This is a genomic window from Streptomyces sp. NRRL F-2580, assembly GCF_000720115.1.
GTDB lineage: Bacteria > Actinomycetota > Actinomycetes > Streptomycetales > Streptomycetaceae > Streptomyces.
On record NZ_JOIR01000022.1, the window covers coordinates 111358 to 166154 of the forward strand.

A 54797-nucleotide genomic window follows, 5' to 3' on the forward strand; every position below is an offset into this window, starting at 1 on the left:
GGGAGGCGGTCCGCATGCTGTGGATGCGTCGCTCATTCCCACTCTGCCTCGGACCGCGTCCTCCGAGTCCGCTGGCGCTGTCAGCTGCGGGTGGGACTCCCGCCGTCACAGTCGCCGACCGATTCACAAGGCTTCCCGCGAGCGGGGTGCTGTCGCTGGCATGCTGGTTTAGGTGATCTTCTTTGCCCGCAACTTGTTGTAGCGGGACTCCCTCATACGCAGCGCGGACGGAGCGATCTCGGGGACCCCGGCGTCAATACGAGCCAAGGGAATGAAGTGCAGGTCGGCGAGCGGACCCAGCAGCCCGAGAGCTGCCAACGTTGTGGTCATGGCCGACTGGCCACAGTTTGACGCTGACGGTGGAGGCTCTCAAGCTGGTAAAGAAGCCGGTGGAGGGAGCCGTCATCGTGAGCGGTGGGCAGAGTGAGCTTCCCCGGCTTCTGACCGCAGCGGAGACGGCGGCGCCGGTGGAGGCCGTAGACGTGATCGCGGAGGACCTGCGGCGGCGTTTCGGGGCCAGGAAGGTCTCCTTCCTCATCGTGGACCTGACGGGGAAAGCAGTGGCGCGGCTGTACACGGCCGGTGCCGCGGAGGGCCGCCGGGAGGCGGAGCGGATACCCACGCTCGGCAGCGCTTACGAGGAAGTGATCCGCACCCAGCGGCTGTATCAGGAAGCGACCGATCAGGGACAGCGTGTGATCGCGCCTGTCACCAATCGAGGGGACGCGATCGGGCTGCTGGAACTCCTCCTGCCGACCGCTCCCAGCGAGGACATCCTTGGCGCGGTCGGGGAAGCCGCCCACATCCTGGCCTACATCGTGATCGCCAACGGACGCTTCACCGACCTCTACACGTGGGGCAAACGCTCCATCCCCCCTACCCTGGCGGCAGAGATCCAGTACCAGCTGCTGCCCCCGTCACTGTCGTGCGAGGCGGCACAGTTCACACTGTGCGGGAACCTGGAGCCTTCCGAAAACCTCAGCGGCGACACCTTCGACTACAGCCTGGACCGCGACGCCCTGCACCTGTCGGTGACCGATCCTATGGGCCACGACATCGACGCCGCCCTGACCGCCACGGTCCTGGTGAGCGCCCTGCGCGGCGCCCGCCGCGCAGGAGCCGGCCTGGCCGATCAGGCCCACCGAGCCGATCAGGCACTCGCCGCCCACGGTCACGGTCACGCCACCGGCCAGCTGCTGCGCATCAACCTCCACAGCGGACAGGCCCAACTCGTCAACGCCGGACACCCCTGGCCACTACGCATGCGCGAGGGGGCTGCGGAGACGATCCCCTGCAAGGTGGACCATCCCTTCGGGCTGTCCCTGTCCCTCACGTCCCACCCCTACCGCGTTCAGGACATCGATCTGCGCCCCGGTGACCGCCTGCTCATGCTCACCGACGGCATGCTCGAACGTCATGGAGAAAAAGTCGACCTGCCGGACCTGTTGGAGCACACTCGGGACCTGCACCCGCGGGAGGCCGCGCTGACGCTGACGTCCGCAGTCCGGGATGCCGCCGACGGCCGGCTCGAGGACGACGCCACCGTGATGTGCCTGGACTGGCACGGCCCCCAGGAGACCCAGCGGCACGTCAGCTCCGGTGCGGACACTCAGCAGGCATCGCCCGGCGGAGTGAAGCAGAAGCCGTGGCCCAGGGGCTCTCCGGCGGTGCCAGACGGCCTGTGAGTGGCCCTGGCGCCTTGCTTTGCCCCGGATACGATACGTGGGTACTGGCGCTTCCCATGCCGTGACGGGCCGTCCGAGGGCTGCCCGGATGAGACATCACGACGTGTCTGGTGAACTGTCGAACTTCTGCTCAAACGCAAGATCACGCAGCAGACCGGGGCCCGGAACCGACTCCGCAGCCTGCGCCAGCATCGGCTCACCCGGCGGCCGCAACACCACCCCGGGTCCTTCCTTCGCCTCGCACCGGCCCCAGGGATACCGGCCCGATGGAGACCGCCGTAAGGCGCACGCTCCCGGGTGTCCTATGACACCGCGACCTTGATCGATTGCCACCGAAGCGGGACCGGCGCTGATCAAGGCTCGGGGGGCCTCGACCAGCGCGAGGCCATGCTCACCGACCGCGACATCGTCGTGAAGGTCCTGGGAGCGGGCAAGGACCCCGCCCGGGTCAAGGCTGGCGCCCTCGCCCAGGGTGAGGCCGTCACCACCGGCGCCGACGACGACGCAGCCGAGATCCTGCGCACGATGGGCGAGCACCAGGTACGGCGCCTGCCCGTCATCAACGGGCACCGCCTGGTCGGCATCGTCGCCTCGGCGGACGCCGCCCACGCTCTGCCCGACCAGCAGGTCGGCGATCTCCTCCAGGCCCTATCCGTCGACCGACCGGCCGCATAGGCCAGCGCAGGCGGGAGTGACCTTTTCGGGGAGGACGGCGTTATGGGTTGGCCGGAGCGGCGCACCCGTCCCGGGCCGTTCGCTCCGGCGCCGCCCCTGCGGACGCCGGTGGCCGGGCGCCGGTGGGCCCGCTGGCGCTTCGCACCCGCGCGAGGAGCCTCCCGTGGCTGCACGCTGTCGCGGTCTAAGGGGCCAGCCGCCCGAAGGCCGGGGCGCGGCCCCCGTAGCGGCTCTGCCGGCCAAGGCCGCACCCTTCCGAGTGCGTTCTCGGGACTGCGGTAGGGGCAGCGCCCGACGCCCTCGGCGAGCATCCGGCGGGCTTCCTCACGGCCGAGGGGCTTGCCACCGCTCGTCGCCCAGTCCCCGGCGCGGACGCGAAGCGCCTTCGGCCCGGACCCGGTCCGCATGGATTCGAGCTTCCAGTCCGGCGGTGGGGGCGGGAGCCGGCGGGCCGCCTCGGCGGCCAGGTTTGCTTCCAGCTCGCTGATCGCCCGATCGGCCAGCTTCTGCTGCCAGCCCAGCCACGCCCGTACAGCCCGCCAGCCGGGCCTCCAGCTCGCTAGGGAGCCGTCTTCCTCGGGCCTCTCTTGAAGGTGGTCTCGTGTGGGGCGGGAGTCATCCCGTGAGGGCAAGGTTGTGCAGTCCGGCGATGCCGAGCATCGCGGCATGAACGCCGTCGCCCTTCAGACGGCAGTCGCGAAGGATCTTCCAGGTCTTCATCCGCGCGAAGACGTGCTCGACGCGGGCCGGACCTTGCGGTGGGATGTGTTGTACTCCTCCTTCCATGCAGGCAGTTCGGTCTGACCGCGTTCGCGACGGTGCGGGATGACCAGGCCGGTGCCCCGGACCCATGACCACGCGTCAGCCGTCGTCGTCCGCGGTCCGGACCTTGCATCGGCCAGACGGCGCAGCAACCCCAGCGCGCGCACCGAGACGTCTGGCTCCTTCCTGGCTCTTCACCAAGTCCACGGAGACGACGCACGGCTGCTCCGCGACCGCACGCTGTGGAACTGCCGGGGTCGACAACCCGCGCTCTTCATCTCGCAGTCGTCCAGCCTGAACCACTCGACAGGCCGCGTAGGTGCTTCCCCGCGCACGTGCGGCAGATGCCCTGCCCCTTCCGCCACGGCGTTCGGGCAGGGAGCACAGTCATTCCCGGCCGGACAGATGGCACGGTGCGCCTTCCCGCATCCCAGCCAGGCGGTCTCCCCCAGCGTGGCACCCAACTCACCCGATCCGGAACGAAACGCGGCGTACGCCTCTTCGGAACGGGGGTGCAGCACCGAACCCTCTCGATCGTGAGCGTGCGGGCATTCCGGTGGCAGGGGCGGGGTACGACAACCCGGGGCGGCCTGCGGGTCGCGGCCCGACTGCTGGGCGGGGCGCGCGCACTGACGACTCCTCACGGGTCGTGACGGAGGGAATTCGACAGGTAGTAATTAGGTGAATTCCTGACTGAATTCCCGTCAATAAGCCTCCGCATAGTATCTCGATTTGATAACAACCCGTCCCGAATGGCCTGGACCATTGCCGCGCGACGCGCGTAACTCACCTTGTTTTATTGCTAATTGACTGTTCGTCAAATCAGGTGAACAGGTAACGGAATGATTTCTCGAAGCACGCTCCCGTTTGTCCGAATTCTCCGCGGCATTCGTCTGGCAGGCTTCCGCGCACCCAGTCTTTCGACAATGATTTGAGGTGCCCATGACAGGACGACGCAGACGTCGCGCCGCCGCCGACCACCGCCGCAAACCGCGGAGGTTGATACTCATCACCGCCGCCACGGCAACGGCGGCGGTGATAGCCGCAGGCATCGCCTACTCCGGACTCGGCGACGGCGCCCAGGCGGTGTCGCCCGTTCAGGCCGCGGAGGCCGCCGCACCGGCCGCCGCGCCCGCCCGGGACCAGGAGCCCGAGCCGATCGCCGCCGCGCCCGCCAACGAGAACGAGCGCGGCATGATCTACGACGGCCTCCAGGCCGCGCCGAAGGGCGACCGGTGCGTCGGTGTCTACCGCACCGACACCGGCCTGTGTACCCACGGCCCCGACGCCCCGCCCAAGGGCGTCGACATCACGAAGGACATCGCCCCGGCCGTCAAGGAGACCGCTCCGGCGGCGGATCCCTCCCGCCCCGCCGCCGAAGACCCTGCCTCCAAGGAAGGTGGCGGGCGTCCTCAGGACGCGCCCGCCGCCGACGCCGCGGCGACCAAGGCGAAGGCACCCGAACCGGCCGCCGCCGGCGGTAGCCAGGCCGTCGCCGCGGGCCCCGCGGGCCAGACCGTCCAGTGCGACGGCGACGGCAGCACCGGCAACCGCGTGCAGGTCGTGTACGTCCACGCCCCCGGCAACGACCGCTACTCCGAGTACGTCGCCTCGTTCCGCAAGTGGGCGGCCGACGCCGACCTCATCTACTCGGCGAGCGCCCAGGAGACCGGCGGCGTACGCCACATCCGTTACGTCACGGCCGCGGACTGCACCCCCACGGTGCTCAACATCGAGCTCCCGGCCTCGGCACTGACCGAGTTCAGCGCGACCAACAACGCGCTCGCCGGCAAGGGCCTCGACCGCCGCGACCGCAAGTACATGATCTTCGCGGACACCCAGGTCTACTGCGGCATCGGCACCTTCGCGGGCGACGAGCGGCCCGGCCAGGCCAACCAGAGCAACTTCGGCCCGTCCTACGGCCGTACGGACTCCGGCTGCTGGGGCGGCCACACCGCCGCTCACGAGCTCGGGCACAACCTGGGCGCGGTCAACAACAGCGCCCCGAACACCAGCCGTGGCGCCCACTGCACCGACGAGTACGACGTCATGTGCTACTCGGACACCCCTTACTACCCGCAGATGCGCAACGTCTGCACCAACCAGGCGTCCGAGAACATCCTGGACTGCAACCACGACGACTACTTCCACACCAGCCCCAAGGCCGGAAGCTACCTGGCCACGCACTGGAACATCGCCGACAACCAGTTCCTGATGCGCACGAAGGGCGGTGACGGCACAGACCCGGGCCCGAACCCGAACCCGACGCCGACCAAGAAGCCGACGCCCACGCCGACGAAGAAGCCCGGCGGCGGCCCGGCCGCGACGGCGGCCCAGATCCAGTCCGACTCCGTCGTGGTGAGCTGGCCCAAGGTCGAGGGTGCCTCCTGGTACCAGGTCCTCCTGAACGGCAAGCACCTGACCTGGGTCCAGTCGCAGGCGCTGCGCATCTACAACCTGCAGCCCGACACGTCGTACTCGGTCACCGTCTCCGTCCGCGACAGCTCCGGGCGTGACAGCGGACCCGGCAAGGCCGCGTCCTTCAAGACGCCGGGAACGGGCGGCGGGGCGACCACCCCGGGCAGCAAGTACACGCTCGGCAACGGCAGCACCGGCATGGCGGCCGAGGTATGGGGCGGCCGCACCGCCGACGGCACGGTGCTCGTCGGCGGCCGCGCCAACGGGTACGCCCAGCAGCAGTGGTTCTTCGACGACGCCGGCAACGGCCAGGTCCGCATGCGGTCCGCGGTCTCCGGCAAGTGCCTGCAGCCGGGCGGCACGCCCGCCGCGGGCATGTGGGTCGCGCAGCAGCCCTGCGACAAGGGCAACGGCGCGCAGGCCTGGAAGCTGGCCTCCCGCGGTGGCGCGGTCACCGTCACCGACGCGAGCGGCGGCTTCGCCCTCACCGTCAGCAACCGCCCCTACTACGGGAACTGGCTGCTCGACCTCCAGCGTGCGGACGGCCGCGCGGCTCAGGCCTGGACCGTCCAGAAGGCCGGCTGAGCCCTGTCGCGACGCGACGCCACGGCTCCGCGGGCCCTCGCGGCCCCGCCGCCGTGACGCCCTGACGCCGTGAACCCGCCCCGGCGGACGGCCGCCCCGCGCGGCCGTCCGCCGGTCCCCCTCATCTCGACCGGAGCACCCCGACGATGCGCATACGAATCGCTTTCTCGGCCGTCCTGACCGCACTCGGCCTCATGTTGCTGACCCCTGTTGCGGCCCACGCCCACGGAGACACCGTGAAGGTGGTGGTGACCGGGCAGCGGGCGGGCCACGTCACCGCCGACATCACCTGGGAGAACGACGGGGACGCCGTCGACGAGGCGGTCGCCGCCACCGTGAACGCGGTCAGCGTCGACGGCGCCCGCACCCTGGGCCCCTGGCGCCTGGTGCGCGATCCCGCCGCGGCACCCGCCGGCTGGACCACGGCCGAGGCCCTGCCGCCGGGTTCCTGGAAGGTCAGCGTCGACGTGGGGTTCCCGTCCCTCGGGCACGGAGACCTCGAAGTCGCCGTACCCGTGGTGGACCCGGCGCCGGCCACCGGTGCGCCGACCGCCTCCGCCGCGGCTCCGGGCATCCCGTCCGCCGCGCAGCCGTCGGCCGCTTCCCCGTCGGCCGCCGCCCCGGCCGCGTCCGCGGCGCAGGTGCCGGCCTCCGACTCCGACGCCGAGGGGGACGCCGTCTGGTGGACGACGGCGGGTGTGGCGGCGACCGCCCTGGCCGGGGCGGCCGTCGGCCTCTTCCTGCGCCGCCGTCGGCGGATCCGCCTCGGGCTGGGCTAGCGGAGCCGTCGGCTGGAGTGGCCCCTAAGCCGTGGCGTGCCGGACCTCGGCCGCCACGGCTTCGACGAAACGTTCCAGCCCTTGTGGGTCGAGCCGGAGGAACAGGTTCGGCTCGATGAGTTCCAGCTCCATGACCACCGGTCGCCCGGTCTCGTCCAGTGCCAGGTCCACTCGGGCGAACAGCAGGTCGCCCGGTGCCGGGACCGCGGCCAGCGCCTGCCGCGCCGTCCGGAGCTCCGCCTCGGAGGGCCGGTACGGGGTGGCCCCTGGGTGCGGCACCCGGAAGTTGTCCGTCACCCCCGCCTCGGTGAGCACGGACTGCTTGCGGATGGCGTGGCTGAAGGTGCCGGAGAAGAAGACCAGGGCGCGTTCCCCCTCGTCCACGCGGCGCAGGTAGGGCTGGACCATGGCGGTACGGCCTTGGTCCAGCAGCAGCCGGGCGTGGGCCATGGCATCCGCCTGGTGGCCGGGTTCGTACCGTGCGGTGTCGCGGGCGCCCGCGGAGACCGTGGGCTTGACCACCACTCCGTGAGGCCCGTCGAAGTCCTCCTCGGCGCAGGGCCCGCCGGGTTCGACGAAGCGCGTCGGCACCACGGGGACTCCGCGCTCGGCGAGCTCCCGCAGATAGCGTTTGTCGCTGTTCCAGCGCACCAGCGGCGCCGGGTTCCACAGCCGGGTGACCTCGGCCGTCGCGTCGGCCCAGGCCAGGAACTCCTCGAGCCGTCCCACGTAGTCCCAGGTCGAGCGGATGACCGCCAGGTCGAAGCCGTCCCACTCCTTCGGGTCGGCGTCCCAGGCCACGGCCTCCGCTGACAGTCCCGCGGCGCGCAGGGCCGCCAGGACGAGGGGGAGGTCCGGGTCCTCGTCGACGCCGGTCTCGCCCGTCACGATCGCGATCCTTGCAGCACTCATGCGGCTCTCCCCTCGTCACATGCCGACGATCACTCTTCCATGCGCCGTCCGTCGGTGGGAGGGAACCCGGCCGGTGGCTGGTGCGTCGTACCGGGCAGCGTCGTGCTCATGGCTGCGGGACGGGAACCGGGTCCGAAGGCGGAGGGGCGGGACGGCGTTGGTGGAGCAGGTCGACAGTGGTGTGCGCGGCGGTGGCCGGTGGCGCCGGGCGGGCGTCCGGTGGCACGGCAGCGGTCGATGGCACGGCAGCGGTCGGTGGCGCGGCAGGGACGCGCGGGGCCGCTCGGCCTGGACGCGGGGTCGCGTGACGGCCTGGCTCGCCGTCCTGGTCGCCGGGCTCCTCGCCTTCCACCGGACCGTGCCCAACGGCGTCGGCCGCCTCGGCAGTCTGCTGGAGGCCTTCCTGCCGTGGCTGGGCCTGGCGGTTCCGGTTCTGCTCGTAGCGGCCCTGGTGCGCCGCTCGGCCACCGCCCTGTCGGCCCTGCTGCTGCTCGCCGCCGTGTGGGGGGTCCTCTTCGGCGGGTTGCTGCTGCCCTCCGGCGGCGGCCCCCACGACCTGACGGCGGTGCAGCACAACGTCAGTGACGAGAACCCCGATCCCGCGGGCACCGCGGCGGCACTGCTGCGGGCCGCGCCGGACCTCGTCGCTCTGGAGGAGCTGACGCCCGCCGCGCTGCCGGTCTACGAATCGGCCCTGGCGGCGGAGTTCCCCCACCACGCGGTCGAGGGCACGGTCGGGCTCTGGTCGAGGCATCCGCTGACGGAGGTCCGGCGCCTGGACATCAAGCCGGCCGGGATCGGGGAGGGCTGGAGCCGTGGCCTGCGGGCCGGGGTGCGCACGCCGCGGGGTGATATCGCCGTGTACGTGGCCCACCTGCCCTCGGTGCGGATCCGGCCGAGCGGTTTCAGCTCCGGTCTGCGGGACGAGAGCGCGGATCTGCTGGGTGCGGCCGTCGCCGCGGAGCGGCTGGACACGGTGATCCTGCTGGGCGACCTCAACGGCACGGTGGACGACCGCGGTCTCGCCCCGCTCACCTCGCGGCTGCGGGCGCCCCGACGGGGTATCGCCTTCAGCTGGCCCGCGGCCCTCCCGGTGTCCCGGATCGACCAGGTCCTGACCCGTTCGGCGACGGTGGCCGAGGTCCGGACGCTGCCCGCGACCGGCAGCGACCACCTGCCGGTCGCCGCCCGCGTCACGCTCGGCGGCTCATAGCCGGATCACGATCTTTCCGCGGACGTGGCCCTCCCTCAGGTAGCGGATGGCATCGGGAACTTCGGCCAGCGGGTAGCTCCGGTCGACCACGGGGGTCACCGAGCCGGCCTCGATGAGCTCGTTGAGCACCTGGAGGTCGCTGTGGTGGTGCTCCATGGCGGCGACGGTGCGCAGACGGTGGCCGACGAAGGGGGACAGCAGGAGCGCGCCGAGCTGCCGCTCGTTCCCGCCGAGCCACCGGCCGCCCCCTTCGCCGCCGACGATGACGAGGGTCCCGCGCGGGGTGAGGGCGCGGCGGAGCCGGGAGACGGGCCGGTTGCCGGCGATGTCGAGGATGAGGTCGTAGCGCCGGCTGCCGTCGGCCGGGTCCCGCTGCGCGTAGTCGACGACCTCGTCGGCGCCGATGGAACGGACCAGGTCCGCCTTGGCGGCGCTGCAGACTCCGGTGACGTGGGCGGCGCCGAAGGCCTTGGCCAGCTGTACGGCGTACGTGCCGACCCCGCCCGACGCGCCGAGGACGAGGACGGACTGCCCGGCCTTCATCCGTCCGACGTCGCGCAGGGCCTTGAGCGCGGTACAGGCGGAGACCGGTACGGCGGCGGCCTGTTCGAAGCCGAGGTTGCGCGGTTTCGGCGCGAGCGCGTCCTCCTTGGCGCAGGCGTACTCGGCGAACGACCCGTCGCAGCTGCCGTACACCTCGTCGCCCGGCCGGAAGCGGGTGACGTCCGCGCCGACCGCCTCCACCCGCCCCGCGAGGTCCATGCCGCGGATGCGCGCCTTGGGTGCCCGGAGGCCGAAGCCCATGGCGCGCAGTGCGTACGGCATGCCCGCCATGAGGTGCCAGACGCCCTGGTCCACGCCCGCGGCGTGGACCCGTATGAGCACTTCGCCGCGGCCCGGCGCCGGCCGGTCCGTCTCCTCCAGCCGCAGCGCCGAGGGCGGTCCGTAGGTGTCCTGGACGATGGCCTTCATGAGTCGTCTTCCTCTGCCTCGGTCACGGAGTACTGGAACACTGCGTCGAGCGGTACGGCGAACACGCGGGCGATCTGGAAGGCGTTCTCCAGGGAGGGCGAGTAGCGGCCCTGCTCGATGGCGATGACGGTCTGCCGGGTCACGCCGATGCGGCGGGCGAGCTCGGCCTGCGTCATCTCGCCGTTGGCGAAGCGGAGGGTGCGGATGGTGTTGGTGACCTTCGTGGGCCTCACCACGGCTGGAAGCCGAACCGGTACGCGGCGATCTTCGCCGTGGATCCGAGGAGCGCCGACAGGACGAACGCCAAGTAGATGGCGTTGGCGATCCAGAAGGGGTCCGCCTCGGCCATGGCCAGCACGAGTCCGGCCACACCGCCGATCACGACGAAGGACTGTCCGATGTACTCGCCGAAGTGGTGGATCTCCCGGTCGCGCTGGTCCTTGGTGTTCTCCCCCTCGGGCGCGAGCAGCGCCACGGTGGTGTGCAGGGCGATCGACGCGACGATCGCCGCGCCGACGCTCCAGAGCAGTGCGGCGACGTACGGCACCTGGGCGAGCGGGCCGTCCCCGGACCGCCCCAGGACCGCGGCCAGGTACGCCCCGTAGGACACGACCGTCACCACGATCATGATCCACGCGCGTTTCTCCTCGACTGCCACGACCGCTCCCCATGTAAAGAAAACCCGACACCTGGAGTGTCAAGCAAGCGCAACATGATGTCAAGTATTCTGTACACACCCGGGACGGCCGGAGACCCGCGGTCCCTTCTCGGTGCGGTGGAGCGGCCCTCGCTATGGCCCGTACGACGGCCCGTACGACGGCCCGTACTACGGCGCTTCGAGGAGTTCGGGGCCGTTGTTGCGGACGTTGTTGACCGCGGTCGACACCGCGCGGACGTCCAGCCGGCCGCCCGCCGGAGCGGTGAGGAGGGCGCGCAGCTCGTCCGCGTCCTGGTGGGACGGGTCGAGCCAGGCCTCGTAGTCGGCCGGGGCGAGGGCCAGCGGCATGCGGGGGTGCACGCGGCCGGCCGCGTCGGTGGCCTCGGTGGTGAGGATGGTGCAGGTCGCCCACCACGCGCCCGCATCGTCGTCGTCGGCGACGGCGGGGTCGCGCCAGAACTCGTACAGCCCGGCCATCGCCATCACCTCGCCGTCCTCGGGGCGGATGAAGTACGGCTGCTTGTACGCCTTGGCGGTGCCGGAGGCGGGCACGGGCTCCCACTCGTAGAACCCGTCCGCCGGGAGCAGGCACCGGCGCTTGGCGAAGGCGCGCCGGTAGGCCGGCTTCTCGTGCACCGTCTCCACGCGCGCGTTGATCATCTTCGCGCCGCCCGTCGCGCTCTTGGACCACGACGGCACCAGCCCCCACCGCAGGGGGCGCAGCCGGCGTTCCAGCAGCCCGCTCTCGCGGTCGGCACGCTCCAGCACAGCCCACACCGCGTCGGTGGGGGCGACGTTCCAGCTCGGCTCCAGCAGGTGCCCGGGATCCGGCGGCGCGGTTCCGAAGAGGCCGGACAGGTCCTGGGGGCTGCGGGTGGAGGCGTAACGGCCGCACATACCGTCCACCCTGCCACCTGGGCCGGCTTCCCGTCGGGTACACGCCGCGGTACGCAGGGCGGGCGACCGCGGAACACCGGCTTCCGCGAGGGGCCGGAATCGGGAGCGGCACCGGCTCACCCCAAGTGACGTCCGGTTTGCGGAACGGCCGTGGCGGGCAGACGGACGCACACATCGCTCGCACGCATCGGACGACGGCAGGGTACGCACACAGATGATCACTGTCGGGGTCGAGGAAGAGTATCTGCTGGTCCATCCGGAGACGGGTCTGCCGGTCCCCCACGGTGCCGCGGTACGGCTCGCCGCCGGTCTCGATCCGGTGTCCGCGGGGGACCAGGTGCAGGCCGAGCTCCTCCAAGCCCAGGTCGAGGTCGCCACGCCCGTCTGCACCGACCTGGGGGAGATCGGCGGACACCTGCTGCGCCTGCGGCACGCCGTCGGCTCCGCCGCCGAGGCCAGCGGCTGCAAGGCGGCGCTGACCGGAACCGCGCCGGTCAAGGGCATCACGCCGGTTCCCGTCACCCCCGTCAGCCGCTACCTGGCCATGCGCAACCACGCCGCCCGCCTCGTCGACGAGCAGCTGATCACGGGCATGCACGTGCATGTCGGAGTCCCGGACCGGGCGCAGGGCGTCGACGTGCTGAACCGGATCCGCGTATGGCTCCCGACGGTGCTGGCGATGTCGGCGAACTCCCCGCTGTGGGAAGGACACGACACCGGCTTCGCGAGCTGGCGCACCGTCGTCTTCGGACGCTGGCCGGTGAGCGGGCCCACCCCCGTCTTCCGTGACGACGCCGACTACGACCTGCGTGCGGCCGAACTGGTGGAATCCGGCGTCATCGCGGACATCGGACAGCTGTACTGGCAGGCCAGGCTGTCGGAGAAGTATCCGACCGTCGAGATCAGGTGCGCCGACGTGCAGCTGCGGGCCGACGACGCGGTGTTGTTCGCGGGCATCGTGCGGGCGCTGGTCGCCACCGCCCTCCGGGACGCCGCGCGCGGAGTGCCCGCGCCGCTCTGCGCGCAGGAGATGCTGCAGGCCGCGACCTGGCAGGCCGCCCGGCACGGCGTGGCGGGACCTCTGGTCGGACCGGACGGCGCCCGCCTGGAGGCCCGCGCGGCCGTGGCCCTGCTCGTACGGCACATCCTGCCCGCGCTGGAGGAGGCCGGGGACGTCCGCGAGGTGACCTCCCTCGTGCACCGGCTGCTGAGCGAGGGCGCCGCGGCCGAACGGCAGCGCCAGGCACTGCGCGACGGCGGCCTGCCGGCACTGATCGACCTGATCACCACCCAGAGCACCGCTCCCTGAGGGGCGCCCCCCGTGGGCCCGGGAGCTGCCGGGTCCGCTCTCGTCGTGCGCCATCGGGTGCGGGCCCTGAGGATGGAACCAGTCCGCCACCCCGCTGAAGGGAGTCTTCCTGTGCTGGAACGCGAGCGTCCTGACGAAGAGGCCGAGGTCCCCCGCCCCCTGGGCCGCGGCGCCGAGCCCCGGGACCGGGCGGTGTCCCCCTGGCCGCTGGCCGCGGGCGACTACTGGTTCGGTGGCGAGAGCGGGGACGACCCCGGCGGCTCGGGCGCCGCAAGAGGCGCGTCGACACCCCGTTGATCTTCCCGTCGGCGGGGAAGGGGCGGAATATGCCACAAGCCATCGCCCCCCTGCGCGCCCTCGTCCGCCGCCACCGGGAGCCCGCGGTCGTGCAGACCGTGCGCTCGACCGCGGCCGCCGTCATCTCGTACGCCGTCGCGCTCCGGCTCAGCGACGAACCCGCGCCCCTGACGGCGCCGCTCACCGCGCTGCTCGTCGTCCAGGTCACGCTCTACTCCACGCTCACCACCGGTATCCGGCGGGTCAACTCCGTCGTGGCCGGGGTGCTGCTCGCGATCGGCTTCAGCGCGCTCGTGGGCCTGACCTGGTGGAGCCTCGGGCTGATCATCCTGGTCTCGCTCGCCATCGGGCCGCTGGTGAAGGCCGGGGAGTTCGTACCCGAGGTCGCGATCAGCGCGATGCTGGTGCTGGGCGTGACCAGCGTGACGGACACCGCCTGGGACCGGGTGCTGGAGACACTGATCGGCGCGGCGGTCGGCCTGCTGTTCAACTTCCTGTTCGTACCGCCCGTGTGGATCGGGCCGGCGAGCGAGGCCATCACGGACCTCGCCCGGCGCATGCGCGCCCTGCTCGGTCACATCGGCGACCAGCTCGCCGAACACACGCCGGTCGAGAAGGCCGTCGCCCACCTCCACGAGGCCCGTCAGCTCGACAACGACATCGCGCTGGTCGACGCGTCCCTGCGGCAGGCGGAGGACAGCCTGCGGCTGAACCCGCGGGTCCGTGAGGGACTCCTGTTCCGCCTGGTGTTGCGCACCGGACTGGACACCTTGGAGATCTGCGCGGTGGTGCTGCGGGTCTCCTGCCGGACCCTGACGGACCTCGCGAAGGCGCACCAGACGGGTCCGCTCTTCCCGCCGCCCATCGCCGATGCCCTGCGCGACCTGTACGGGCACCTGGCCGTCGCCGTGGAGAGCTTCGCCGAGCTGATCACCGCGCAGGTCAGCGCCAACGCCGAACAGGCCGAGGAGAAGCTCACGCGGGAGCTGTCGACGGCCCGCGTCAGCCGGCACCGCCTCGCCGTGCTGCTCCAGCACGAGGCGGGTGCCCATCCGGGCGCGTGGCAGCTGTACGGGGCGCTGCTCGCCGAGGCGGACCGGGTGCTCGACGAACTGGGCGTGGACAAGCGCTCAGAGCGGCTCATCGAGGAACTGGACCGGCACTCCCGCATGCGGCGCGAGCGCTACCCCCGGCTGCACCGCCTGACCCGGCGGGTCTTCTCCCGCCCGGCCTGAACCGGGCCGGGCTACGTGGTCTCCTCGCTGACCGAGAAGAGCGCACCCTCGGGGTCCCGCAGCGTCACCCGCCTGCCGAAAGGTGAGGTCTCCACGAGGGACACGACGGCGGCCCCGAGGTGGACAGCGGTGCCGGTGGCCGCGTCCAGGTCGGCGACGGCGAAGTGGACGTCCCAGCGCGGGCGAGCCAGAGCGTCGACTGCGTCCTTCGTGGCACCGGCGTCGATCCGGGCCACGGTGGCGCCTCCCCTGCGGACCACCACGTGGTCGTGCTCGTAGGCCACGTCGCAGCAGCCCGGGCGCTCGCAGGCCCAGTCCAGGACCTCCCCGTAGAAGACGGCGGCGGCGAACGCGTCCTGCGTGCGCAGCCGCAGCCAGGCCGGTGAGCCGTCCGGGTCGCCGATCCAGTCGGACATGACCTCGCCTTCCCAGACCCCGAACACCGCTCCAGCGGGGTCGGCGGCGATCACCGCCCGTCCCGTGCCGAGGGCCAGCGGCCCGACCGCGACCGTTGCGCCGCGCTCGCGGATGCGGGCGGCGGTGACGTCGGCGTCGGGGACGGCGAAATAGGGCGTCCAGGCCACCGGCCCGACCGCCTGCCCGTTCGCCGTGCCCAGGCCTGCGACCGGGAGCCCGTCCAGGGAGGCCACGCGGAAGCCTTCCCCGAGCCTGGTCCTGCGGAAGGACCAGCCGAAGACGGCTCCGTAGAAATCCTGTGCCGCACCGAGGTCGTGCGTGGCCAGGCTGACCCAGCAGGGGGCTCCGAACACCTCGTCACTGGTCATCGACACGAGAACCGTCTCCCCTCACCCTCCCGCCGGCCCGACCGTCATGCTCTCGCACGCGCCCGGGGGCCCGGGCCGGCGAGGGGCGGCGTGTCCAGTCCGTCCCCCCGACGGAGTCCCGTCAGGAACGCGCCCACGGCCTCGGTGGCGGTCCGCGAGGGGATCCAGCCGAGCTCCTCCCGGGCGCGGCCCGCGTCGAGGAGCGGCAGCCGCAGGACGGCGTCGAAAAGGCCGGGCGCGGCGGGCACCAGATACATCCGCCAGGCGGCGGCGAGCGCGGCCCGGGCGGCCGCGGCGGGCAGAGGCACCGTACGGGCGTGCAGGAGGCGCGCTATGGAAGCCATGTCGACCACCGGATCGGCCACCAGGTTGAACGGCCCGCGGACCGGGCGGACGACGGCCGCCCGGTAGGCCTCGGCGGCGTCCTCCGTGTGCAGGGCCTGGAAGCGCAGGCCGCTGACGGCGGGCACGGCCGGGACGAGGCCGGGGCGGATCAGGCGCCAGGGCAGGAGCGGGCCCGCGAAGATGCGCCGCTGTTCGCTCGCCGCCACTTCCTTGAACAGGAAGGCGGGCCGCATCCGTACGACGCGCAGCGCCGGGTGGGCCACCTGGTAGCCGTCGAGGTAGCGCTCCAGGTAGGCCTTCTCCCGCGTGTACGCGGCGCCCGGCCAGCCGTGGGTCGGCCAGGACTCGTCGACGGGCCGCCCGTCGTCGGGGCCGGGCGAGTAGGCGCCGACCGAGGAGGCGTGGACGAGGGTGTGGACGCCCGCGCGGGCACATGCCTCGAAGACCCTGATGCTGCCCAGGACGTTGGTGCGCCACGTCGTCACGGGATCGTGGGTGGGCTGGAACCTCCAGGCGAGGTGGACGACGGCGTCGGCGCCCGCGAAGAGCTCGGTGAGGTCGCTTCTGCCGGGGTCGATGTCGGCAGCCGCCCACCGCACCCCGCGGATCCGGAGGCCTGGCAGGCGACGGGCGACACCGAGGACGTCCGTGACCGCCGGGTCCTCCGCCAGGGCTCGGACGACGCTGGTGCCCGCGTTGCCGGTCGCGCCGGTCACCACGACCCTCATGGCATCCACCGTGCCTTCCGGCCGGGCCGGCCCTCGCGCCTACGGGTGTTGTGGGCGGTGTTCATGGCTGCTCCTGCGGGTCCTGTCGTGCTCCTGGGCTGCTCCTGGGGTCACCGCAGCCGGCGCAGGGCGGGCAGCAGCTCCGTCCCGGCCCAGTCGAGGAAGGGCTGCTGGTGCCCGCCGCCGATCTGGACGAGGGCGACCTCGGTGAAGCCGGCTTCGGCGTAGGGGCGGACGGCCTCGACGAACTCCTCGACGTCGGCTCCGCAGGGGATGGTCTTGGCGACGTCCTCCGGGCCGATGGTCTCGGTGGCCTGGGCGAAGGCGGCGGGCCCGCGCAGCTGGGCGTTGACCTCCCAGCCGCCGAGCGACCAGCGGAACTGCTCGTGGGCGCGGGCCACCGCGGCCTCCCGGTCCGGGTCGTAGCAGACCGCGACCTGGCCGACGCGGGGTTTGCCCGCTCCCCCGTGCCGGTCGAAGTCGTCCAGCAGGGACTGCTTCGGCTCGGTGGCGACGAGGAGGTCGGCCTGCCGGCCGGCGACCGCGCAGGACCGCGGGCCGGACACGGCGATGCCGATCTCCGGGGGCCGCTCGGGCAGGTCCCACAGGGTGGCGTGGTCGATGCGGAAGTGGGGCCCGTCGTGGTCGACGGTCTCGCCCGCGAGCAGCCTGCGGATGATGACGACGGCTTCCTCCAGCCGCTCCAGGCGCTCGCGCGGGGAGGGCCAGCCCGCGCCGACGACGTGCTCGTTGAGGTTCTCGCCGGAGCCGAGGCCCAGCCTGAACCGTCCCTGCGAGAGGATGTGCATCGTCGCGGCCTTCTGGGCGACGACGGCCGGGTGGTACCGGTACGTCGGGCACGTCACGAAGGTCATCAGGGGGATCCGCTCGGTCGCCTGCGCGGCGGCCCCGAGCACGCTCCATGCGTAGGGGGAATGGCCCTGCTCGTCCAGCCAGGGGAAGTAGTGGTCTGAGATGACGGAGAAGTCGAATCCGGCGGCCTCGGCGCCCACCACGTGCTCCACGAGCTCCCGGGGGCCGGACTGCTCCGTCATCATGGTGTATCCGATGGCAACCATGTCCGGCGTCTGACCCGCGCAGGGGCCCTTCAAACCCCTGCGGGGCAGATGCGCCGGCCGTCACGCACAGCGTCCGGCTGCCCTTCATGCCCGGCCCGGCTCAGCTCAGGTGGTAGACGGCGAAGGCTCGGTCGATGACCGGCATCGCGACGTTGCGGACCCGTACGCCGCCCGCCGTCATGCCGTGTTCCGTGCCCAGGTGGGCATGGCCGTGCACGGCGAGGTCGGCGCCGGCCTCGTCCATCGCCTCGGCGAGCAGGTAGCTCCCGAGGAACGGGTAGATCTCCGGCGGCTCCCCGGCGAGGGTGTCCGGCACCGGGGAGAAGTGGGTGAGGGCGATCCGTACGTCGCAGCCCGCGTCCGTCACCTCGTGCAGCGCGCGCGACAGCCCTTGGGCGCACGTGCGGGTGTAGCCGATGAAGGACTTCATCTCGGGTTCCCCGAACTCGCTTCCGCTGCGCCCCGCGAAGCCGCCGCAGAACCCCTTCGTCCCCGCCACCCCCACCTTGGCGCCGTCCAGGTCGAGGACCACGCCCTCCCCCTCCAGCACGCTCACCCCGGCCTCCACCAGGACCCGGGTCACCGTGTCCTGTTCGTCGCTCTGGTAGTCGTGGTTGCCGAGCACGGCCACGACCGGCACGGGCAGTTCGGCGACCTCGGCCGCGACCACACGGGCCTCGGCAGCCGTGCCGTGGCGGGTGAGGTCCCCGGCGAGCAGCAGGACGTCGGCGTGGCGGGGCAGCGTCTCGAAGGCCGGCCGCAGGAGTCCCTGGCTGTCCGGCCCGAGGTGGATGTCCCCGACGGCGGCCACGCGGATCACCTCAGCACCTCCGAGTGTTCCGGGGGGTCCGTGTGCCCCACCACGAGGTCGGTCAGCAGGGGTACGCCCGCCAGTTCGGCCTCCGCGATCTCCCGTACCGTCGCCAGGCATTCGGGCGACCCTACGGTGCCGGACAGGACGACGGTGTTGCCGCGCAGCTCCAGGCGGACGCCGAGTTCGGCGATGTCCGCCGCGGCGAGCCGTCGCCTCAGGCGCTCGATGCGGTACTCCACCGGCTCTTCCACGGATCCTCCGCCCTGGCCCGGGACGGCTTGCCGCCGTCTCCTGCCTTCTCGCGCCTCTCGTGCCTTCAGGCGCCGTCCCGCGCCCTCGCGCCCCGTCTCGCGACTTCAGCCTGACGCCGCGGTTGCCCGGTGTACGGCCCGCGCTCCGCCCTCGCTGGGATCCGGCGACGGCTCCGCCTCCGGCTCGTCGGCCGGCAGGGCGTCGGTCAGGAGTCCGCTGCGCAGGCTCCGCAGGGTGCGGTTGAGCAGGCGCGACACGTGCATCTGGGAGATGCCGAGGAGCTCTCCGATCTCGGACTGCGTCAACTCCTGCCCGAAGCGCAGCGAGAGGATCTCCCGGTCCCGCTCGGGCAGCCGCTCGATCAGCGGTTTGAGGGCCGCGAGGTCCTCGATCCGCTCGTAGGCGGGTTCCTCCCGGCCCAGTGCGCGCTGGGCCGTGCCGGGGTCGGCGTCCTCCTGCAGCGTCATGTCGAGGGAGCGGGAGGAGTAGGCCTGTGCGGCCCGCCGGCCCTCCGCCAGCTCGTCGTCGCTGATCCCCAGGTACGCCGCCAGTTCGACGTCCGTGGGGGGCCGGCCCAAGGACTGCTCCAGCTCGTCCGAGGCCCTGGCCAGACCCTGACGGAGCTCCTGGAGGCGGCGGGGCACCTTCACGGCCCAGCTGGTGTCGCGGAAGAAGCGCTTGATCTCCCCGGTAATGGTGGGGAGGGCGAACGAGGTGAACTCCACCCCGCGCGACACGTCGTACCGGTTGATGGCCTTGATCAGGCCCACGGTGCCGACCTGGACGATGTCCTCCATGGGTTCGCTGCGGCCGCGGAAGCGGCGGGCCGCGAACTTGACCAGGCTGAGATTGAGCTCGATGAGGGTGTTGCGGACGTACGAGTACTCCGCGCTTCCCTCCGTCAGGGTGCTCAGCCTCCGGAAGAGGACCACGGAGAGGGCCCGGGCGTCGGCCGTGCTGGCCTTCCGGGGCTCGGCCAGCGGATCGGCCGGGTCGCGGCACGCCGTGTACGACGGGTGCGAGTAGGACGGGTACGGGGTGCTGCTGGACGTGTTCGGAGTCATGAGAGGGGGCCTCCGCCTCCGACGGAAAACCGGAACCGTTCAGTCGGCTTCACATCGATTTATACCCTTTGTGCGGCTGTCGACTCGCCACTGGCCCGGTTTTCGCCCGCCACATACCCCACTGCCGTACCCGACCGTCGCGATGGAGAGCCGGGCACCGGCCCGCACAGGCATGACGACCGGCGCAGCGGGCAGCAGCCGTGCAGGAGCAGGGCCTCGGGTTGGAGGTTCCCATGCGGGCGACGGCGAATGTCCGGCAGACGCGTCGGCTGCTGCTGGGCGGGACCGGGGCGGTCACGCGCTGCCGGGACTTCACGCGCAAGGCGCTCACGGACTGGCAGTGGATCCCGGCCTCGGAGCTCCAGCAGGAGCCGGAGACACGAGCGGGAGCAGGACGCGGACGAGCGGGAGCGACTCCGGGAACGGGTGGAGGACGTCCTGCTCCTGGTCTCCGAGGCGGTCGCCAACGCCTGTCTGCACGCGGGCGGCCCCAGCGAGCTGGTACTGAGTCACGGCGCCGAGGGGCTGCTCATCGAGGTCAGCGACCGCAGCCCCGACCGGCCGGTGCTCCGCCCTCGCGGTGACCCCGCCCTCCCGGGCGGCCACGGCCTGATGGTGCTGGAGCGCCTGTCCCGCAGCTGGGGCTGGCGGCCGGGCGCCACCGGGAAGACCGTATGGCTGGAGGTTCCCCCGCCCTGGCCGCCACCGCCGCACGGGGACGGCGGCCACGACGAGGCCGACGAGGGCGGGTGAACGGCGTCATGCCGGTGTTCGTGGGCACCTCGGGGTGGCAGTACAAGGACTGGGCGGGGGTCCTGTACCCGGCGGGCGTGCCGCAACGGCTGTGGCTGGAGGAGTACGCCCGGCACTTCGGCACGGTCGAGAGCAACAACGCGTTCTACCGGCTGCCGGACCCCGCGACCTTCGCCGCTTGGCGGGAGCGCACGCCGCCGGGCTTCCTCATGGCCGTGAAGGCGAGCCGCTTCCTGACGCACATCAAGAGGCTGCGGGAACCGGAGGAGCCCGTCCGGCGCCTGATGGAGCACAGCGGTGCGCTCGGCGACCGGCTGGGGCCCGTGCTGCTGCAACTGCCGCCGACCCTGCGCGTGGACGCGGAGGCCCTGGACGCCTGTCTCGCCTGCTTCCCGCGCGGCACGCGCGTGGCCGTCGAGCCGCGGCACGACTCGTGGTGGACCGCCGAGGTGCGCTCCGTCCTCGTCGCGCACCGGGCCGCCCTGTGCTGGGCGGACCGCGGTTCACGGCCCGTCGCGCCGCTGTGGCGGACGGCAGCATGGGGTTACGTACGTTTGCACGAGGGCCGGGCCCGTCCCTTCCCCCGGTACGGCCGCACCGCGCTGACGTCCTGGGCGGGGCGGATCGCGGATGCCTGGCCTCCGGACGCCGATGTCTTCGCCTACTTCAACAACGACGCGGGCGGTGCGGCCGTCGTGGACGCCCTGGCCTTCGGCCGGCTGGTGGCGGCGCGGTGATCCCGGGGATCCGCGCCCGGGTGGTTTGAAGACGTACGGGCCGGGCAGATGTCGGCTGCCGCCCCGTGGTCACGAACCCGGGGCGGACCAGTTTCGCCGCCGGTACGGCGGCGGCTCCGCACCCGCGCCGCCGTCGGTCATGCCAGGGCGAGCGTGACCGCGATGGTCTTGCCGCCACCGGGGAGGCGGTCCACCGAGACCCGCCGGGCCAGGAGATGGATCAGCTCCCATCCGAAGCCGCCCTCCGACAGGGAGCCGTGGTCCGGGGCGGTGCGGGGGGCCTCGCTGCTGGCGTCGCTGACGCTGATCGTGAGGGTGCGGCCGTCCGTCTCGGCGGCGAAGCCGGTGAGGCCGCCCCCGTGCCGGAAGGCGTTGGTGACCAGTTCCGACGTGACGAGCAGGGCGTCGGCGATGACGGCGTCGCCCGGGCCGGATCCGCCGGGCGCGGGGGCGAGCAGTCCGGCCACGAGCACACGCGCCTCGCCCGCGTCGACCGTGTGTGCGGGCCGGGTCTGTCGGAGCGGATGGCCGCCGGTGGTCACACCGCCCACCTGCCTCTCCCGGATCGGTTTCGATCGCTGCGTCTCGGCCGCCTGACGGGCGTCTGCCCCGTGTCCCGCCCGGCACACGCGGCCCGCATCCGGTGGAGGGGGTGTGGAGGGGTGCGGGCGGCACGGCGGGTTTGGCCGGCGCCCGAACGGTAAGGCGCGCCGCATGAAGGCACCTCCCTCCGAAGAGCCGGACCTTCAGGCCGAGGACCGGGCCCGGCTGCCGCAGGACCACACGCAGGCCATTCTGGAGACCACCAAGCGGGTGGCGACGCTCCTCAAGGCCTCGGACCAGCCCTTCGCGCTCGCCGGCAGCGTCGCCGCGTTCGCGCACGGCGTCCCGGCTCACTTCCAGCACGACACGGACTTCTGCGTGCGTCCCGAGGACTCCGAGGCCGTGAGCAAGGCCCTGGAGGACGGCGGCATCGCGATGCGCCGCGCCCCCGAGGACTGGCTGGTGAAGGGCCGGTCCGGAGGGGAGGAGATCGACCTGATCTTCGAGCTCGCCAGGCGTCCGGTGAGCAGGGCGCTGCTGGACCGGGCGGTGCTGCTGCCGGTGGACTCGGTCTGGATGCCGGTGCTCTCGCCCACGGACCTCATGGACAGCAAGCTCGCCGCCCTGTGCGAGCACTACTGCGACTTCGGGGACCTGCTGCCGATGGCGCGGATGCTGCGGGAGCAGATCGACTGGCGGCGGCTGGACGACGACCACCGGGCGGCGCCCCTGGCCGACGCGTTCCTCTACCTCTTGGAGCGGCTCCGCGTCATCGGCCCCCGCGGCCGGCCCTGAGCGACGGTCGGGCACTCAGGGACGGTCCGGCAGGGACGGTCCGACTGGTCAGGCTCCCTTGCCCCGTCCGGTGACGAGGTCCCGGGCGCGGTCGACCAGGCCGATGCCCGGGGCGAGCAGCTTGTTGGCCGGCGGTGTCGACGGGCTGCCGGGGTGCGGGCGGGTCGGGGCCAGCTTCTTCGCGCGGCGGATGCTGTCGCCCAGCTGGTCCAGTTCGCTCTGCCGGCAGTTGTGCCGCAGGGCCGGGAAGAGGTTCTCCTCCTCGTCCTTGATGTGGGCGAGCACCTCGGTGCGCAGCTCTTCCACCCGTCCGGCGAACTCGGGTCCCTCCGGATCGAGTTGCTCCAGCTCCTTGAGCAGCACCTCCGTCCGGGCATGGTCCGCGATCTCCTTGTCGGCGATCCGGTCGCCGCCGTCGAGGTGCTTGCGGATGGCCGGATAGAGGTACTCCTCCTCCGCGACCGAGTGGCGGACCAGCTCGATGGTCAGCAGGTCGGCCAGCTCGCGCCGGCGCTTCCCGTCGGTGGCGGCGCGCAGTTGCCCGAAGTACTCCTTCACCTCGTCGTGGTCGACGGTCAGTTCCCGCACCACGTCTCCACCGTGTCCCATGATTGCCTCCGATTCGGGTTCGTCCGGGCGGTCGCCCGGAGCCACTCGTCGGCGCCTGCCCCGAAGGGCGCGGCCCATGCGGCACCTCTACGCCGCCTTGCCCGTGCCGGCCAGGGCCGCCAGCAGTTCGTCGCGGGTCATGCCGGACCGGCCGGGGATCCCGGCGGACGCCGCCTTCTCGTACAGCTCCGCCTTGGTCAGGGATTCCAGGGCCGACTTCCGCGTACGGGCCCGTTCCCCGCCGCCCGACCCGGACCCGGACCCGGACCCCGACCTCGACTTCCGGCCGGCGCCCCCGCCGCCGCCGCGGGCCCGTTCGACGCTGGCGCGCAGGGCCTCCGTCAGGTCGACCACGTTCGTGGCCTCCGCCGCGGGTTCGGCCTTCTCCACCGTCTCGCCCGCCCGCTTCGCCTCGACCAGGGCGGCGATCTTCTCCTGGTAGGTGTCGTGGAACTCCTCGGGGTCCCAGTGCATACCCAGGGCGGTGATGAGCTGCTCCGCCATCTTCATCTCGCTCGCACTGGTCCTCGCACCGGAGGCGGCGGGCAGGTCGGGGACCTCCTCCCGGGGGTCGCGGATCTCGTCGGCCCAGTGGAGGGTGTGCAGGGTCAGGATGCCGTTCTCGGACTTGAGGGCGACGAGGTACTCGCGGGCGCGCATGACGAAGGTCGCGACACCGGCCCGGTTGCTCTTGGCGAGGGCCTGCTCCAGCAACGCGTAGACCTTGGTGTACTCCTTGCCCTTGGGACCGAGGTAGTAGGTGCGGTCGAAGAAGATCGGGTCGATCTCGTCCAGGTCCACGAACCCGCTGATCTCCAGGGTCTTGGAGCGGCCCGGCGCGATGTCGTCCAGTTCCGCGGGCTCGACGAGGACGTACTCCTCGCCCGTGTCGTAGCCCTTCACGATGTCGTCGAGCTCCACTTCCTTGCCGGTGCGCTCGTTCACCCGCCGGTTGCGGATCCGGTCCGAGGTGCCGCGTTGCAGCTGGTGGAAGTGGAGGGTGTGGCTGTCCGTCGCGGTGTACACGCCGATGGGGACGCTCACCAGCCCGAAGCTCAGGACTCCCGTCCAGACCGGTCTGGCCATGCCGATCACCGCCTTGCCGGGTCTCCCCGGTGACGGCGTCTACCCGCACGGCCCTGCCGGAAACGGCCGCCCCCCGTCGGCGCTACGCGGACAGGTCGAGGCGCTCCTGGGCGGCCATGACGGCGTCGTACGCGCGGAGTCGGCCCATCAGCACGCACAGGGTGTACGTCACGTCGTCCATCTCGCGGCGCGCCTCCTCGCTGCCGGGCTCCGCGGCCAGGCTCGCCTGACAGGCCCGGAACCGGGCCAGGAGCTTCTCGGTGAGGGCGCGGTTGGCGAGCATGGCCACCGGCGGAGCCGGTGCGGGCGCGGGACGCACCGGGCTGCGGGCGGATTCCACCGCGTGGCGCAGGGCCCGCTCGACATGGGCCGGAAGCGCCGTGCCGTGCGGCGCGGCGACGATGACACGGGCCAGCTCGGCTGCCGTGACGTGGGCGGCCTGGGCCGCCGACGCGAGGACGACGCGCGCGTCCCGGGCGGAGCACGGCGTCAACGCCATGATCATCCCCACGGCCCGCGCCACCTCCGGATCGCCCGCCAGAGGGCCACCGCCGGACGCTCTCCCCGTAGCGACATCGGAGGGATTTCCGACCGAGGAACGACGAATACGAGGAACCATGCGGAATCATCCCTTCAACCGAAGGCAAACGGGGGCCGTAACGGGGTCATGAAGGGTTTACCCTCGCTTACCCGGCGTGCACCTGCCGCAGGCAAAGCTTCAGCCGAGGCGCATCCTGAGACTGAGACTGAGAGAGGGATGAACCATGACCGAGAAAAAGATCTGGGGCTACGACCCGGCCTCGGGACACGAGCCGGGCCTCGACCTCGTCGGGTTCAAGGTCGAGGCCACCGACGGCAGCATCGGGAAGGTCGACAAGCACTCTGATGCCGTCGACGCCGCCCATCTCGTCGTCGACACGGGCGTCTGGATCTTCGGCAAGCACGTACTCCTCCCGGCCGGCACCATCCAGCGCATCGACACGGCCGAGAGGAAGGTCTACGTCGACCGGACCAAGGACCAGATCAAGGCCGCCCCGGATTTCGACGAGATCAAGTACCGCGGTGAGGCGGGCTACTTGGAGGAGTTCGCCCGGCACTACAGCCAGTCCCACAGTTGAGGACCCCCGAGGCTCGTTCCTTCCCGCCACAGGCTTCCCGCCACAGGCGAGTACTAGGAGGAGTACGCGGGCGGCGACTCGGCGCGCAGTGAGTACAGGACGGGGAGGTGGGAGTCCCCGAACGGGAGCCGGTAGAGGCCGTCCTGGCCCTGGGGCAGGAAACCGCGCGGGTCCGGTCGGCCAGCAGCCGGGCCCGCTCGATAGCCGTCGGTGCGAAGTCGACCCCGGTGACCCGGGCTCCGAGGCGGGCCCAGCTCAGCGTGTCCATCCCGAAGTGGCACTGCAGGTGCAGCAGGTCCTTGCCGGCCACGTCGCCGGCCAGCTGCCGTTCGAGGGCGTAGAGGGTCTCGCGCCCCGCGACGAACGACTCGACGTCGTAGAACCGGTCGGTGGGCGTCGAGCCGTGGACCCGGGCACGCTCGTCCCACAGCGCTCGGTTCAGGGCGAGTCCGCCACCGGTGTCGGGGCTGGTTTCGGGCATGGCCCCGAGGGTGGCACACGCGGCGGGCCTTCCGCCTGCCGGTTTAGGGTGACGGACATGGAGGATCGGGGACGAGGCTACCGGTACGTCGGGCCGGCCGAACTGCGGGCGCTGGTACGGCCGGGGAACGAGGGGCGGAGGATCCGCTCGGCGGCTGACTTCCACGACTGGGCGTCGGCGCCGACGCCGACGGAACTGGCCGAGCCCTTCACCTTCGTCGTCGACACCGCCGGTGTCCTGCGGCTGGCGCCGCGCCGCAGTGAGCACGTGGCGTGCGCCGACGGCCTGCCGGTCCTGAGCGCCGGTGAGATCGGTTTCCGCCGGGAGTCCGGTCGCTGGGCGGTCCGCGAGGTCAGCAACCAGTCGACGGGCTACTGCCCGGACCCCGGCTCGTGGCCGGCCGTCGCGGACGCGCTGGACGCGGTCGGGCTCGCGCACCCGCCCGGGTTCACCCACGAGGTGGTGTTCCGCAGGTGCCCCGCCTGCCGGGAGCTGAACATCGTGCGCGAGGAGGACTTCGTCTGCGTGTTCTGCGACGGGGCTCTGCCGCGGCAGTGGAACGTGGACGACGACGCGGCCTGAGGCAGGCCCCTCGGCCCCGTCGGCTACGGCGATTCGAGGAGGCCGAGGACCGGCTCCAGTCCGGCGGGGCGCTGGTCGACCGGCAGGTGGTCCACGAAGTGCACCGGGCAGCCGAGGGCCCGCGCGCCGCCGTCCGCGTGCCGGTCGTCGCCGACCATGAGTACGTCGGCGGGCGCCAGCCCGAGCCGGCCGCAGGCGACCCGGAAGATCTCCGGGTCGGGCTTCTGCGTGCCGAGCTCGAAGGAGAGCACGTAGGTGTCGACCAGCTCGTCCAGCCCGTGCGCGCGGAAGACCGGCCGGAGGTCCCAGCCGATGTTGCTGACCACGGCCACCGGCAGCCCCCGCCGCCGCAGTTCACGCAGCGTCGGTCCGGTGTCCGGGTAGGGCCGCCAGGCGGCGGGGCTCATGTGGCGGTCGTAGAGGGCCGTCAGCAGTTCCGGTGCCGGCAGGCCGGCCTCCCGGGCCAGTCCGCCGTAAGCGGACCGGTGCTGATCGGCGCTCATGTCCCGCTCGCGCCAGAGGGTTTCGAGGTGTGCGGGCACCTGCCGGGGCGCCGGCCCGCCCGGCAGGGCGCCGTACTCCGTCAGCCGCCGCACCGTCTCGTCGAACTCCCCCTCGGCCAGGGACACGCCCGTGGCCGTGAGGGCGGCGGCGAGCCACTCCCCTGTCGACTCGATGCGCAGCAGCGTGCCGGAGAAGTCGAACATCACTCCTTTGATCATGTGGTGATCGTAGGCCAGGGCCGACCGGGTCGGCCCGGGCCGGTGGCGGGGCGTCAGGTGGTCGGGTGCAGCCGGGACGGGGAGAGCGGGGAACCGTGCGGGTCTCCCGCCACGTCCGCGAGGGCGCTGCCCGCGAGCCAGGTCCGCCAGTCCATGTTCCAGTCGCCGAAGCCGTTGTCGAAGGGGGCCATCTTCGCCCCGCCGCTGTTGACCACTTCCACGATGTCGCCTTCGCGGACGGTGTCGAAGAACCAGGCGGCGTCCTCGGTGCTCATGCCCGTGCAGCCGTGGCTGACGTTCTCCTCGCCCTGCGCCTCGACCGACCAGGGCGCGGCGTGGATGTATTCGCCGCTCCAGGTCACGCGCGTCGCGTAGAGGACGGGCAGGTCGTAGAACTCCTTGGTGCCGGGCTGGATGCCGACGGTGTCCCCGCGCATCCGGACCTTGGGCTCCTTGCGCAGGACGACCTTGATTCCGCTGCGGGTCCGGAAGCCGGCCTTTCCGGTGGTCACGGGGATCGTCCTGATGATCCGGCCGTTGCGGCGTACGGTCATCCGGTGGGTGGCGGAGTCGGTGACGGCCTCGATCCGGTCCGCGATGGTGAACTGCACGTCGTCGGAGGGGCCTCCGTAGTGGTCCCCGAGCTCGACCCCGTCGAGACCGCTGCGCACGCGGACCACGGTGTGCGCGGGCCAGTACGTACGGGGCCGGTAGTGCAGGGTGGAGTCGTCGACCCAGTGCCAGGCTCCCTCGACGTGCGGCTCCGAGGTCACCTGCAGGGCCTGCTCCAGCCGGGCGCGGGCCGGGAGGTCGTCGGCGGGCACCGGCCGGCTGAGGGAGGCCGTCACGATCTCCCCGGCCCCGTACGTGCCGGGGCCGGGCCCGAACTCGGCCGTCAGCCTGCCGCCGTCCGCGGGCGGCGCGGTCCGGAAGGCCATGGTCACGCCGACCGGGGTTCCGCCCGCGTCCTGGGCGCCGACCTGCACGGTGTACGTCTCCCCCGCCCGCAGCGGCTCGGTGTTCAGCCAGCGCTCGCTGCGCGGGCCGAGCTCCCCGGCCAGATGGCGGCCGTGTCCGTCCTGCACGGTCACGTCCGTGAGGCGGCCGGAATCGGCGAGGGCGATCTCGAGCGGCCCGCCGGCGTCCGTGGGAAGCACCTGCTCCCGGGCGGCGCGCGCCGCGTCGCCCTCGTACAGGGCGGGCTCCTTCAGTACGGACCCCACCCCGCGGGCGGTGGCGAGCACCCGCTGCTCCTGCCAGCCGCTGCACAGTCCGGGCCGGAACATCCGTACCGCGCACCGCCCTCCGCCGGCCTCGTGGCCCTCCTTCAGCACCCTCCCGACCAGCAGCGTGACGGCTGCTTCCCGCTGCGGACCGGCGAGGGTCCGCTCCGTCGTGTCCGCATCGGGCGCCCGGCCCGGCGCTGCGGCGACGACCAGCATGGCCCCCGTCACCGCAGCAACGGCGCCCCACGCCCTGGTCGGTCGTGTCCGTCGCATTCGTGGCATAGCCGTATCAAAGCGATGGAGGGCCAAAATTATGATCATGGACTCGGCTCTGGGGCCGAACGGGCACCCCAAGAGAACTCGGACGGAGCACAACCCCTCGGCCGGCCCGACCGGTTACGGCCGTGTCGGGGCGCCGATACCCGGGTGACCCCGGACGGCCGGCCCCCGACAATGCGCCCATGCCCATTCGCGCAGCACACTTGGACGAACTGACCGCCCTCCGGGACATCGAGAGGGCCGCCGGGATCGGCTTCCGGGACATCGGCATGGCGGAGATCGCCGACGACGAGCCGTTGACGCTCGGGGAGCTCGGCCGCTACCAGCGGGCCGCAATGGCCTGGGTCTCGGTCGACGGTCCCGGTGCCGGCGCTGGCGCTGGCGCTGGCGCTGGCGCCGGGGTCCCGGTCGCGTACCTGATCGCCGATCGCGTCGACGGCAACCTCCACGTCGAGCAGGTGTCCGTACATCCGGACCGTGCGCGCCGCGGAATCGGCCGGTCCCTGCTGGAGCACCTGGCCGGCCTCGCGGCGCGCGAGGGGGTACCCGCCCTGACGCTCACCACCTTCACCGAAGTGCCGTGGAACGCCCCGTACTACGCGCGCTGCGGCTTCCGGCTGCTGGACGACGGCGGAGCTCACTCCCGGCCTGCGGGAGATCCGCGCCCGCGAGTCGGAACACGGCCTGGACCGGTGGCCCCGCGCCTGCATGCGGCGCGACCTGTGACGGCCCCGCCCTCGCGCCCGTGACCTCGCCCCCCTGCCGAGGCCGCGCGCCCTCCTTCTTCGCCGAGCGCGAACCCGCGGTCCTCCGGTGCTCCCGCTGTGCTGAAGTGGGCGGATGGAACTCTTGATACTGGGTGGGACGGCGTGGCTGGGCCGTGAGATCGCAGGGCAGGCGCTGGGGCGCGGGCACGACGTGACGTGCCTGGCGCGCGGCGAGAGCGGGAGCGTCGTGCCCGGAGCACGGCTGGTGGCGGCGGACCGGAAGCAGGACTCCGCCTACGCCGGCCTGCTCGACCGCGACTGGGACGCCGTGATCGAGGTGTCGTGGCAGCCGGCCTTCGTCCGCGGCGCGCTCCGCGCCCTGGCGGGGCGGGCCCGGCACTGGACCTACGTCTCCTCCGTCAGCGCCTACGCCGACCACGGCACGGTCGGCGCCGACGAGTCGGCCGCGCTGCTGGCCCCGGCCGACGGCCAGTACGTCGAACGGGACGAGTACGGGGAGGCGAAGGTCGCCTGCGAAGCGGCTTCGCGCGCGGCGGTCGGGGACCGGCTCGTCGTCGCCCGGGCCGGCCTGATCGGCGGACCCGGCGACCACAGCGGGCGTACGGGGTACTGGGTGGCCCGCTCCGCCCGCGAGGTGGACCAGCCCATGCTCGTACCGCACTCCCCCGGGCTGCCGACCCAGACGGTCGACGTGCGCGACCTCGCGGGCTGGCTGCTGGACCTCGCGGAGCGGGGATCCACCGGGACCTTCGACGCCGTCGGGCCGGTCGTCCCCTTCGACGAGTGGGTCGAGCTGTCGCGGCGCGTGGCCGGCCACGGCGGCCCGGTGGCGACGGCGGACCCGCAGTGGCTCCTCGATCAGGGGGTGGGGCAGTTCATGGGTCCCGAGTCGCTGGCCATGTGGATGACGGATCCGCAGTGGGCGGGCTTCTCCGCACGCAGCGGGGCCGCCGCGCGGGCGGCCGGGCTGCGCCACCGCCCGCGCGTGGAGATGCTGGAGGCCCTCCTGCGGTGGGAGCGCGCCGAGGGGCTGGACCGCTCCCGGCGGGCCGGCCTGAGCACGGCCCGCGAGCGCGAGCTGCTCACCGCGCTCGCCGACCGGCTGTCGACCACAGGTCAGTGATCTTGCAGGCACACAGTCGATCTCACCGCTCGACGGCTCGGCCCACCCACGGGCCGGGAGGCCGGACCCCGTCAGGGCGCCGGGGTGCGGGGATTGCGCAGCCAGAGCAACCATCCCGCCTCGCCGGCTGCCGCTGCGAACAGGAGGGTGATGGAGGGGGAGGTGGGTACGTTCCGCACGATGCCGGTGAGGCACACAGCGAGGACCAGAACTCCGAAAGTCCGGCACCAGCGAGTTGGCCCGGAACGGATCACCACGCGCCCAGGTACGGGGCCAGAACCGGCGGAAGGCCACAACCCCAGCCCACAGCGCCCTCCAGACCGCCACGGTGACCGGCCCCCTGGTGAAGCCGGTACCGCCGAGCAGCGAGCCGGTCACGGCGGCTTGGCGAGCACGGCCACTGCGGTGACCTCCAGAGCAACGACGCCAAGCACGGCACGGTCCGGGTCGAACGCACAGGCTGTACGCGCGTCCTGGACGGCTTCGGAGCGATAGCCGGATGCGAATCAGCGCGCGGACCCCTTCGGTTTGCGCACCACCGTCTGTGCCGGACAGCGCACGGACGGCTTGGTCCAGGCGGTGAAGCAGTCGGCACCGCCAGCCCGAGACCGACGCCGTCCGCGCCGGGTATCTGGAGGGCCGGTCCATCGCCGCCCTGGCCCGCGGACACGACGTCAGTCGCGGCGCCATCCGCACGGCCGTCGCCGACCTCATGCCCGAACACGTCGTAACAGACGCAGGCCCCCGGCCCCGGAGCTGCCGGTCGCCCTCGACATGCCGGGCAAGGTCGCCGACTTCCTCCGCGCGACCGGGCTGGACGACGCTGAGCGGGCCGCGATCGACCACGGCGTGACCGTACGACGCCGCCAGGGCTACACATCGCGCGTCAGCGCCAGACCCACCGTCCACCGCGAACTCCTCGCCCACTGCCAGCCCTTCAACGGCGCCCCGGGCACTTCGGCGATCCCGGCACAGCGCAAAGCCCGCGGCGAGTACGAGAACCACGTCAACGCCCTCCCGGCTGCCAGCCCGGGTTGAGCGGACCGAGCACCGCATCCGCCAAGATCAAGTACTGGCGGCTTTTGGGCTCACCTCGGCGCTACCCCGCACACGGTCCGGGAAACTGCCGACCGGAGTGGCCGGCAGTCGGTCGCGCCGTCAGCCTGCGGACCCTGACCGGTTGCGCCATCCCGCCTCCGCCCGCTGGCTGGAAGCGTCGTCACTTCCAACCAACACGACAAGCAACCCGGCAAAGGTTCGCGGTCACAGCACTAGCGGGCGCCCCCGCGCCACCCCCTGGGTGCCCAGGCGCCTCTGTGGCGAGGGCGTGATCGGCACTCGGCGGGACGCTGGCACCAGGTCAGCGGGGGCGTTGCGGGACCAGGCCGGCCTCGTACGCGGAGATGGCCGCCTCCACCCGGTTGCGCGCGCCCAGCTTCGCGAGCACCGCGCTGACGTGCGCCTTCACCGTGCCCTCGACCAGGTGCAGCCGGCTCGCGATCTCCGCGTTGGACAGTCCCGTCCCGAGTCCGGCCAGCACCTCGCGCTCCCGTTCCGTGAGCCGCTCCAGCGAGCGGTGAGGATGCGCTGCCCGGTGCGCGCGCAGCGCGGCGATGACTCGGCCGGCGACCCGGGGGGACAGGTAGGCACCGCCGGCTCCCACCGCCCGTACCCCGTTGAGCAGTTCCCTCGGGTCGTCCGCCTTCAGCAGGAAGCCGTCGGCGCCTTCCTCCAGGGCCCGGGTGACGTACTCGTCCTGACCGAAGGTCGTCAGCATGATCACACCGACCGCCGTCGGTTCTCGGTGGAGCCGCGCCGCTGCCGTCAGCCCGTCCAAGCCTGGCATCTGGATGTCCAACAGGACCACGTCCGGCCGGTACCGCGCGGCGAGCGCGATGGCCTCGTGCCCATCACCTGCCTCGGCGACCACCTCGACGTGCGGGTCCCTGGCGAGGATGGCCCGGATACCCGCCCGGACCATCGCCTCGTCGTCAGCCACCAGGACCCGGACCGGTCGGCTGCTCGGTGTCGTCTCTTCCACGCGGCGAGCCTACGGCCGACGCACCACCGTGCGAACGGCAAGCCCCACAGATCCGCCCCGGGTCGGGGCACACCCCCGACGAAAGGCAGGACGCCGCTGCCGTTCGGCCAATGGGCGCCGGCGCCACGGACTCCTAGCGTCGATTCCATGCGGGAAACGAGGCGGCCACACCCGGGCCAGGCCCACCACGCGTCGGTCGGTGCGCGCCACCGCCGACTCCCGCGGGCTGTATTCCGCGATCCACGACCGACATGAAGGAACTCCGTGATCACCCTCCAAGGACTTACCAAACGCTATGGCGGCACCCTCGCCGTGGACGACCTGACACTCGACGTCCAGGCCGGCCGCGTGACCGGCTTCCTCGGCCCCAACGGGGCCGGGAAGTCCACCACGATGCGCATGATCCTGGGCCTGGACCACCCCACCCGCGGGCGGGCCCTGATCGCCGGCCGGCCTTACGCGGACCTGCGACGGCCGCTGTGCGCCGTCGGCGCGATGCTCGACGCCCGGGCCGTCCACCCGGCTCGTTCCGGCCGCACGCACCTCGTCGCCCAGGCCAGGGCCAACGGCATCCCGCTGCGCCGCGTGGACGAGGTGCTGGAGACGGTGGGCCTGACCAAGGCGGCCCGCCGGCCGGCGGGCACGTACTCACTCGGCATGAGCGGGCGACTCGGGGTGGCGGGCGCCCTGCTCGGCGATCCTCCGGTACTCGTCCTGGACGAGCCGGTCAACGGCCTCGACCCGGACGGGGTGCGCTGGATCCGCCGGCTCGTCCGTGACCAGGCGGCGGAAGGACGCACCGTGTTCCTCTCCAGCCACCTGATGAGCGAGATGCAGCTGACGGCCGACCACCTCGTCGTCATCGGACGGGGCCGGCTGCTGAGCGACACCTCCATGACCGAGTTCCTCGCTGCCGCCTCTCCCGCGTCGGCGCGCGCCGTGGTGCCCGACCCCGGGGAGCGGGCGACGCTGGTCCGTCGCCTGATGACGGCTGACGGGGTGAGTGTCGAGACGTCCGCGTCCGGCGAACTCACCGTCGAGGGCCGCACCGCCGCCGAGATCGGCGACCTGGCCCACCACTGCCAGGTCCGGTTGCACCAGCTGACCGACGTCCGGGTCTCGCTGGAGCAGGCGTACATGGACCTGACCGCGCGCAGCATCGAGTACACGACGGGCGGCAGAGGCGCGGACACGACCGACGCGGGCGCGATTGACGCGGGCACGACCGACGCCGCCGCGGCGCCGAACGAAGGGGGACGACAGTGACCACGACGACGACACCCGACAGGCGGACGGCCCCGCCCCGGGCCGTGCCCGACACCCCCGGCCGGGGCACACCCGGTGGCTTCGCCGGGGCGATCGCCTCCGAATGGACCAAACTGTGGTCCGTCCGGGCCCCTTATCTCTGCCTTCTGGCGGGCCTCGCGATCACCGGCGTCTTCACCTACTACTACGCCTCGATCGCCCGCATCAACGGGCATCCGATCCAGCCCGTAGGGAACGCGGCGGCCTCCTCCGCCGTCCTTGCCCAGTTCGCCGTCGTCGTCCTGGCCACGGTCGCGGTGACCTCCGAATACTCGACGGGGAGTGTGCGGGCTTCGCTGCTGTGGGTGCCCCGGCGGCATCGGGTCCAGGCGGCGAAGGCACTGGTGGCGGCCGTGGTCGCGTTCGTCGCCGGCACCACGTTCGCCGTCGTGGGCACGGCGGTGGCCTGGGTGGCGTTCGACGGGCGTGCTTCCTTCGAGGCAGGCCCGAGCCTCCGGCAGGTCCTCGCGGTCGGTCTCTATCAGGCGTTGGTCGCCGTCCTGACCGTCGGGGTGGCGTTCGCCACGCGCCATCCGGCCGGCGCGCTCTCGATCCTCGTCACACTCCTGTGGGCACTGCCGAGCGTGCTCCTGGGGCTCGGAGGGCCGACGCTCGCGGACGTCAACGACCATCTGCCGCACGGATCCGGAGACCGCTTCATGCGCATCGGCGCCGAGGCCCCGTACGCGCCGGCGACGTCGGTCCTGATCGTGGCTGCGTGGGCCGCGACCGCGCACCTGATCGGCCTGTACGTCCTGCGCCGCCGGGACGCCTGACCCCGCGTCGGAACCCGCTCGGACGCCCTCACCGTGCCCACCCCCTCGTCGGGCGTCCGGCCCGTCCCACAGAATCGACCGGGCAAGTGAGGACATCCATCGAAAGGACAGTCGACGCGCCATGCTGCACACGCGCATACCCCCAGCCAGGTCCATGGGCGGCGACGTGGCCCTGTGGGGCGTGCTCGCAGCCGCCACCGGCTACGGGTTCAGGGAAGCGGGCGCAGCCTCGCTGGTCTGGGACCTGCTCCTCCCGTTGGCCGTCCTGGCGGCAGCCGTGCCGCTGTCCCGCCGCCGATCGGGGGCCGCGGTCGTCCTGGTCAACGGGCTGTGCGCGCTGGGCATGGCCGACTCCGCGACCCCCGCCAACGCCCACGTCCTGTCGCTGGCCGTCCTGAGTTGTCTGCTGGGCGCCCGGGTCGCCGCGGCACGGCGCCCCCTCCTGGTGCTCGCCGGGTGCCTCGCGGCCGATCTTGCGATGTGCGCGGTGCTGCGGGCGCAGTCCGTGTGGTGGTTCTACGCGTTGACCGTGCTGCCCGCCGCCCTTCTGCTGCCTTGGCTGGCCGGCCGGCACTGGCGTGGCCGACGCGAACTCGTGCGGGAGGGCTGGCGGCTGGCCCGGAGCCTGGAAGAGCGGCAACACCTGGTTGCGGAGCGGGCGCGGCTGACCGAACGCGCGGACATCGCGGCCGACATGCACGACTCCCTCGGCCACGCCTTGAGCCTGGTCGCCCTGCGCGCCGGGGCTCTGGAACTCTCCCCGGACCTCACCGACCGTGACCGCACCGACCTCGCCGATCTGCGCGGGACGATCGCGGACGCCGTGGAGCAACTGCGGGAGACCGTCGCCGTCCTGCACGACCGGCCCGGAACGGAAACGGGTGCGGGCCTGCCTGTCAACGACACCGTCGAGGACCTCCTTGGACGGGCGGTCGCCTCCGGGGTGCCGGTCCGCTGTGAGGTGCGCGGGGCGGCGCCCTCGCTGTCCCCGCTGGTCGAACGCGGGATGTACCGGGTGGTGCAGGAGGCCCTCACCAACGCCGTGAAGCACGCGCCGGACGGTGCGATCCGGGTGCGGATCACACACGAGGCGGACCTTACCCGCGTGAGCGTCGTGAACGCCGCCCCGCCGACTGACGGACCGGTGCACGCGGCCGAAGGCCCGACGGTCGGCGTCGGCCGCCGGGGCCTGACGGGGCTTCGGGAGCGGGTGGCGGTCCTCGGGGGCTCCTTGCGGACCGGCCCGTATCAGGGCGGGTTCCGCGTCACCGCCGTCCTCCCGCACCAGGCCACGTCCCGCCCGGGGACACCAGCGCCAAGACCCGGTACGACGCCCGGAATGCAGTCCTGGACCCGAGGGCGGCACACCGGGTCCGCGTTGCCGTCCGGGACCGCTCCCCACCGGGCCCCGGGCACGGACGCCGTCACACCGGAGTCCGCCAGGCGGCTCGCCTACGTACGGAGCGCCGTCCGCCGCCGCTCCGTCGCCGCCTTCGCGGCGCCCGTCGCCGCAGCCGCCTTCTTCGTGCCCGCCGCCGTCTACCTGGCCTGGCAACTGACGACGAGCGTGCTGCCGCCATCCCGGTTCGACGAGCTGACCACCGGCCGGCCGCGTGCCGAACTCGCCCCTCTGCTGCCGGCCCGCGCGTACCCCTACCCGCCCGACCACGCCCGTTCCGCACCCCGGCCGCCCGGCGCCACGTGCCAGTTCTACCGTTCCGGCCGCGACCTGTTGGACCAGGTCGACCTCTACCGGCTCTGCTGGTCCGACAACATGCTGGTGGTGAAGGACACTGTGCCCTCAAGCCGGCCCTGACCACCCGTCGGTGCGCCACAGGCGGGCGTCGCCGATGTCGGCGATCCGCGGGGAGAACCGGTAGCCGCAGATCGCGAACAGCCCGAACACGATGTCGGAGTACGAGGCGGTGTCGGTCTCCGGCTTCGGTCCGCCGTCCCGGTTGTGGAGCGCGTCCAGGATGAACAGACAGTCGCGCAGGGTACCGGGGACCACGACGCCGCCCAGGCCCATGACCTGGTCGTTGACGACGTTCAGCCAGGTCGCGCCCTTGTGTCGCAGCCCGAAGCACTTCGGGCTGTACATGGCGTGCAGCGACTGCACCGGCACTGTGAAGCGGACCCCGTCGGCGGACGCGACCAGCCCGCCGCCCCACGCGCGCACCACGTCAATGCCACGCTGGGCGTCGATCAGCATCCCGTTCGCCGCGCTGATGGTCTCCGCGCGCAGGTAGCCCCGGCCGACCGGGACCCGTCGGCCCCGGGTCAGCGCGGGCACGTTCGACTTCACCACAGGGGTCAGCCCCACGTTGCACGCCTCCGACAACAGCAGGGGCGCACATGCTCGGCTCGAATTCCCCCGCGGCGGGCGGTCGTCAGTTCTGGAGCAGGGTGTAGAGGAGCGTGATGACGGTGGTCGCGGTGACCATGGCGGTGCCGAGTGCGGGCTTGCGGTAGACGGTGTAGGTGATGCCCGCGCCGGCCAGGACGAGCAGGGCCAGGACGAGGACGGTGGTCGAGGACATGGTGAACCTCCGGACACTATAGGGAGATTTCGCTCAAAGGTGGGCAAGCGGGGCTCCTGGTGACGTGCTGTCAGGCGTTCCCCTGAACCGAGCGAGGTGATGCTCATACAGTGATGCGACCCGCGGCTGGTGGGCGACTGCGCCAGCGGTGCGGGTTTCCGTCCGGTGAGGCACCAGGGTCTGGTGCGGGGGAGGACCAGTGACACAGCAGGGGGAAAACGGGCTGCCCGACCGTGCGCAGGGGCCGGTACCGCGTGAGGAACGCGACCGCTTACGTGCCGGGTTCGGGCAGCGGGTACGTACGCTCCTGACCTTGACGGGGCTGAGCTCGCGGGAGTTCGCGCAGCTGTATCCCGTCTACAAGGACTCCACGATCCGCAAGTACGTCCTGGGCGCGAACCTGCCCCCGTGGGACTTCCTGCGCGACCTGCTCACCGAAGCTGCCCGGCGCACCGGCGACCGGCACGGGGAGCAACGGGCCCGGGAGCTGTTCGACGCCTATCGGGAACTGCTGGTCCAGCTCGGCGCGGATGTCCGCGGCAGCGACCAGAACTCCCTGCTGCTGCGCCTGCTCGATGGGGAGCGGGCCCTGAACCAGCTCGGCGTGGAGCTGTCGGGAATCCGTGACCGTGAGGACCGGCTTCGGGAGAACCTCGCCCGCCTTCAGAACGCGGCCGCCGACGGCACGGGCAGCGGTGAGGCGGCCGGGCAGCTGCGGGAGCAGGGCGAAGCGCTGGCCCGGCAGGGCGAAGTATTGGACCGGCGGCGTGTGGACCTGGTCGCGGACCTGGACCGGACCCGGTCTCATCTGATGCTGCTGGAGGCGGCCGAGGAGAGTGGTGGGGACCAGCACCACCCGGTGGTTCCGTCCCCGCCCACGATGCCGCCGCAGATCGGGCCGGCTCGCGGCGGTGGCCGCGGACGATACCGGATCGCCGGAGCGGTACTTGTCCTCGTACTCGTCCTGGGAGGGGGCCTGGCAGCAGGTATCCACTTCGGCGGGGGCAACAGCCCGGACGGTGGAGATCGGGCCGTGGCGGACAGGACGGTCTCCGCTTCCGCGCACCCCGACCCGTCGAAGGATTCCGCGCGGCCCTCGGACCCCCCCGCGGGGACACCGTCCGCCGCGCCCACGCCTGAGCAGAACACCAGGTCACTGATCGAGGACCTGGTGCCGATGGACACGTACCCGGAAGGCACCAAGCGCTCTTTCACAGCGGGTGAACTGAGCGTCAACAGCCGCGTCTACCCCAGGACCCTGTACGCGTTCGAGGCCCAGCGCACCTGGCAGCTCGACCGCAAGTACAAGACGTTCACCGCCGGCGCCGGCGTCTCCGACAGCACACCCTCCGGCGACACCATCACCTTCAGCGTCCAGATCGACGGCGCCAACGTCAAAGAGTTCACGATGCGACCCGGAGATCCGGTCAAGGAGATCACGCTCGACATCCAGGGAGCATTCCGCATCACGATCACCACACTCGAGACCTTCAGCACCCAGGAAGGCCGTGGAGCCTGGATCGACCCCGTCGTCAGCAAGTAACAACCCCCAGCGGGGCCAGGCCGGCAGGCCTCGGCTCCGCGAGAGGGTCTCCCTTCCCCGAACAGGCCAACGGCCGGGTACGAGCGGACTCCTGATCATCCGGCGCACCGCCGGCGGCCCGGTCGTCGCCTGCCACGCCGAGCGCCGCGCCCTGCGTCCAGCCCGCCCAGCGGGCGAGGATGGCCCAGCAACGCGCCACCCGCCGTTCTGCCGCCAAGGAGGTTTCCCCGTAGGCCCCGGCCCTGAGCAGCTCGGGCGGCTCCGCGCTTTCGGGGCCGGCGGTGCGGGCCAGAGGGCCCACGATCATCTGCACGCTGCTGACCTGGCACGATGCCTGTATGGAATCTGGTTTCGCGTGGGAGTCCCTACCGACTGTCGATCTCCGCCTGTGGCGTGCCGACGCCATCATGCTGTTTGACTGACTGATGAGCACCGACCTGAACGCTGTACCGATCATGCACCCGGCTCAGAAGAAGGCCCTCACAGACCTCTTGGCGCGCTTGCGACCAGGACCTGGAGTCCGTGCCGGTGCGCGTCCGGCGGCAGTCGCGGCCAGGCGGCGGCTTCGCATCAGGTGTGCGAAGAGACGCTCGACGATCCACCGCTTGGGCAGCACCACGAATCCTTCATGCTGTCGCCACGCTTGACGATCGCCAGGACCAGGGCGAACGCGGCCAGGCAGTGCTCGACCAGACTGCCGGTGTAGCCGCCGTCGGCCCAGACCGGGGCCAGGCGATGGTGAGCGGCAGCCACCTGTTCCAGCAGGATGGAGCAGCGGCGCGATCGCCCACATCCGCAGCGGTGACCATCACGCCCAGCAGCAGGCCGAGGGTGTCGACCACGACGTGCCGCTTGCCTCCGTTGACCAGCTTGCCGCCGTCGAAGTCACGGGTGCCGGCCCCGACCACGGCATCCGCCTTGACCGACTGCGAATCAATCATCCCAGCCGTCGGCAGGGCATCGTGCCCTGCCCTCTCCCGGACCTGCCCGCGCACCCGGTCATGGAACTCCCGGATCAGGCCGCGATCGCGCCAGCGGCGGAAGAACGCATAGACCCGGTCACACGGCGGGAAGTCGGCTGGCATCGCCCGCCACTTGATGCCGTTGTCCACGAGATAGCCGATCGCGTCCAGCATCGCCCGGTGGCAGTACGCTTCCGGCTGCCCGCCCTGGCCCTGCATCCAACCCGGCGCCGGGAGCAGCGGCCGCACCACCACCCACTCCGCGTCCGTCATGTCGCTCGGATACCGACACTCTCGCAGGCGATTGTCGGCAGCGTTTCCGAACCGGTGAGCCAGACAGTCACACTCCCGAGTACCCGCGGTGGAGTGCACGGGCATCGGCACGCAAGACTGCGACACCAGGGTCTCCTTATGCTCGGTGATTCGACACCAGCGAGCTGTTCAGGAGGCCCTCCTCGCATGCGCCGAGCACCCGACGACCACCCGATCGAGACGGCCGTTCGAGCACCAAGCCCCCAGAGCATTATGACAAAAGCTACTTACGCGTCGGGGTGCTCCGGCAGGGCGAGCCAGTCCGACCAGGAGATCTCTCGGCCGAGGAAGCGCGGCTGCTCGAACGGCCAGTCGGCGGCGATCCACCGCGGCACCAGCTCGTCGAGGGCCTGCTCGACCTTGCTGCCCACCAGCTCGTCCACCACCCACCAGGAGATCTCGCCGTCCGCGCCGGCCCTCTCCGGTGGGTCGATGTAGACGCAGCCGAGCAGAGCTGTCTCCGCCGCGTCGAACAGCGCGTAGTTGAAAGACTGGTGTGCGGCGATTTCCTTCTCGTGCCGCAACAGGTCGGCCTGGTCGGCCTCGTAGGTCATGGTGGCTGCGGGCCAGCCCCAGGCTGGGCCGAAGATGGTCCACAGCCGCTCGCGCGAACCCATCACAGCCGGATAGTCGAGCGGGGTGTCCGCCCCCCGGATTGGCCGCAGGTGATGATCACTGCCCGGCAGCGGTACCAGGATGGGATGGACGAAGTTATCGGGGAGCCAGCTCATAGCGCCCGACCGTAACAGCGCGCGGCCGTCCGCTCCCCTGGATTTTCCCCGTATACCGCCAGGTCCTGCTCTCATGCCGGGCAGTGCCCGCGATCACCCGATCGAGACTCCCGTTCGATCGACAAACTCCATGATCGGTATGGCAACGGGTTCTAAGCGCCTGCGGGTCGATCCTTCAGCACGTCAGACTTGGTCCATGTCTGCTCTGTGGAGTTTGTTGGCGGCCCCTGCCGGAGCGGTCGTGACCACGCTGATCGGGGTGTTCGCGGGGAGCCTGGTCAGCAGGAGGGCGCAGGACAGACACTGGGTCCGGGATCAAGTGTCTGCGACGTGCGCGCGTGTGCTGCGCGAATCATCAGGTCTACTCGTGGACCTCAGCGAGATGGAAGCCAGTCGCCCCGACGCCGTCCCTCAAGGCGTGGTACTCCCAACCACCATCGACTGGCGACCGTGGAATGAGGCCTTGAGCATGGTGAACCTTGTCGCTGACAAAGACATTGCGGAAGCTGCTCACGCCCTTGATGAGCAGATATGGCGTCTCCACACGATGGTCAAGCGTGGCCTGACCCCCGAGGAGAACTGGCTCGTTCTGCGCTCCGGTATCGAATCAGCGCAGAACAACTTCATCACCGTCGCGCGTCGCCGGCTCTCACTTGCCGGAGATCCACTCCAACGCTTCTCTGGGCGGCCTGCTCCGGACGACCCGATCTGGACCTCGTGAACTGGCAGAGGGCCCGACGCCCTGCCCGGATGCCGTGGTGGGAAGAGGCCAGCACTTGTGACAACTATCGCGCTTCGGCTCAGTGCGCCGCTGTCGGAGCGTGCACCAGCGGCGGGGTTCAGAAGGAGACATCGAAGTAGTCGATGTCGGTGAACTCGACCCGGAGCTGGTCGGCTCGGGTTCCGCCGTCCGCGAATCCTGTCTCTCTTGCCTCTGGATTCAACCTCGGGTGGTTCTTCGGTCCGCGCTTGCGGGCACCGGGGGGGAGCGGCGGGTACCGGTGGGGCCGGGTGTACGGGGACCTCAACGCGTGCCTGTGGACCTTCTCGGGAGCGGTCGCCGGCAGCGCGACCGCCGCCGACGGTTGTGGCACCGCGGCCACGCTGCCGACCTCCGTGTTCACCAACGGCCAGATCGGGGGCTCGGCCGATGACGGAGCTACCGTGGCCACGGTCGCCCGGGCCGGGTGTAGCACCTGGGACGGATCGCACATCAGGGGTTACGGCAACGTGCAGCCCTGGAAGGTTCCCGCGGTGGCCAGTTCGCCGCTTAACGGCCGGATAGCCGTCGGCCAGACCGTCCTATGGCGCTACGTCTCGCGCGACGGCAAGTGGGTGATGATCCGCGACCCTCGGGCCGACAGCACCGATGGCGTCGGCCAGCAGGGGTGGTACTTCATTCCCCGCAACTGCCTTCCCGCCACCCTTCCCGGATAGGCCGGCAGGCGGCTAACATCGCCGTCCAAATGACGCGGAACCACCGTGCGTAGTACCTGCATGGCCGGGGCCTTTCGGGATCGGTGTGGACCGCCACGTCTGCCCCAAGCCCGGAAGGCCCTTGCGCCTCTCCCGCCAGGCCAACGATTTCATCCCATCGACGGCGAATTTGGTATCCATGCGCTGAAAAAGACCCGCCAAAAGCTCGTACCGCGCCATCCCAACACAATCTGGGCATTCCTCCGGTTGCCTATGGAGGTGTGTCACATTAATGACTCAAAGCTCGTCAGGCAGCTGAAGGCCCGACGCGACATCACTGTTTCAAAGATTCTCGACATGACGACGAGCGAAATCCCCAAAGTGGCGCAGCTGCATGCGAAACGCCCCAAGGAGATCCCTGGTGAACTGCATTTCGTGACGGTCCGTATGCTTGACATGTTCGACAACGGCCAGGCTCCCTTCCTCGACTCCGATCTCGAGGTCTTCCGGAACATGGGATCGCACCGGTGCCTGTTCGACTCGTTCTCCGCGTCCGACGTTCGAGACGGATTCGAGGTGGGGCATCTGGCCGGCCTGCGAGACATCCTTTCGGTGGCGAACTCCGAGAACTACGCAGAATTCGCCAAGCTGATCACCTACGGGGCTCAGGAGAACGCCCGGATGATCACGGCCGCCATGGCGGGCTACCACGACACTGCGCGCGTCGAACGGGGAGAGACTCTCCAGGCTCGCCGGCAGCTGCTTGCGGAGTTGCTACGCGCGTCGACCGAGTCCGCGTCCATGGCCGCGGCCGCGGGCATCCTCCTCCCCGAGGGCTATCTCATCCTCGTCTGCAGGTTCCTGCAGGAGGAAGGCGCACTCGAGCGTGCGCTGGACGAGAGCCGGAGCCTGCTCCGGTCGACGCCCGGGATCCTCTGGTCCACCCAGGCGCGGCGCGATGAAATGATGGTGCTGCTACCGGTGAACGGTGACGAGGACGTGGCGGAAGCCCTGTCCGCAGAGCTGGTGGCCGCAGCATCTCGCAAGGTTCGATCCGTACGTGCCGCCCACGCCCTGGCAGCCACTGTGGGATCGGTGCCCGACACGCTCCGAGAGCTGCAGCAGACCATGTCCGTGGTGGTGGCGATGCCCGATGCCCAGGCGCGCCCCTACAAGGCGACCGAACTGGTGATAGAGCTTGCGATCTCCCGGCAGCCGGCACTGCAGAACCAGCTCGTCGACCTCCTAGGACCCCTCGAACAGGGAACCGATCTACGCCTCACCCTCGACGAACTGTTCTTCCACGAGCTCGACAGGGAAAAGGCTGCCAAAGCGCTCAACATCCACCGAAGGACACTGAGTTACCGCCTTCAGAGAATCGGGAGTTCAGCGGCCTCGACCCCAACAGCCCCCACGGCATCCAACTCCTCCGCGCGGCGATGACGGCGGCCAACCTTTCCTCTTCCAGAATTGACGACTTCCCCGCTCATCTCCCGCCCGTGGGCTAGTGCCGTGCCGGGCGGCGCGACCCTGTGGACCTTTCCCGTACGGGCCGGGGTGCGGCAGGCAGCGACCGTACGAGCAGTGCGCTGAGCGCGAACGAGACCGCGTAGGCGAGCAGCGGAATGGCCCGTCCGAGCGCGAGCAGGGCACTGCCCGCAGGCGGCCCCGCGAAGCCGGACGCGGCGGTCTGGGCGCCGCGCAGGCGGGAGTTGGCGCGCTCCAGGAGCGCGGGGTTACGGCCGAGCTATGACTCCGCGGAGTACCTGCCTGTACGGGCCCTGGAGACTGCGGTGTTCAACCTGCTCTACAACATGCGGGGTGTGCTCGAGGTGGGCGACGGATCCCAGCAGCTGCTGCGCGCCCGGCGGCGGCAGTGGAATCAAGCTCCGCCAGGTCATGGCGCCGCAGCGGGAGACCGAGGGGTACAACACAGCCGCTGGCGGGAGGTCAGCTACATCGACCCGCACGAGGCGGCCGAGACGGCCGAGACGGCCGAGCACCGCGCCAAGCGGGACGCCGAACGGGCGGCGTACCGGCGGGAACGGCTGGTGATGCTGTGATGCCGACTGCGCCTCCTGCCAAGGAGCGCCGTGTCAGGTGCGGATGGTCGCTCCTTCGAGATCAGCGCGTGCAGCTGTGGACGGGGTGGGCTTGAGGATGGGTGCGGCCACGCCCGCGGCGATCACGCAGAGCGCCGTGGGCAGGAGCAGTGTGAGATTGAGCGGGATGAGATGGGTCAGCGGGCCGATGACGGCCGGGCCCGCGAGCATGCCGAGGTAGCCGAGGCCCGCGACTCGGGAGACGTTGGCGCCCGCCGTAGCTGCGTCGTAGTGCCCGGCAGCGCTGAACAGTTGGGGGATGCAGCCGGACAGACCCGCGCCCGCGAGGGTCCAGCCGATCAGTGCCAGTGGGACGATGGGTGCGAAGGCTGCCAGGGCCAGTCCGGCCGCACCGAGCGCGGAACCGTAGCGCAGGATCGCGGTGGCGCCGAAGCGGTTGGCCAGACGGTCGGTGAGTAGTCGGCCGACCGTCATGGCGGTGGCGAACGTGCCATAGGCGAAGGCGGCGGTCGCGGCCGGAGCGCCGAGCACGCTCTTGAGGTGGAGCACGCTCCAGTCGTTGGCGACGCCCTCGCAGAGCATGAGCATGAAGGCCAGTAGGGCGAGGAACCAGATCCGGCGCGGGGTTCTCCGGCTCCCAGGCGCCCGGGCTGCCTCGGGGGCTTCGTTCGCTTGGGATACGGACTGATGGGGCAGCAGGCCCGGTAGTGCCAGGGCCGCGACCGCAAGGCCCGCCACGGCGGTCAACGCGAGGGTCGTGACCGCGCTCCAGCCGGCGCTGAGCGTGAGCGCGCCCACCAGCGCGGCAAGCACACCACCCACGGAGAACACCGCGTGGAAGGCCGACATCACCGGCCGTCGGTAGCCGCGCTCGACCTGTACGGCATGGGTGTTCATGCTTACGTCCAAGACCCCGTTGCCCAACCCTAGGACCAGGAGGGCCCCGCCCAGTGTCCAGGCGTCCGTGGCGAGTGCCGGCAGGACCAGGGCGCCGCTGCACAGGGACGCGCCCAATGGGACGGCTCTGCGCGGGCCGATCCGGTCGGCGAGCGGACCGGCGAACCGCATCCCCATGAAGGCGCCGCCGCCCAGGAGCAGTAGCAGCCAGCCGAGCAGGGCGTGGCCGATGCCGGTGCGCTGCTCGACGACGGGGATGTGGACGATCCACATGCCCATGAGGAAGCCGTTGAGGGCGAAATAGGCGAAGGTCGCGCCCCGCCCGAGCCGCAGTAAACGTTGCATACCAGCGAACGTAATGAACAGACATGATGTTTGCAAGTTGCCTTTCGAACATCAATTGTGTTCACTTGAGCCATGAGTACAGAGCGACTGAGGCAGATCACCGACGCCGTACGCGAGCACGGCCGCAGCAGCGTGACCGAGCTTGCGCAGCTCACCGGCGCCTCCGAGATGACCATCCGGCGCGATCTTGAGATCCTTGCGGCGCAGGGCGTCCTGGAGCGCTATCGCGGCGGCGCGAGGAGTCTGCTGCTACGAGGCGAAGAGCCGCCCTTCGCGCTGCGCGCTCAGGAGGGACTCGAGACCAAGCAGCGGATCGCCGCCGAGGCGGCCGCGCTGATCGCCGACGGCGAGTCGGTGGTACTCGACAGCGGCACGACCTGCCTCGAGGTAGCGCGACTACTCGTGAACCGTCGGCTGACCGTGATGCCGCTGTCTCTACAGGCGGCCAACGCCCTTGTCGACGCACCCCAGTTGACACTGCTGCTGCCCGGTGGACAGCCGCGCCCGGGGGAACTGTCGCTGACCGGCCCGCTGACCGAGGCGTCGCTCGCCGCCTTGCGTTTTGACACGGCGATTGTCGGCTGCTGCGGCCTGACTGCCGAGGACGGCCTGACCGCGTACGACCTGGCCGACGCCACCGTCAAGCGCGCCGCCATCGCCTCGTCCCGCCGCATCATCGCGGTTGCCGAGGGCGCCAAACTCAGCCGCACCGCCCTCGCCCACGTCACCCCCGCCTCCGGCCTGCACGCCGTCATCACCGACGACAACGCCCCCATCGATGCAACTGAGGCCCTGAGCGCCGCGGGCGTCACCGTACGAAAGACATGACCGCACCATGACACACGACAGCACCACCGAACACGTCCTGCTCTTCGACATGTTCGGAGTGATCGCCCACCACCAGTCCGAGGAGGGAAAGGCCCGCCTCGCAGCAATCGCCGGGGGCCCGGCCGAGGCCTTCTGGTCCGCGTACTGGTCCCAACGCCAGCCGTACGACCGTGGCGACATCGACGGCAGCACGTATTGGAAACGCGTGGCCGAGATCCTGGGCACGGCCTTCGGCCCGAAACGGACCGCCGAGCTGATCGACGCCGACCTGGCGAGCTGGAGCGCGGTGGACGGTGAAATGGTGGCGCTCATCGAGGAGCTGGCCGCGGCCGGCCGCCGCATCGCCCTGCTCTCCAACATCCCCGAGGAACTGGCCACCCACTACGAACGACGCCACACCTGGCTCAAGCACTTCGAGGTGTATGCCTTCTCCTGCCGCATCGGCCACGCCAAACCGGAGCCAGGCGCCTACCGCTGGGCCTGCGACGCACTCGGCACCGCACCCGAGCGGATCCTGTTCATCGACGACCGCGAAGAGAACATCGAGGCGGCACGTACGGCCGGCCTTGAGGGCCGGCTCTTTACCACGGCAGCTGACCTCAAGAGGGCCCTAAAAGTGAGCTGAGCACCTGTTGGCCGCCGCTGGCATCGGTGGCCGTCATGACCCGGCCACCAGCAATCTGGGGTGCCCGTCCATCGTGATGTGGATGCTGCGGTCGTCCGCCCAGAGTGTGACGGTCTTGCCGGCGAAGGCTGGTCCGATCCCTGGTTTCGTGTCCGTGGTGCCGTTCGCTGGGGGTGCAACGCGTGGGTGCAATGCGAGCTAACCGCCCTGGACTGTGGGTCACATCGCAGGTCAGACCCGCAACGAAGGCTGTTGCACCCCGGTGTTTGCAGGGGCGCGTTGCATCCTGACCTCTGACAGGAGATCTTGACCGTTTGTCAAACGATCTTGACTGCCGGAAGTTCTGTTACGTGATCTTGGCCGGGGCGGGGGAAGCGGTGGCTGCTGCCGCGCCGGCAATCTCGACGCAGCGCTGTCGGCATGGGAGCCGGGCCTCGTCGAGGCAGGTGACCGCCATTGGTTCCCGCGCGGGCAGGGCTGGAATCAGTGGCCCTCGACTGCTGATTTGGTAAGCGAGTTGCGCTGGGTCAAGGGAGGCCCCCCTCGCGGGCCCTACTGCGCAGCGACGGTGAGCGACCACGGGGGCTACGAGTCGCGGCTGGAGCAGCACCGGTTGATCCTGCTGGACCGCGAGCCTGAGGTGATCGGGGCGGTCTCGCAACCGGACGACACCGCCGACCGCATCAGCCCCAGGGTGTAGACCCGTGGGCCGATGCTGCGCGGGAGGGACACGTGACAGCGTTCCCCTGTGCCCACGGACTGTCCGTCGCGGCACGGTTGCCGATTCGTCACTAGGGGAGGGCCCATGACCACCACGCCGTTCATCAGCCGGAAGGGCATGACGCGCCGCAGCATGCTGGGAGCCGCGCTGGCCGCCGGGGCCGCCGTGCCGCTTGCCGCCGCCGGCCCCGCGTGGGCCGGCCCGGCCGCGATCGCTCCCGCCGCGCCGCGGCTCATGCTGCCCGTGCCGACCGGACCGTATCCGGTGGGCACGGTCCAGCTGCACCTTGTCGACCGGTCGCGTCCGGACGACATCGCGGGCCCCGGGCACTTCCGCGAGCTGATGGCCACCGTCTGGTACCCCGCCCGGAACGTCGAGCGGTACCCAGTGGCGCCCTGGATGCCAGCCGGCGCCCTTCAGGCGTTCCTCACCGACGTGGGATTCCGCGACCTGGTCCCCCTGGCGCCGCTCACTGCCGGACACGTGGGCGCTCCGGTGCGGCGGTCGGGCCAACGGCTGCCCGTCGTCGTGTTCTCGCACGGCGCCCGCAGCCACCAAGGCGACCACACCATCATGGTCCAGGAGCTCGCCAGCCACGGATACGCGGCTGTGACGGTGGCTCACCAGTACGACACGTACACCGAGTTCCCTGACGGTCGGATCGCCGTCCCGCTCCGCGACCGGCAGGCGCCGACGCTGCCCGGGGACTTCGCCGCCGACCTGCGCTTCGTCCTCGACTGCGTCGAGCAGCTCGCCGCCGGGTGCAATCCGGACGCCGACCAGCGGGAGCTGCCGGCCGGGCTGCTCGGCTCCCTGGATCCGCGGCGCATGGGCGCGTTCGGCTGGTCGAAGGGCGGGACGGCCACCGCCTGCGCCATGCTCGCGGACGAGCGCATCCGGGCCGGGCTGAGCCTCGACGGCCCGATGCAGATGAACCCGCCCCTGGCCGGCGACCTGGACCGGCCGTTCATGATGATGTCCGCCGCGTTCACCCGGGCCACGGACCCCGAGGCCGCCGCATTCTGGTCGCACCTACGGGGCTGGCGCCTGAACATCCAGGCCCAGGGCGCGCTCCACGTCTCGTACGGCGACCATGAGGCGCTGTTCCCACAGGTGGCGAAGCTGTCCGGATGGAGCGGGCAGCAGCTCGAGGACGCGATCGGCACCCTTGATCCCGACCAGGGGGTGAAGATCCAGCAGGCGTACCCGCTTGCGTTCTTCGACGAGCACCTGCGCCACCGTCGTGGGAACGTCCTCGACGGGCCGTCCCCAGGCTTCCCGGCAGTGACGTTCCTCCCGTGAGTACCCGGGACCGCAGCACCGCGGGCCCTCGCAGACTCTTGAGGGAGCAGGACGGCACTGGGCCGCGTTCTCCCCGAACCGCCTCGGTTTCAGCGCGCCGTGGGACGGCTCGTACGACACGTAAGGGATCTACAGTCAAGATCGTTTGCTAAACGGTCAAGATCACCTGTCACAGGACACATCCACGGCGCGGGCATATTGCAGACGTTTCCCACCACCAGGAGTGCCCGGCTCTCCGCGGTGCCGTCCCCGGACTCACAGGCTCACAGCCAGGCAGCCGGGAAGCTGTTCACCAGGGACAACAGGCTCCCAGCTCACAGACCAACAGGTCGTGGTCCGGAGTCAGGGGGCGGGCCGCCGCCAGAGCGTTGTTCGGCGGGCCGCCGAATTGAGCCGTAGCTCAGGAGTTGTCACCGGCAGAGCCGAGGGAGCTGGCGAATCGGAACGGTCGAAGCAGCCTGGTCGTCACAAACAAGGCTTTCGACTTGCCACATGCGCTCATTCAGCAGCCAGAAAAGAATGATCGGGAGCCGCTGGCTCTCCGCAGCGCTTCCATGAAGTCATGGCCGCTGCACGCGCTGGCTCGGGGCGGATACCCGGCCTCAACGCGGCTCAAGGCTCAGCCAGTATTCGAGGTTGGCGCGGCAAACGCCGATGTCTATGTCGTCGAAGTCCATGGCGTGCAGGTCATGCACCAGCAGGCCGGCGTAGGCGGCAGCGGTCCCGGATGCGTCCCCGGCTTTTGCCCGAAGTGAAGCGAGGAACCACCGGGTGGTGAGAGTGTCGGGGTGCCCAGGGCCGAGGCTGCGCTCCAGGTAGGCGAGCCTGCCTCGTAGGCGGGAAGCGTGCCGGGGTGGTCGGGGCACAACACGGGGGCGTGGGCAAGCAGCGGCCCGCCGGGGACGGCCGTGGCCTCTTGCGGCGGGTTCGCGGTCTCCCGCCGCCACTGGGCGAGGCTGCGGCGGGTCAGTTCGGTCTGGACGTGGTCATGGCCTAGCAGACGCTCCCGGTCTGCCAGCAGTGACGTAAAGGCGGTGACGGCTCCCGCCACGTCGCCGTCCTCCCCCCGTAGGTGGGCAAGCTCGTAGCGGGTGTCCAGGACCTCTGGGTGGGCCGGGCCCAGCGCACGTAATTCTTCGACGAACAGTCTGACGAAGGTGGTAATGGCTCCCGCCCGGTCCCCCGACTTCCGCCGCACCTGCGCCAGGTTGTAGCGGGCGGCGAAGGTGGAAGGGTCGCTGGGCCCCAGGGACCGCGTCATGTCGGTGATCACGAGGCGCAGTTCGGCCATGGTTGACGCCTCCGGTCGCGAGCTCATCCGCAGGATCGGTGGGACGGTCACGCTCGCCCATCGCTTCGACGCGGGCGGACGCCTGGCCCGACCAGCGGATAGCAGGCGGGGCCGCGATCTGCAGCGCCGCTCGTACACATACCGTGCCGACGGTCACCTCATCGGCATCGAGGGCGCGCTGTCCGGAACCCGCCGCTTCGTCCGCGCGGACGACCTCGACGCGACGGGCCGGGTCACCGCCGTGCACGCGGCCGGTTGGACGGAGACGTACGCCTACGACGCGGCCGGCAACCAGACGGCCGCGGCCTGGCCCGCGAGCCACCCCGGCCAGGAAGCCACGGGGCCGCGGCCTTCACCGGCACCCGCATCACCCGGGCGGGCGACGCCCGCTACGAGCACGACGCGCAGGGCCGTACCGTCCTGCGGCACAAGACCCGGCTCTCTCGCAAGCCGGACACCTGGCAGTACACCTGGGACGCCGAGGACCGGCTGAGGTCCACCGTCACGCCGGACGGCACGGTGTGGCGCTACCTCTACGATCCCCTCGGCCGCCGCATCGCCAAGCAGCGCCTCGCCCAGGACGGCACCACCGTGCTGGAGGAGACCACCTTCACCTGGGACGGCGCCACGCTGTGCGAGCAGGTCAGCCAGGGGGCGGCGCTGCCGCTGCCCATCGCGCTCACCTGGGAGCACATGGGCCTGCGCCCCGTCGCGCAGACCGAGCGCATGCTCGGCAAGGACGCGTCGCAGCAGCTCGTGGACGAACGGTTCTGCGCCATCGTGACCGATCCAGGCAAAGAGGACGAAGAGCAGATGCGGCGCACACTGCTGGAAATCCTGGGCCGCCTCTTCGACCTCTCCCTGCCCCAAGGTCGGATCCTTCAGGGGACCCTCGCTACGGCCACGCTGACGGCCTGATGTCGTAGTCCAGGGAGCCCTGGCCTCGGCCGGGCGAGGGCGAGCCCGGCACCGTGCACGGCGTGCCAACGTCGCCGGAAGCCGGCGGACCGACGCCGCAGATCCGGGCGGAGGACTGGCGTCGCCGCTGCTCGCGCCAGGCGTGGTGTTCGCCGGGTGGCGCGTCGCCTTTCGGCTTCTTCGGCGGGGCGCTGACCTGGGCGGGGAAGTCGAGGGCCACGCGGTAGCCCTCGTCGATCTTGGCCTTCACCTTCGGGTGCCGCCGGGACTCCTCGGCGATGTCCTCGGTGCGTGCAGCGGTCTGGTCGTGCATCCGGCCCGGCCTGACCACCCCGCTGAACAGGGTCCGCCCCCTGGGCGTCTCGCCGTGCTGGCCGCCGGGCCGCTGCGCAGCTCAGACAACTGATGGGGCAAAAGGAGTCGGTGAGATCAACCGAACTTTGCGCACTGCTGGTGACAGGCAGCGCGCCGATCTGGTGACAACCGGCGTGCTTCGCCGAATCGAATCCGCAGGTCAGTGGAAGCCGACGGTGACAACTCTCGTGCTTCGGCCTAGTTCGTCGACCCTGCGGATGTCGTGCACCAGGGTCGACCGCATGAGCATCCCGCAGTTCACCCCCGTGCGGTGCCGGGCGCGTCGGCCGCCCTCGCGGGCGCGTGACGTTGCGGAACCCGGGCAGGTGCGGTTCATGGGCACACTGAAGGGCTGGGAGCGGGCAATCGAGCGGGCCGAGCAGGCACTGGCGGAGAAGCTGTTCGGCAGTGATGCGATGGAGGCGGACGTGGTCGAGGCGCTGATCCGAACTTGCGACGAGCAGGCCGTCGTGTGCAGCTCCCACCGCATCGTGGTGCCGAACGTGTATACCCTCGAGCTGCCTCCGCCTGTGTACGCCTTGATCGGCCCGCACCTCACCATCGTGGGGCAGGAGCTGATCGACCTGTTGGAGCGCCATGGTGAGGGCAAGGGCTACGAATGGGCCGGCCCGCTCACCGTGCGGCTCGCCGCGGCCGAACACGTCCCCAACGGCCGCTACCAGGTCCGATGTGCCCCCATGGCACACATCACGTCCGCGCCACTGAGCGCTCCGGACGCGTAACCCAGCGGCCCCGCCGCGAACCTCCCCGGACAACACACCTACACCCAGGGCCATCCCTAGCCGGTCCGGCCGCTTCAACAGCGCGCCGGTACCCCGACGTGCGTTTGCCGCGGCCGTGCACTGAAGGCGAACTCTGCCCTCCGCGCTGGGCACGGTCCGTACGGGACGATTCGGCCGCGGCCTCCAGCGGGTACGCCCGAGGGCCCGGCGCTGCACCTGGTGCAGCGCCGGGCCTTCGGGGCAGTCAGTACAGCAGGACGTGGGTCATGAGGATGTGGGGGCGGGTCGGCGTCCAGCACGATGACGTACTCGGCGAGGCCGAGCGCGCCCTCCTCGCCGAGGGCAAGGCGTCGCTGCTGAGGCGGCGCGCGGACGCTCTACTTCCAGGAAACGACATTTCGTTCAGCACCTCGTGGACGTGGCTGAGGGCCTGTGGACGCTGAACGCCCCCGGGCTGCGGGTGCAGGCCTTGAAGGTGCCCGGTCGAGCTGGCCGAGTTCACGCCAGACGAAGACGCCGGCCTTACCGGCGTAGCCGACCAGTGGGCCCTGCGCGCCGCGGCTGGATACTACACACAGCCGTTGTGGGACCTGATCAGGAAGCGGGACGCGATCGGCAGTCTCGAGGTGGCAGCGAAGCGCAGCGCGGAAGCGGCACTGCCCCTTCTGTGGCGCGCCCACGAAGCGGGCGTACCCTGGGCTCCCGGCATGCTCGCCGCGCATCTCGAAGCCGCCGGAGAACACGCACAGGCCGAATCCCTCGCCCGGATCGCAGCCGACACACGCGACCGGGAACCGCTCGAGAACCTGGCCGGAAGCCGTGCAGGCGACGATCCCCGAGGCGATGGGCGAGCACTGCTGGCCAACGGCCTGTCAGCACAGGGAACAACCGTACTCCCCTGGTGACATGGCAACGGCGGGTGGCGCGCACGGCTTCCCCGTGTCCCCCAGTGCAAGGCGGTCTCGTCATACCTGCTTCCACGGGTCGCATCTCCTGCCCGCTGTTGTGCAGAGCGGGGGTGACGATCGTCTCGGGGAGCGACCCAGCGGTGATTTCCCATGCGCCGAGGAGCGCCGTCTGTGCCTCTTGCAGGCTCAGCCAAGTGTCCCGGCTTGGCTGGAGAGGCCCTGCCCAGGCGAGTCTCAGCACCGGGCGGCACGAACGGGCTCTGACTCAGTCCAACTCGAGACCTCGCTGCGAGCAAAGGCAAGTCGCTCGGCCGGCAGCGGGGTGGCCCGGTCGAGGAAGTCACGGGGCTGGAAGACCAGACGCCACTGCCCCAACATCGGCTCGGGACGGGGATGAGCTTGGGCATTCTCCCTCACCCATCGCAGCTCGGCCGTGACGCGTTCTCCGCCCGAGTGTTCCAGGACAGCCAGCACGGTGCCCGCGGCCGCCATGTCGTGACGAACCGCGTGGATCGCGAAGTCGGCCGGCGGGAACGGCTCGAAGGCCCGTCGGATCTCGCTGCGCACGGACTTTCCGTGCTTGAGGTGCAGGCTGTGGGTCATTAGGTCGCTGAGGGATCCGTAGTTGCGGCGCTTCCAACAGGTCAGGAGCTGATGTGTCTGCTGGTAGAGGATGGCCAGTGAAGCCCTCGTCGCCGGGCAGGTACTCGGTCGGCTTCCACTCCCTGTTGGCACGGTCCGCTTCGGCCTGTTCCCTGATCGCGCCGAACGTCTCCTTGAGCTGTCGGCCCACGCTGCACCACGTGGCAGGCTCCTCGGCCTGGTGCCGCTGCTCCTCCTCGCGCGCGACGGCCCAGTCGGCGACGGTGAGGAGCCGGTTGAAGGCCTTACTGATCGTTTCAGAATGCCGTCCTGCAGAGACGCTTGCGGCCCATGGAACTATCCCCTTCAGCCACGGGCTCAGGGGGGATGACGCCGTATGGAACGGGTTGGGGATGCACGGGGCCCGTGCTTGGTTACGTCGATGCTCTGACGCGGTTGACGAGGCCATGAGGGTGGCGATCCCCTCGCTTGAGCGACTGGCAGATGTCCTCGGCCTGGCCCGTTCGCGCCGGATCAGCCGCAGTGGGCACGTCGGCACCTACGCTCCTACACGGTTCATGGCGCAGGGTGCCGCTTCGTCAGCGACAACGGCACCGAGGTCGATGTCGACTTCGCAGCCGACGGGAGGGAAATCTTCGACCTCTGGCGGTGCCGGCCGCCCGACCGCCAGCACCCGGCCCGACCGCAGATCCCGCTGCACCGCCCGGTGCAACGTCCCCAACGACGGCACACCCGCAGCCGAGGACGAACCCTCGGCCGTCATCCGCCGGTGCAACCCGGCGACGTTCCCGCCCACCTCCGCCAGGACCGCCCACAACCCGTCATCCAGCGTGAACCTGTCCTGCCTCGGCACCGGCTCCAACCGATCCTCACGCGCCTCGGACAACGACCGCCACCCGTCCGGCCGGTCACATCCGCAGCCTCCGCCATCACCCGCACATGCAGCGACGACACCGACCCCGAACCCCGATCCACCGCCAACAGACGACGCACCACCACACCCGCGCCAGCCGCAACTCCTCACCCATACCCCCCAGCACACCCGCCGACAGGGAGTCGCACACACAGGAATGGGCAACCCCATGACAGCCAGCCGTCCTGCCGCTAAGCAGCCCGCGGCAGCAGCCTGGTCACCAGGTGGCAGCCAAGAGCACCAGCCCCCGCAGGACTGCCACCCAACAATCCCCGGCCTACAAACACGGACCAGCACCGTCCTCAACCCCCACCCACTGCCACCACCCCACCCACTCACACCCGGGCGGGCGGTGAAGCCACGCTGGGGCACTATGGGGTTTGGCCGGGCCGCTGCTCATGCTCGCCCGCGGCA

The 54797-nt window shown here is 71.2% G+C and carries 54 protein-coding genes and 7 pseudogenes; 32 read left to right on the forward strand and 29 right to left on the reverse strand.

From position 1 onward, the window contains the following. Positions 1 to 168: 168 nt before the first annotated feature. Positions 169 to 330 (reverse strand): hypothetical protein, encoded by a 162-nt coding sequence (locus IF88_RS46665; protein ID WP_158754538.1) that lies wholly within the window; start codon positions 328 to 330, stop codon positions 169 to 171. Positions 331 to 407: 77 nt separating this feature from the next. On the opposite strand from IF88_RS46665, the gene IF88_RS0124040 reads away from it, so the two are divergent. Next, positions 408 to 1685 carry a PP2C family protein-serine/threonine phosphatase gene (locus IF88_RS0124040; protein WP_107050620.1) on the forward strand — a complete coding sequence of 426 codons (1278 nt, stop codon included), beginning with the start codon at positions 408 to 410 and terminating at the stop codon, positions 1683 to 1685. Positions 1686 to 1982: 297 nt separating this feature from the next. Then, positions 1983 to 2360 carry a CBS domain-containing protein gene (locus IF88_RS0124045; protein WP_420710999.1) on the forward strand — a complete coding sequence of 126 codons (378 nt, stop codon included), beginning with the start codon at positions 1983 to 1985 and terminating at the stop codon, positions 2358 to 2360. Positions 2361 to 2626: 266 nt separating this feature from the next. Here the strand turns inward: IF88_RS0124045 and IF88_RS49625 are convergent. Both IF88_RS49625 and IF88_RS40745 read right to left on the reverse strand, forming a co-directional pair. After that, positions 2627 to 3028, reverse strand: a pseudogene (locus IF88_RS49625) (DUF6233 domain-containing protein); the annotation flags it as partial. Further along, positions 2976 to 3205, reverse strand: a pseudogene (locus IF88_RS40745) (transposase family protein); the annotation flags it as partial. The pseudogenes IF88_RS40745 and IF88_RS49625, both read right to left, overlap by 53 nt. A gap of 859 nt (positions 3206 to 4064) precedes the next feature. Here IF88_RS40745 and IF88_RS0124055 point away from each other — a divergent pair. Beyond that, positions 4065 to 6125, forward strand: coding sequence for an RICIN domain-containing protein (locus IF88_RS0124055; RefSeq protein WP_234323675.1), 2061 nt, complete (start codon positions 4065 to 4067; stop codon positions 6123 to 6125). A 146-nt stretch (positions 6126 to 6271) separates the two neighbouring features. Continuing rightward, a complete protein-coding gene (locus IF88_RS45640) occupies positions 6272 to 6904 on the forward strand; it encodes a hypothetical protein (protein WP_030716200.1) in 633 nt (210 codons plus the stop codon). 24 nt (positions 6905 to 6928) lie between these two features. On the opposite strand, the gene IF88_RS0124065 is transcribed toward IF88_RS45640, so the two are convergent. Beyond that, positions 6929 to 7816: an ATP-grasp domain-containing protein gene (locus IF88_RS0124065; RefSeq protein WP_030716202.1), complete on the reverse strand. Its 888-nt coding sequence runs from the start codon at positions 7814 to 7816 to the stop codon at positions 6929 to 6931. 304 nt (positions 7817 to 8120) lie between these two features. On the opposite strand from IF88_RS0124065, the gene IF88_RS0124070 reads away from it, so the two are divergent. Further along, positions 8121 to 9029, forward strand: a complete 909-nt coding sequence (locus IF88_RS0124070) for an endonuclease/exonuclease/phosphatase family protein (RefSeq protein WP_030716204.1) — start codon at positions 8121 to 8123, stop codon at positions 9027 to 9029. Here IF88_RS0124070 and IF88_RS0124075 read toward each other — a convergent pair. From IF88_RS0124075 to IF88_RS0124090, 4 genes are all read right to left on the reverse strand, one after another. Continuing rightward, on the reverse strand, positions 9024 to 10001 hold the full coding sequence (locus IF88_RS0124075) for an NAD(P)-dependent alcohol dehydrogenase (RefSeq protein ID WP_030716206.1): 978 nt from the start codon (positions 9999 to 10001) through the stop codon (positions 9024 to 9026). The genes IF88_RS0124070 and IF88_RS0124075 overlap by 6 nt on opposite strands. After that, on the reverse strand, positions 9998 to 10177 hold the full coding sequence (locus IF88_RS0124080) for a helix-turn-helix transcriptional regulator (RefSeq protein ID WP_199808128.1): 180 nt from the start codon (positions 10175 to 10177) through the stop codon (positions 9998 to 10000). The genes IF88_RS0124075 and IF88_RS0124080 overlap by 4 nt, the downstream gene beginning before the upstream one ends. A 53-nt stretch (positions 10178 to 10230) precedes the next feature. Then, positions 10231 to 10659, reverse strand: coding sequence for a hypothetical protein (locus IF88_RS0124085; RefSeq protein ID WP_030716210.1), 429 nt, complete (start codon positions 10657 to 10659; stop codon positions 10231 to 10233). Between the two features lie 168 nt (positions 10660 to 10827). Further along, on the reverse strand, positions 10828 to 11556 hold the full coding sequence (locus IF88_RS0124090; protein ID WP_030716212.1) for an SOS response-associated peptidase: 729 nt from the start codon (positions 11554 to 11556) through the stop codon (positions 10828 to 10830). 214 nt (positions 11557 to 11770) lie between these two features. On the opposite strand from IF88_RS0124090, the gene IF88_RS0124095 reads away from it, so the two are divergent. The 3 genes from IF88_RS0124095 to IF88_RS0124105 all read left to right on the forward strand — a co-directional run bounded on the left by IF88_RS0124095 (position 11771) and on the right by IF88_RS0124105 (position 14397). Then, positions 11771 to 12865: a carboxylate-amine ligase gene (locus tag IF88_RS0124095; RefSeq protein WP_030716214.1), complete on the forward strand. Its 1095-nt coding sequence runs from the start codon at positions 11771 to 11773 to the stop codon at positions 12863 to 12865. Between the two features lie 111 nt (positions 12866 to 12976). Further along, on the forward strand, positions 12977 to 13162 hold the full coding sequence (locus IF88_RS0124100; protein WP_030716219.1) for a hypothetical protein: 186 nt from the start codon (positions 12977 to 12979) through the stop codon (positions 13160 to 13162). A 29-nt stretch (positions 13163 to 13191) separates the two neighbouring features. Further along, positions 13192 to 14397, forward strand: coding sequence for an FUSC family protein (locus tag IF88_RS0124105; protein ID WP_030716221.1), 1206 nt, complete (start codon positions 13192 to 13194; stop codon positions 14395 to 14397). A gap of 11 nt (positions 14398 to 14408) precedes the next feature. Here the strand turns inward: IF88_RS0124105 and IF88_RS0124110 are convergent, their stop codons facing one another. The 6 genes from IF88_RS0124110 to IF88_RS0124135 all read right to left on the reverse strand — a co-directional run bounded on the left by IF88_RS0124110 (position 14409) and on the right by IF88_RS0124135 (position 19464). Beyond that, a complete protein-coding gene (locus tag IF88_RS0124110; protein ID WP_051837461.1) occupies positions 14409 to 15182 on the reverse strand; it encodes a VOC family protein in 774 nt (257 codons plus the stop codon). A 44-nt stretch (positions 15183 to 15226) separates the two neighbouring features. After that, complete coding sequence (locus IF88_RS0124115) at positions 15227 to 16255, reverse strand: NAD-dependent epimerase/dehydratase family protein (RefSeq protein WP_030716227.1); 1029 nt, start codon at positions 16253 to 16255, stop codon at positions 15227 to 15229. 110 nt (positions 16256 to 16365) lie between these two features. Next, positions 16366 to 17334: a TIGR03557 family F420-dependent LLM class oxidoreductase gene (locus IF88_RS0124120; protein ID WP_030716229.1), complete on the reverse strand. Its 969-nt coding sequence runs from the start codon at positions 17332 to 17334 to the stop codon at positions 16366 to 16368. A 100-nt stretch (positions 17335 to 17434) separates the two neighbouring features. Beyond that, entirely contained in the window at positions 17435 to 18154 is a 720-nt protein-coding gene (locus IF88_RS0124125; protein WP_030716240.1) for a metallophosphoesterase family protein, read from the reverse strand. Beyond that, on the reverse strand, positions 18151 to 18399 hold the full coding sequence (locus IF88_RS0124130; RefSeq protein ID WP_030716241.1) for a hypothetical protein: 249 nt from the start codon (positions 18397 to 18399) through the stop codon (positions 18151 to 18153). The genes IF88_RS0124125 and IF88_RS0124130 overlap by 4 nt, the downstream gene beginning before the upstream one ends. A 105-nt stretch (positions 18400 to 18504) precedes the next feature. Beyond that, the gene (locus IF88_RS0124135; RefSeq protein WP_078893090.1) at positions 18505 to 19464 is read right to left on the reverse strand and encodes a SigB/SigF/SigG family RNA polymerase sigma factor; all 960 of its coding nucleotides are present in this window, start codon (positions 19462 to 19464) and stop codon (positions 18505 to 18507) included. Positions 19465 to 19890: 426 nt separating this feature from the next. Here IF88_RS0124135 and IF88_RS48175 point away from each other — a divergent pair, with 426 nt between their 5' ends. Both IF88_RS48175 and IF88_RS0124145 read left to right on the forward strand, forming a co-directional pair. Continuing rightward, positions 19891 to 20217 (forward strand): ATP-binding protein, encoded by a 327-nt coding sequence (locus IF88_RS48175; RefSeq protein WP_234323676.1) that lies wholly within the window; start codon positions 19891 to 19893, stop codon positions 20215 to 20217. 8 nt (positions 20218 to 20225) lie between these two features. Beyond that, a complete protein-coding gene (locus IF88_RS0124145; RefSeq protein WP_030716247.1) occupies positions 20226 to 20954 on the forward strand; it encodes a DUF72 domain-containing protein in 729 nt (242 codons plus the stop codon). Positions 20955 to 21091: 137 nt separating this feature from the next. Here the strand turns inward: IF88_RS0124145 and IF88_RS0124150 are convergent, their stop codons facing one another. After that, positions 21092 to 21505 (reverse strand): ATP-binding protein, encoded by a 414-nt coding sequence (locus IF88_RS0124150; RefSeq protein WP_107050614.1) that lies wholly within the window; start codon positions 21503 to 21505, stop codon positions 21092 to 21094. Positions 21506 to 21668: 163 nt separating this feature from the next. On the opposite strand from IF88_RS0124150, the gene IF88_RS0124155 reads away from it, so the two are divergent. After that, positions 21669 to 22292, forward strand: a complete 624-nt coding sequence (locus IF88_RS0124155) for a nucleotidyltransferase family protein (protein WP_063754834.1) — start codon at positions 21669 to 21671, stop codon at positions 22290 to 22292. A 48-nt stretch (positions 22293 to 22340) separates the two neighbouring features. Here the strand turns inward: IF88_RS0124155 and IF88_RS0124160 are convergent, their stop codons facing one another. The 3 genes from IF88_RS0124160 to IF88_RS43975 all read right to left on the reverse strand — a co-directional run bounded on the left by IF88_RS0124160 (position 22341) and on the right by IF88_RS43975 (position 24486). After that, a complete protein-coding gene (locus tag IF88_RS0124160; protein ID WP_030716252.1) occupies positions 22341 to 22901 on the reverse strand; it encodes a hemerythrin domain-containing protein in 561 nt (186 codons plus the stop codon). Between the two features lie 87 nt (positions 22902 to 22988). After that, positions 22989 to 23987, reverse strand: a complete 999-nt coding sequence (locus IF88_RS0124165) for a Ku protein (RefSeq protein WP_030716255.1) — start codon at positions 23985 to 23987, stop codon at positions 22989 to 22991. Positions 23988 to 24069: 82 nt separating this feature from the next. Further along, positions 24070 to 24486 (reverse strand): DUF5133 domain-containing protein, encoded by a 417-nt coding sequence (locus IF88_RS43975; RefSeq protein ID WP_158754540.1) that lies wholly within the window; start codon positions 24484 to 24486, stop codon positions 24070 to 24072. A gap of 265 nt (positions 24487 to 24751) precedes the next feature. Between IF88_RS43975 and IF88_RS0124175 the strand changes: the two genes are divergently transcribed. Both IF88_RS0124175 and IF88_RS0124180 read left to right on the forward strand, forming a co-directional pair. Then, a complete protein-coding gene (locus tag IF88_RS0124175; protein WP_030716259.1) occupies positions 24752 to 25105 on the forward strand; it encodes a PRC-barrel domain-containing protein in 354 nt (117 codons plus the stop codon). Positions 25106 to 25643: 538 nt separating this feature from the next. Beyond that, positions 25644 to 26168 (forward strand): hypothetical protein, encoded by a 525-nt coding sequence (locus tag IF88_RS0124180; protein WP_030716262.1) that lies wholly within the window; start codon positions 25644 to 25646, stop codon positions 26166 to 26168. Positions 26169 to 26191: 23 nt separating this feature from the next. Here IF88_RS0124180 and IF88_RS0124185 read toward each other — a convergent pair whose 3' ends face one another. After that, complete coding sequence (locus IF88_RS0124185) at positions 26192 to 26890, reverse strand: HAD family hydrolase (RefSeq protein WP_030716265.1); 699 nt, start codon at positions 26888 to 26890, stop codon at positions 26192 to 26194. Between the two features lie 53 nt (positions 26891 to 26943). Further along, complete coding sequence (locus tag IF88_RS0124190; RefSeq protein ID WP_234323677.1) at positions 26944 to 28344, reverse strand: L,D-transpeptidase; 1401 nt, start codon at positions 28342 to 28344, stop codon at positions 26944 to 26946. A 233-nt stretch (positions 28345 to 28577) separates the two neighbouring features. Between IF88_RS0124190 and IF88_RS40755 the strand changes: the two are divergent. The 3 genes and pseudogenes from IF88_RS40755 (at position 28578) to IF88_RS48180 (ending at position 31284) form a co-directional block, all read left to right on the forward strand. Beyond that, a pseudogene (locus IF88_RS40755) lies at positions 28578 to 29121 on the forward strand (GNAT family N-acetyltransferase). Between the two features lie 114 nt (positions 29122 to 29235). After that, on the forward strand, positions 29236 to 30246 hold the full coding sequence (locus IF88_RS0124200) for an NAD-dependent epimerase/dehydratase family protein (RefSeq protein ID WP_030716271.1): 1011 nt from the start codon (positions 29236 to 29238) through the stop codon (positions 30244 to 30246). Positions 30247 to 31020: 774 nt separating this feature from the next. Next, positions 31021 to 31284, forward strand: a complete 264-nt coding sequence (locus IF88_RS48180) for a hypothetical protein (protein ID WP_234323678.1) — start codon at positions 31021 to 31023, stop codon at positions 31282 to 31284. Between the two features lie 322 nt (positions 31285 to 31606). Here the strand turns inward: IF88_RS48180 and IF88_RS0124215 are convergent, their stop codons facing one another. Then, the gene (locus IF88_RS0124215) at positions 31607 to 32287 is read right to left on the reverse strand and encodes a response regulator (protein ID WP_037806829.1); all 681 of its coding nucleotides are present in this window, start codon (positions 32285 to 32287) and stop codon (positions 31607 to 31609) included. A 264-nt stretch (positions 32288 to 32551) separates the two neighbouring features. Here IF88_RS0124215 and IF88_RS0124220 point away from each other — a divergent pair, with 264 nt between their 5' ends. From IF88_RS0124220 to IF88_RS0124230, 3 genes are all read left to right on the forward strand, one after another. Further along, positions 32552 to 33553, forward strand: a complete 1002-nt coding sequence (locus tag IF88_RS0124220) for an ATP-binding cassette domain-containing protein (RefSeq protein WP_051837467.1) — start codon at positions 32552 to 32554, stop codon at positions 33551 to 33553. Then, a complete protein-coding gene (locus IF88_RS0124225; RefSeq protein WP_030716282.1) occupies positions 33550 to 34368 on the forward strand; it encodes an ABC transporter permease in 819 nt (272 codons plus the stop codon). The genes IF88_RS0124220 and IF88_RS0124225 overlap by 4 nt, the downstream gene beginning before the upstream one ends. A gap of 121 nt (positions 34369 to 34489) precedes the next feature. Continuing rightward, the gene (locus tag IF88_RS0124230) at positions 34490 to 36184 is read left to right on the forward strand and encodes a sensor histidine kinase (RefSeq protein ID WP_234323679.1); all 1695 of its coding nucleotides are present in this window, start codon (positions 34490 to 34492) and stop codon (positions 36182 to 36184) included. On the opposite strand, the pseudogene IF88_RS49630 reads toward IF88_RS0124230, so the two are convergent. Continuing rightward, positions 36173 to 37015 (reverse strand): annotated as a pseudogene (locus tag IF88_RS49630) (Tn3 family transposase); the annotation flags it as partial. The gene IF88_RS0124230 and the pseudogene IF88_RS49630 overlap by 12 nt on opposite strands. 206 nt (positions 37016 to 37221) lie before the next feature. Here IF88_RS49630 and IF88_RS0124245 point away from each other — a divergent pair. Beyond that, on the forward strand, positions 37222 to 38451 hold the full coding sequence (locus IF88_RS0124245; protein ID WP_158754542.1) for an NPCBM/NEW2 domain-containing protein: 1230 nt from the start codon (positions 37222 to 37224) through the stop codon (positions 38449 to 38451). 626 nt (positions 38452 to 39077) lie between these two features. Here IF88_RS0124245 and IF88_RS48185 read toward each other — a convergent pair. Further along, positions 39078 to 39686 carry a transposase gene (locus IF88_RS48185; protein WP_158754544.1) on the reverse strand — a complete coding sequence of 203 codons (609 nt, stop codon included), beginning with the start codon at positions 39684 to 39686 and terminating at the stop codon, positions 39078 to 39080. A gap of 266 nt (positions 39687 to 39952) precedes the next feature. Then, positions 39953 to 40456, reverse strand: coding sequence for a hypothetical protein (locus IF88_RS0124260; protein WP_030716294.1), 504 nt, complete (start codon positions 40454 to 40456; stop codon positions 39953 to 39955). Positions 40457 to 40697: 241 nt separating this feature from the next. Between IF88_RS0124260 and IF88_RS0124265 the strand changes: the two genes are divergently transcribed. The 3 genes from IF88_RS0124265 to IF88_RS0124275 all read left to right on the forward strand — a co-directional run bounded on the left by IF88_RS0124265 (position 40698) and on the right by IF88_RS0124275 (position 43315). Next, on the forward strand, positions 40698 to 41177 hold the full coding sequence (locus IF88_RS0124265; RefSeq protein WP_030716297.1) for a hypothetical protein: 480 nt from the start codon (positions 40698 to 40700) through the stop codon (positions 41175 to 41177). 290 nt (positions 41178 to 41467) lie between these two features. Continuing rightward, positions 41468 to 41893 carry a hypothetical protein gene (locus IF88_RS0124270; protein WP_030716300.1) on the forward strand — a complete coding sequence of 142 codons (426 nt, stop codon included), beginning with the start codon at positions 41468 to 41470 and terminating at the stop codon, positions 41891 to 41893. A 336-nt stretch (positions 41894 to 42229) separates the two neighbouring features. Then, positions 42230 to 43315, forward strand: coding sequence for a PucR family transcriptional regulator (locus IF88_RS0124275; protein WP_158754546.1), 1086 nt, complete (start codon positions 42230 to 42232; stop codon positions 43313 to 43315). 67 nt (positions 43316 to 43382) lie between these two features. Here the strand turns inward: IF88_RS0124275 and IF88_RS48190 are convergent. Both IF88_RS48190 and IF88_RS0124285 read right to left on the reverse strand, forming a co-directional pair. After that, positions 43383 to 43619, reverse strand: a pseudogene (locus IF88_RS48190) (MFS transporter); the annotation flags it as partial. Positions 43620 to 43968: 349 nt separating this feature from the next. Continuing rightward, a complete protein-coding gene (locus tag IF88_RS0124285) occupies positions 43969 to 45177 on the reverse strand; it encodes an MFS transporter (protein ID WP_030716309.1) in 1209 nt (402 codons plus the stop codon). Between the two features lie 72 nt (positions 45178 to 45249). Between IF88_RS0124285 and IF88_RS0124290 the strand changes: the two genes are divergently transcribed. The 4 genes from IF88_RS0124290 (at position 45250) to IF88_RS0124305 (ending at position 48653) form a co-directional block, all read left to right on the forward strand. Further along, positions 45250 to 46005: a DeoR/GlpR family DNA-binding transcription regulator gene (locus tag IF88_RS0124290; RefSeq protein WP_030716312.1), complete on the forward strand. Its 756-nt coding sequence runs from the start codon at positions 45250 to 45252 to the stop codon at positions 46003 to 46005. Between the two features lie 7 nt (positions 46006 to 46012). Continuing rightward, positions 46013 to 46630 (forward strand): HAD family hydrolase, encoded by a 618-nt coding sequence (locus tag IF88_RS0124295; protein WP_030716314.1) that lies wholly within the window; start codon positions 46013 to 46015, stop codon positions 46628 to 46630. A 568-nt stretch (positions 46631 to 47198) separates the two neighbouring features. Beyond that, positions 47199 to 47330: a hypothetical protein gene (locus tag IF88_RS49085; RefSeq protein WP_267884520.1), complete on the forward strand. Its 132-nt coding sequence runs from the start codon at positions 47199 to 47201 to the stop codon at positions 47328 to 47330. A 105-nt stretch (positions 47331 to 47435) separates the two neighbouring features. After that, positions 47436 to 48653, forward strand: a complete 1218-nt coding sequence (locus IF88_RS0124305; protein WP_030716316.1) for an alpha/beta hydrolase family protein — start codon at positions 47436 to 47438, stop codon at positions 48651 to 48653. Between the two features lie 658 nt (positions 48654 to 49311). Here IF88_RS0124305 and IF88_RS0124310 read toward each other — a convergent pair. Continuing rightward, positions 49312 to 49944 (reverse strand): tetratricopeptide repeat protein, encoded by a 633-nt coding sequence (locus IF88_RS0124310; protein WP_030716319.1) that lies wholly within the window; start codon positions 49942 to 49944, stop codon positions 49312 to 49314. Between the two features lie 4 nt (positions 49945 to 49948). On the opposite strand from IF88_RS0124310, the pseudogene IF88_RS0124315 reads away from it, so the two are divergent. After that, positions 49949 to 50733, forward strand: a pseudogene (locus tag IF88_RS0124315) (type IV secretion protein Rhs); the annotation flags it as partial. A 106-nt stretch (positions 50734 to 50839) separates the two neighbouring features. On the opposite strand, the gene IF88_RS47360 reads toward IF88_RS0124315, so the two are convergent. Then, on the reverse strand, positions 50840 to 51175 hold the full coding sequence (locus IF88_RS47360) for a hypothetical protein (protein WP_030716323.1): 336 nt from the start codon (positions 51173 to 51175) through the stop codon (positions 50840 to 50842). A gap of 376 nt (positions 51176 to 51551) precedes the next feature. Between IF88_RS47360 and IF88_RS0124325 the strand changes: the two genes are divergently transcribed. The 3 genes from IF88_RS0124325 to IF88_RS0124335 all read left to right on the forward strand — a co-directional run bounded on the left by IF88_RS0124325 (position 51552) and on the right by IF88_RS0124335 (position 52864). Further along, positions 51552 to 51959, forward strand: coding sequence for a DUF3662 domain-containing protein (locus IF88_RS0124325; RefSeq protein WP_030716325.1), 408 nt, complete (start codon positions 51552 to 51554; stop codon positions 51957 to 51959). A gap of 266 nt (positions 51960 to 52225) precedes the next feature. After that, positions 52226 to 52402: a hypothetical protein gene (locus IF88_RS46675; RefSeq protein WP_158754550.1), complete on the forward strand. Its 177-nt coding sequence runs from the start codon at positions 52226 to 52228 to the stop codon at positions 52400 to 52402. A gap of 138 nt (positions 52403 to 52540) precedes the next feature. Then, the gene (locus IF88_RS0124335) at positions 52541 to 52864 is read left to right on the forward strand and encodes a hypothetical protein (protein WP_030716327.1); all 324 of its coding nucleotides are present in this window, start codon (positions 52541 to 52543) and stop codon (positions 52862 to 52864) included. A 237-nt stretch (positions 52865 to 53101) separates the two neighbouring features. Here the strand turns inward: IF88_RS0124335 and IF88_RS0124340 are convergent, their stop codons facing one another. Continuing rightward, positions 53102 to 53470 (reverse strand): hypothetical protein, encoded by a 369-nt coding sequence (locus tag IF88_RS0124340; RefSeq protein ID WP_030716329.1) that lies wholly within the window; start codon positions 53468 to 53470, stop codon positions 53102 to 53104. A gap of 592 nt (positions 53471 to 54062) precedes the next feature. Here IF88_RS0124340 and IF88_RS49635 point away from each other — a divergent pair. Next, a pseudogene (locus IF88_RS49635) lies at positions 54063 to 54578 on the forward strand (hypothetical protein); the annotation flags it as partial. Positions 54579 to 54797 lie beyond the last annotated feature (219 nt).

What these genes read in the sequence shown, in the direction of transcription:
- IF88_RS46665 (WP_158754538.1), bottom strand. Translation starts at nt 330, where the DNA reads ATGACCACAACGTTGGCAGCTCTCGGGCTGCTGGGTCCGCTCGCCGAC.
- IF88_RS0124055 (WP_234323675.1), top strand. Translation starts at nt 4,065, where the DNA reads ATGACAGGACGACGCAGACGTCGCGCCGCCGCCGACCACCGCCGCAAA.
- IF88_RS45640 (WP_030716200.1), top strand. Translation starts at nt 6,272, where the DNA reads ATGCGCATACGAATCGCTTTCTCGGCCGTCCTGACCGCACTCGGCCTC.
- IF88_RS0124065 (WP_030716202.1), bottom strand. Translation starts at nt 7,816, where the DNA reads ATGAGTGCTGCAAGGATCGCGATCGTGACGGGCGAGACCGGCGTCGAC.
- IF88_RS0124075 (WP_030716206.1), bottom strand. Translation starts at nt 10,001, where the DNA reads ATGAAGGCCATCGTCCAGGACACCTACGGACCGCCCTCGGCGCTGCGG.
- IF88_RS0124080 (WP_199808128.1), bottom strand. Translation starts at nt 10,177, where the DNA reads ATGACGCAGGCCGAGCTCGCCCGCCGCATCGGCGTGACCCGGCAGACC.
- IF88_RS0124090 (WP_030716212.1), bottom strand. Translation starts at nt 11,556, where the DNA reads ATGTGCGGCCGTTACGCCTCCACCCGCAGCCCCCAGGACCTGTCCGGC.
- IF88_RS0124095 (WP_030716214.1), top strand. Translation starts at nt 11,771, where the DNA reads ATGATCACTGTCGGGGTCGAGGAAGAGTATCTGCTGGTCCATCCGGAG.
- IF88_RS0124105 (WP_030716221.1), top strand. Translation starts at nt 13,192, where the DNA reads ATGCCACAAGCCATCGCCCCCCTGCGCGCCCTCGTCCGCCGCCACCGG.
- IF88_RS0124110 (WP_051837461.1), bottom strand. Translation starts at nt 15,182, where the DNA reads ATGACCAGTGACGAGGTGTTCGGAGCCCCCTGCTGGGTCAGCCTGGCC.
- IF88_RS0124115 (WP_030716227.1), bottom strand. Translation starts at nt 16,255, where the DNA reads ATGAGGGTCGTGGTGACCGGCGCGACCGGCAACGCGGGCACCAGCGTC.
- IF88_RS0124120 (WP_030716229.1), bottom strand. Translation starts at nt 17,334, where the DNA reads ATGGTTGCCATCGGATACACCATGATGACGGAGCAGTCCGGCCCCCGG.
- IF88_RS0124135 (WP_078893090.1), bottom strand. Translation starts at nt 19,464, where the DNA reads ATGACTCCGAACACGTCCAGCAGCACCCCGTACCCGTCCTACTCGCAC.
- IF88_RS0124145 (WP_030716247.1), top strand. Translation starts at nt 20,226, where the DNA reads ATGCCGGTGTTCGTGGGCACCTCGGGGTGGCAGTACAAGGACTGGGCG.
- IF88_RS0124155 (WP_063754834.1), top strand. Translation starts at nt 21,669, where the DNA reads ATGAAGGCACCTCCCTCCGAAGAGCCGGACCTTCAGGCCGAGGACCGG.
- IF88_RS0124160 (WP_030716252.1), bottom strand. Translation starts at nt 22,901, where the DNA reads ATGGGACACGGTGGAGACGTGGTGCGGGAACTGACCGTCGACCACGAC.
- IF88_RS0124165 (WP_030716255.1), bottom strand. Translation starts at nt 23,987, where the DNA reads ATGGCCAGACCGGTCTGGACGGGAGTCCTGAGCTTCGGGCTGGTGAGC.
- IF88_RS43975 (WP_158754540.1), bottom strand. Translation starts at nt 24,486, where the DNA reads ATGGCGTTGACGCCGTGCTCCGCCCGGGACGCGCGCGTCGTCCTCGCG.
- IF88_RS0124175 (WP_030716259.1), top strand. Translation starts at nt 24,752, where the DNA reads ATGACCGAGAAAAAGATCTGGGGCTACGACCCGGCCTCGGGACACGAG.
- IF88_RS0124180 (WP_030716262.1), top strand. Translation starts at nt 25,644, where the DNA reads ATGGAGGATCGGGGACGAGGCTACCGGTACGTCGGGCCGGCCGAACTG.
- IF88_RS0124185 (WP_030716265.1), bottom strand. Translation starts at nt 26,890, where the DNA reads ATGATCAAAGGAGTGATGTTCGACTTCTCCGGCACGCTGCTGCGCATC.
- IF88_RS0124200 (WP_030716271.1), top strand. Translation starts at nt 29,236, where the DNA reads ATGGAACTCTTGATACTGGGTGGGACGGCGTGGCTGGGCCGTGAGATC.
- IF88_RS48180 (WP_234323678.1), top strand. Translation starts at nt 31,021, where the DNA reads ATGCCGGGCAAGGTCGCCGACTTCCTCCGCGCGACCGGGCTGGACGAC.
- IF88_RS0124230 (WP_234323679.1), top strand. Translation starts at nt 34,490, where the DNA reads ATGCTGCACACGCGCATACCCCCAGCCAGGTCCATGGGCGGCGACGTG.
- IF88_RS48185 (WP_158754544.1), bottom strand. Translation starts at nt 39,686, where the DNA reads ATGACGGACGCGGAGTGGGTGGTGGTGCGGCCGCTGCTCCCGGCGCCG.
- IF88_RS0124260 (WP_030716294.1), bottom strand. Translation starts at nt 40,456, where the DNA reads ATGAGCTGGCTCCCCGATAACTTCGTCCATCCCATCCTGGTACCGCTG.
- IF88_RS0124275 (WP_158754546.1), top strand. Translation starts at nt 42,230, where the DNA reads ATGACGACGAGCGAAATCCCCAAAGTGGCGCAGCTGCATGCGAAACGC.
- IF88_RS0124285 (WP_030716309.1), bottom strand. Translation starts at nt 45,177, where the DNA reads ATGCAACGTTTACTGCGGCTCGGGCGGGGCGCGACCTTCGCCTATTTC.
- IF88_RS0124290 (WP_030716312.1), top strand. Translation starts at nt 45,250, where the DNA reads ATGAGTACAGAGCGACTGAGGCAGATCACCGACGCCGTACGCGAGCAC.
- IF88_RS0124295 (WP_030716314.1), top strand. Translation starts at nt 46,013, where the DNA reads ATGACACACGACAGCACCACCGAACACGTCCTGCTCTTCGACATGTTC.
- IF88_RS0124305 (WP_030716316.1), top strand. Translation starts at nt 47,436, where the DNA reads ATGACCACCACGCCGTTCATCAGCCGGAAGGGCATGACGCGCCGCAGC.
- IF88_RS0124310 (WP_030716319.1), bottom strand. Translation starts at nt 49,944, where the DNA reads ATGGCCGAACTGCGCCTCGTGATCACCGACATGACGCGGTCCCTGGGG.
- IF88_RS47360 (WP_030716323.1), bottom strand. Translation starts at nt 51,175, where the DNA reads ATGCACGACCAGACCGCTGCACGCACCGAGGACATCGCCGAGGAGTCC.
- IF88_RS0124325 (WP_030716325.1), top strand. Translation starts at nt 51,552, where the DNA reads ATGGGCACACTGAAGGGCTGGGAGCGGGCAATCGAGCGGGCCGAGCAG.
- IF88_RS46675 (WP_158754550.1), top strand. Translation starts at nt 52,226, where the DNA reads ATGAGGATGTGGGGGCGGGTCGGCGTCCAGCACGATGACGTACTCGGC.
- IF88_RS0124340 (WP_030716329.1), bottom strand. Translation starts at nt 53,470, where the DNA reads ATGACCCACAGCCTGCACCTCAAGCACGGAAAGTCCGTGCGCAGCGAG.